Source organism: Microbacterium sp. MMO-10, assembly GCF_037148715.1.
Classification (GTDB): domain Bacteria; phylum Actinomycetota; class Actinomycetes; order Actinomycetales; family Microbacteriaceae; genus Microbacterium.
In genome coordinates this window covers 1-57031 of sequence record NZ_JBBCSV010000001.1, presented here as the reverse complement: position 1 = coordinate 57031, position 57031 = coordinate 1, and the positions used below count along the sequence as shown (strand labels likewise).

The following is a 57031-nucleotide window of genomic DNA, read 5'->3' as shown; positions in this document are numbered from 1 at the left end:
CGTCGATGGCCCGATCCAGGTCCGCGACGGTGCGGATGGGGGCCCGCCCGACCTCCGCGCGGGTGGCGGCGTCGAGGATCGGGCGGCCGTCGGGGTCGGAGACCGAGGTCAGCAGTGCGTTCATGGCAGCTCCCTTGCGTGCGGCGGGGTCGCGGCGATCGGAGGACGGCCGCAATAATCACTAATCAATATAGTCAATTGTCCGATCGCTGTCTGCGGATCAGCGCAGGCCGGCGAGCGTCGCGACGCGCAGGGCCGTGTGCAGCTCGCGGCGCACGCCGCCGTCGGCGAGGTCGACGTCGGCGATCGCGCGGATCCGGTCGAGCCGGTAGTAGAGCGTGCTCCGGTGCACGTGGAGCTCCTGCGCCGTGCGCTGCGCATCGCAGCCGCAGTCCAGATACGCCTCGAGCGTGTGCGCGAGGTCGGGGCCGGACTGCGCGTCGAGCAGGCGCTGCACGGCCTCCGGGAGATCGGTCAGCGCGAGCTCGGCGAGCGGCAGCTGCAGCAGCACCCGGTCCAGGCCCAGCTCGGCCCAGTGTGCGACGCTGCCGCGCTCGCCGTCGACCACCGCCGCGCGCTGCGCGATCCGCGCCTCCCGGAGGGAGCGGACGGCCGAGGCGAGCGGGGCGTGCGCGCCGCCGATCCCGGCGCGCAGCGCGGAGAACGCCGGCTGCGCGAGGAGGGCGGTGAGGCGGTCGGCGTCGATCTCGTAGGGGACGGCGATCACGGCCTCCCCGTCGATCACGGCGCCGACCGCCTTGAGCGTCGGGAACACCGGGATGCTCGCGACGGCCCTGTCGAGCAGGAGGCGCAGGGTCGCCGCGCTCGCCGCCGTGCCGGGGGCGACGGCGAGCGAGATCGCGGTGTAGTGCGGCGCGGGGGAGAGCAGGCCGCTCGTGAGCAGCTCGTCCGCGGCCCGCGCGCGCTGCTCCGCGCCGCCGCCGAACAGCGCGGAGAGCAGCCGCAGCGCCCGGTCCTCGTCCTGTCTGCTGCCGAGCGCCATCGCGGCGAGCACGACGCCGAGCTGCTCGCGCCCGGTGCGCAGCACGTCGTCGTCGGCCGCGGGCTCGTGCCCCTCCGGGATCGTCGACGAGACGTAGCCGACGAGGTGGCCGTCGTGCCGGAGGGGTGCGACGAGCCGCGTCTGTCCGCCCTCGATCGCCGGGATCAGCACCGGGCCGTCGGCCTGGCCGACGCGGAACTCCCTGATCGACTCCCGCGCGCGGGAGGATCCGCGGTGGGCGAGGATGATCGCCAGCCGTGCATGGTCGACGTCGCCGTCGTGCACGCTGAACGCGATGACCGTGAACTCGGCGTCGAACACGATGATGGGTCGTCCGAGCCGGTCCGCATAGGCCTGCACCTGCGCTTCGAGCGTCATCGCCCGCCTCCCTTCCTGCTGCTCCCCGGGGTCCGCCGGGAGCTGTCGCGAGCCTCTGCGGAGGCGGCTGACGGGCGGCCGCGTTGCAGAGATCCGGGAAATAGATCTATATTCATTATATTCATTTCTTGAGAGGCGATGCGATGGCAAAGATGACAGGCGGCGACGCGCTCACCCTGGCCCTGCTCAGCGAGGGCGTCGAGACGGTCTTCGGGATCCCCGGCGTGCAGCTGGACGGGCTCACCGACGGGATGTACCGCAAGCAGGACGAGATCGACCTGCTGGTCCCCCGGCACGAGCAGAGCACGACGTACATGGCGGACGGCTACCACCGGGCCTCCGGGAAGCCCGGGGTTGCGATGGTGGTTCCCGGCCCCGGCGTGCTCAACGCGGGAGCGGGCATGGCGACCGCCTACGCCTGCTCCTCGCAGGTGATGCTCCTGGCCGGCACGATCCCCTCGCGCCTCGTGGGCGGCGGCCTCGGCGCCCTGCACGAGATCCCGCGGCAGAGCGAGACCGTCCAGGGGCTGACGAAGTGGTCGGTGCGTCCCACCCGGGCGGAGGAGATCCCCGAATTGGTGCACGAGGGCTTCCGCCAGATGCGCACGGGCCGCCCGCGCCCCGTCGCGCTGGAGCTGGGGCCGGACCTGCTGCACGCCGAGATCGACGTCGAGGTCGGCGACCCGTTCGCGGTGCCGGCCCCGGTCGCGCCGGCCGAGGACGTGGCGGAGCTCCTGCGCCTGCTCGGGGAGAGCGAGCGTCCCGTCCTGCATGTCGGCGGCGGCGTGCGCGGGGAGCGCGCGTTCGCGCTCATCGCGGCCCTCGCCGAGAAGCTGGACGCCCCGGTCGTCATGAGCGAGAACGGCCGCGGGGCGATCGACGCGCGCGATCCGCATGCGCTCCCCGCGTTCGCCCTCTGGGAGCTGCGCGCGACCGCCGACCTCGTGATCTCGTTCGGCAGCCGCTTCCTCACCCCGTTCGGTCAGCAGCTGAACGTCGGCGACGCGAAGATCGCGCTCGTGAACGTCGAGGCCGCGGATCTCGGATCCCCGCGGCGGCCCGACCTCGCGATCCAGGCCGACGCGACCGCGGTGCTCGAGGCGCTCGTCGCCGAGGTCCCCGCGCGTGCGGGCTGGGGAGACGAGCTGCGCCGGCTCCGCGCCGAGTGCGAGGAGCGGATCCGCGAGCGCGTCGCGCCGCAGATGGCCTTCGTCGACGCGATCCGCGCCGCGCTGCCCGAGGACGGCGTCTACGTCAACGAGCTCACCCAGATCGGCTACGTCTCCACCTACGGCTTCCCCGTGCAGGCCCCGCACTCGTACGTGTGGCCCGGCTACCAGGGCACGCTCGGCTACGCGATGCCCACGGCCCTCGGCGCCGCGGTGGGCGCGGGCGGACGCCCCGTCGTCGCGGTCACCGGCGACGGCGGGATCGGCTGGTCGCTGCAGGAGTTCGCGACCGCCAAGCGCTACGGGATCCCGCTCGTCACCGTGCTGTTCGAGGACGGACGCTTCGGGAACGTCTGGCGCATCCAGCGCGACACCTACGGCGGACGCTTCATCGGCTCCGACCTGGTCAACCCCGACTTCGCGCTTCTCGCGCAGGCGTTCGGGATCGACTTCGTGGACGTCGAGGACGCCGATGGCGTGCGCACCGCGATCGAGGCCGCGATCGCGGCCCGGCGTCCGGCGATCGTCCGGGTGCGGGTGGACGTGTTCCCCTCGCCCTGGTCGCTCATCCACGAGAAGCACTGATCCGCGCGGGGGTCGTGGCGGCCGGCGGCGGAGGGATCCGGCCCGGGCGTCGCGGCCCCCGAACCCGTGTCCGGCAGGGCGCCGCGGCGATCCGGCGGGGCTCATCGGGGACCGACGTGCGCGAGGGCGAGTGCGGCGAGCGCCGCGGCCTGGTCTGCGAGGATCCCGTCGTCGAACACCGCGCGAGGGGAGTGGTTCATCTCCGCCTCGTCCGGGTCGACCCCCTCGGGCGTCGCGCCGAGGAAGAGGAACGCCCCCGGCACCTCGGCGAGTACGGCGGAGAAGTCCTCGGAGGCCATCGAGGGCTCGGCGGCGGTGATCGCACGATCTGCGCCGAGCAGCCCGCCGATCGTCGCGAGCGCCCGCTCGGCGCAGGTCTCGTCATTGACGGTGACCGGGTAGACGGTGCGGAACGAGACCTCGGCGCGGCAGCCGTGCGCGGCCGCGATCCCCTGCGCGAGAGCCGGGAGCTCCGCCTCCAGCACCCGCCGGCTGCGCTCGGAGAGGATGCGGATGGTGGCGCCGAGCGAAGCGGTGTCCGGGATCGCGTTGATGATCTCGCTCCCGGAGAGCTTGGTCACGGACAGGACGATCGGATCCGAGACGGGGAACCGCCGGGTCGCGAACGCGTGCAGGGCGAGGACGATCTGCGCGACCGCGGGCACCGGATCGACGGCCTGCTGCGGACGGGACCCGTGCCCGCCGCGGCCCTCGACGACGATCTCGAGCGCACAGGCGCCCGCCATGATCGTCCCGCCGCGGGTCGAGAACACTCCGGGTGCTCCCGGGAGCACGTGCACGCCGTAGGCGGCCTCGACGCGCGGACCCGCCGCATCCAGGACCCCCTCGCGGATCATCCGCAGGGCTCCGCCGCCGGCCTCCTCGCCCGGCTCGAACATGAGCACGACCGACCCCGCCAGCTGCTCCCGCCGCGCGGCCAGCAGCCGGGCGGCGCCGACGAGCCCCGCGGTGTGCAGGTCGTGGCCGCAGGCGTGCATGACCCCGTCGACCGTCGAGGCGTAGGGGAGCCCGGTGCGCTCCGCGACGCGGAGAGCGTCCATGTCGGCGCGCAGCAGCACGGCGGGGCCGGGGCGGGAGCCGCGCACCACGGCCGTGATCGAGGAGAAGTCCTCAGGGCCTGCGGTCACCTCCAGACCGATCCCGTCGAGGGCGTCGAGCACGGCGCGCTGCGTCCGGGGGAGGGCGAAACCCGCCTCGGGATGCGCGTGCAGCGTGCGACGCAGGGCGACGAGCTCGGGCAGGAGCGCACTCGCGTCCGTGCGGAGCGCGGCGGGGTCCGTCATGAGGGCTCCTTCGTCCCAGATCGACGATCCGTGGCCGCCGATGCCGATTGGATATGATGAATATATCCAATAGAGGGTGCACCGAGGCGGGTCACCTCATACTCTGTACTCACGCGTGGCCGGCTCGGGGTCACCGCAGGGACCACCGGGGGAAGTCATGACGCAGATCACCAACGCCGCCGTCGCCGTGCAGGTGGCGAAGTCGCTCGAGGACGAGATCGTCTCGGGCGGCTGGAAGGCGGGGCATTTCATCGGGAGGCGGCAGGAGCTCGCCACCCGGTTCGGGGTGGCGCCCGCGACCCTCGGCGAGGCGATCCAGCTGCTGCGCTCGCGCGGCGTCGTGGATGCGAAGCCCGGCCCCGGCGGCGGCATCTTCGTCGCCTCGCGTTCGCCGTTCATGCAGCTCAGCGACCAGCTGCTGCAGCTGCGGGAGGGCAAGGCGACCGCGAGCGACTGCCTCCGCGTGCTGGACGCGCTGGACGGACTCGTGCTGCACGACGCGATCGAGCACGCGAGCGACGACGACGTCGCCGAGATCGCGACGCTGGCCGAACGACTCGAGTCCGTGTGGGGCACCGAGGCGGGCCCGTCGGCGATCTGGGCGCTGCACGCGCGGATCGCCGAGATCACTCCGAACGAGCTGCTGCGCAGCCTCTACACGAATCTCGTCGACTACATCATCGCCGAGCAGCTCGAGGGGGCCACGGCGCCCAGCACGTCCGAGCGGCTGCGCACCCACCTGGACTTCGCGGAGGCCGTCGGCCGCCGCGACCACGCCCTGGCGCGCTCCGCGGCCGAGCGGCACCGCCATTCCTCGGTCGCGACCCTGCTCTCCTGAGGATCCGAGCACCCCGGCGGGTTGACAGGACGGCGCGTCTTCAATAATGTTCATATTCATTATTAAGAATTAGTTCCTGGCCCGAGGAGGACGCATGCCGCTCGAGTTCCGAGGCGTCGTCGACGAGATGCTGCAGACCCCGAACCGTCCCGCCGGGGCGACCCCGCCGCCGATCCGGCTCTCCCAGAACGAGATGCCCTGGACGCCGTCGGCCCCGATCGTGGCGGCCATGTCCGCGGCGGTCGAGACGTCGCACCGCTACCCCGACTACCACCGCGCCGCCGCGCGTGCCGCGATCGCCGGGGCGCTCGGCGTCGACGCCGCCCGGGTGGCCGTGGACAACGGCTCCGGGTCGCTCCTGCACGGTCTCGCCCGGCTCGTCTGCGAGCCGGGGGTGCACGGCGTCTATCCCGCCCCGTCGTTCGAGGCGTACAAGGCGGCCCTCTCGCTCGCCGGAGCAGACGCCTCCGCGGTGGGCCTGGCCGCCGACGGGGCGATGGACCTCGCGGCGATGGCCGCCGCGATCCATCCCGAGACCCGCATCGTCTATCTCTGCAACCCGAACAACCCCACCGGCGGGCTCATCCCCATCGACGGCCTGCGGGCGTTCCTGCGGGAGGTTCCGGAGAACGTGATCGTCGTGCTCGACGAGGCGTACCGGGAGTTCGTCACCGACGAGCCCGTCGAGGCGACCCTGCCGCTGCTGGACGAGTTCGAGAACCTCGTGATCCTGCGCACGCTCTCGAAGTCGCACGGTCTCGCGGGCATCAGGGCCGGGTACGCGGCGGCCTCCGAGCGGATCGCGGAGGCGCTGCGGCGCACCTCGGTCGGCTTCGCGCTGAACGGGATCGCCGAGGCCGCGCTCATCGCCGCCTTCAGCCCGGAGGGCGTCGAGATCGCCGCGGAGCGGGTTGCCACGATCGTCGCGGAGCGCGCGCGCATCGTGCGGGCGCTGGACGAGGCCGGCGTGGAGGTCCTCCCGAGCCAGTCCAACTTCCTCTTCCTCCCCGGCGACGCGGGCGACCTCATGGCCCGGTTCGCCGCACAGGGCGTGCTCGCCCGGCCGTTCCCGAACGCGGGCGGCGCCCGCGTCACGGTGGGCCTGCCCGCCGAGAACGACGCCGTCCTGGCCGCCCTGCTCTGAGTCTCAGAACGATCCCCGGCGCGTCGCGATCGCGCGCCGGGGATCGCCGACCGACACGATCGCACCCCCGGCGGACCGGGTTCCGACACCGTGTCGGATCGCCCGGGAAGGACTTCGGAGCCGGGCCCGATGAGGCTCGCGCAGCGGCTTCCTACGCTGACAACACGACAGACGGAGCGGTCTGGACCCGGGTGACCGGAGGTCTCGGATCCGCTCTCGCGAACGGAAGAAGAGGGCAGTGACGGCAAGCGACTTCGAACGCGACCGGCGAGCATCGATCCGGCGCTCGCTGACCGGCGGGTTCGGCTGGACCGTGTTCCTCGCCGCCCTGACGCTCGTGTTCGTCTACCCGGTCTCGATGATCGCGATCGGCGCCTTCCGCGACGGCCTCCCGTCGGACGACCTGCCCTTCACGATCGACGGGCTCGTCGCCGCGTTCCAGGATCCCGAGACCTGGAAGACGATGGGCAACTCGCTGCTGCTCGTGGTCGTGTGCGGCACGATCTCGGTCGCCGGCGGCGGCCTGTTCGCCTGGATCGCGGCGAACACCAACGTCCCGGGCCGCCGCCTGCTCACCCCGCTCATGGCGGTGAACCTGTTCGTGCCGCCGCTGTTCCACACCCTCGGCTGGATCATGCTCGGCAACCCGCAGAACGGGCTGCTGAACCAGTTCGGGCGCATGCTCGGCATGCACGGGCCGATCATGAACATCCAGAGCTGGGGCGGCCTGTTCCTGCTCATGTCGCTGGGCTACATGCCGTTCGCCTACCTGCTCATGCTCGGCGCGTTCAAGAACCGGGACCAGTCGCTCGACGAGGCCGCCGCGATCAGCGGAGCCGGTGCGGTGCGCACCTTCTTCACGATCACGATCCCCTCCGTCGGGCCCGCGATCACCGGTGCCGCGATCCTCATCGCCGTCCTCGTGTTCCAGTCCTTCGACAGCCCGCAGCTCATCGGGCGCCAGGCGAACATCTTCGTGTTCTCGACGCAGATCTTCCACTACGTGCGCGATCAGGCGCCCGCGGAGTACACGAAGGCCTTCGCGCTCTCGCTCGTGCTCATCGTGCTCGTCCTGCTGCTGTTCCTCGCCCAGCGCTGGATCCTGCGGGGGCGCAGCTTCACGACCCTCACCGGCAAGACCTCGCGGCGCGAGCCGCAGGAGCTCGGCCCGGTGCGCTGGGTGCTCTCCGCCCTCATCGTCGTCTTCCTGCTGCTGAACCTGATCCTGCCGCTGTTCGCGATGATCCTGGGCAGCCTGCAGCCGATCTTCGGTGTCATGAGCACCGGGCTCACCTTCGACAACTACGTGCAGATGCTGACGGATCCCGAGTTCAGCTCGAGCCTGGGCCTCACCGCCTGGCTCGCCGTGATCGGCGGCTTCGGCTCGATCGCGGTCGCGCTGCTCACCACGTACGTCACGGCGCGCCGGACCGGCTTCATCCGCTCCTACACCTCGTTCTCGGTGTGGATCCCCTGGGCGCTGCCGGGCATCGTCCTGGCGCTGGCCTACATGTTCGCGGTGCTCTACGTGCCGGCGTTCCGGGGCCTCTACGGCACGGCGTTCCTCATGACGCTCGTGCTCATCGTCGCCACGATCCCGGTCTCCAGCCGGATCGCGGAGGGCGCGCTCGCCCAGCTCTCGCCCGAGCTGGAGGAGGCCGGACGCACCTCCGGGGCCGGATCCTGGCGGGTGCTGCTCACGATCGTGCTCCGGCTCGTCGTGCCCAGCTTCCTGTCGGGCTGGTTCCTGTCCGCGCTCTTCATCGCCGGCAACCTGTCGGTGCCGATGCTGCTCGCCCCTCCCGGCCTGCAGCCGGTCTCGCTGACCGCGTTCCAGCAGTTCCTCCAGGGGAACATGTCGCAGGGCGCCGCCCTGTTCATGATCATCCTCGTCGCGGCCATGGCCGTGCTCGCGCTCGCCGCGCTCTCCCTGAAGCTGGCCGCCTTGTTGCGCGCCCGCGCGGGGCGCGCCGGCCGGGCCCCCTCAGTCCCCCTCACCCGGATCACCCCCTGACACACCCGAGAGGAAGAATGATGACGTTCTCCCGCACTACCCTTCGCCTCACGACGGCGGCCCTGGCCGTCGGCGCGCTGGCCGCCCTGACCGCCTGCTCCTCCGGCGGCGCCGCCGCCGACCCGGGCAAGACGATCGAGGTCCCCGGCGCGAGCGCGGCGGGCAACAGCCACATGAACGACCTGTACAGCAAGGCCGTCAAGGCGGGAAAGACCGACCTCGTCCTGTACGGCCCCAGCGTCTCGTCGCAGAAGGCGCTGTTCAAGGTCTTCACCGACCGATTCCCCGGGATCAAGATCGTGCAGCAGGATCAGCCCGATGCGCAGAGCATCACGAAGATCGAGACCGAGGCGCAGAGCGGCAACCGCATCGCCGACATCTACGACGGCGGCGAGTCGCCCCAGGTGGCGGCCAAGCCCGACCTCTGCACCACGGCCGACGTGAAGACGGCGCCCGACGGCTTCGAGATCCCGTCGAACTACGACGGACGCCTCACCTACTACGCGATGCGCTACTTCGTCTTCGTCTACAACACCGACATGGTGAAGAAGGACGAGGCCCCGCAGAACTGGAAGGACCTGCTCGACCCGAAGTGGAAGGGCAAGATCACGGTCGGCGACCCGACGGTGCCGGGCGGCATCCGCTACATCCTCACGTCGCTCATGGTGCCCGAGAGCGCCGACAAGTGGGGCAAGTCCTACGTCGAGGCGCTCGCGAAGCAGGACGTGCAGTTCGCCCAGTCCGAGCCGAACGTCCCCGCCGACGTCGCCAGCGGCCGGTTCCCGGTCGGGATCGCCGTCTACCAGGGCTTCTACGAGGACGTGAAGGCGAAGGGCGGCCCCATCGCCGCGGTCTTCCCGCTCGACGACGGCGGCAACTTCATGTCCCGCACCGGCATGTGCATCGTGAACAAGGCCCCGCACGCGGACGCCGCGCAGCTCTACATCAACTGGCTGTACTCGCCCGAGGGGCAGAAGGCGCTCGCCGAGAAGAACAACTCGTACGGCTGGACGCCGGACGCACCCGGACCGCAGGGCGCACCGGCGCTCGGCAAGCTCGGACGCCTGCCGTTCTCCAACCCCGACCCGGACTTCAACCAGCCCTACTTCGACTTCATCAACACGCAGTTCAAGAAGTAGCGCTCGGCCCCGACCCCCACACGAGAGAGCACTGATCGGCATGACTGAGGTCCAGGTATCCGGACTGACCAAGCGCTACGGCGGCAAGACCGCTCTGCACGGATTGGATCTGACGATCGGATCCGGCGAGTTCGTCACCCTGCTCGGCCCGTCGGGCTGCGGCAAGACGACGACGCTGCGGTGCCTGGCCGGTCTCGAGCGCCCGACCGGCGGACGCATCAGCATGGGCGATCGCATCGTCGTAGACACGGACCGGCGCACCTTCGTGCCGGCCGACAAGCGGCAGGTGGGCATGGTGTTCCAGAGCTACGCGCTCTGGCCGCACATGAGCGTGGCGGAGAACGTCGCGTACCCGCTCAAGGTCGCGCGGGTGGGGGCGGCGGAGCGCCGCGCCCGCGTCGCCGACATGCTCTCCGCGGTGGGGCTCGCGGACTTCGAGAAGCGTCCGGTCACCGCCCTGTCGGGCGGTCAGCAGCAGCGGGTGGCTCTCGCCCGCGCTCTGGCCGCCCGGCCGGGCATCATCTTCTACGACGAGCCGCTCTCCAACCTCGACTCCAAGCTGCGCTACCAGATGGGCCAGCAGGTGCGCGCGCTGCACAACCAGTTCGAGACGACCTCGGTCTACGTCACGCACGACCAGGAGGAGGCGATCACGCTCTCCGACCGGATCATCGTGATGAGCGAGGGCGCCATCGTGCAGGACGGCACGCCGAGCGAGCTCTACGACCGGCCCAACTCGGCGTACGTCGCCGACTTCATGGGCTTCCAGAACATCCTGCCCGGCACGATCCGCGCGGTGCGCGACGGGATCGCCGACGTCGAGGTCGACGGGACGTCGCTCGTCATCGCCGGGGTCGTGACCGGCGAGGCTGCGGCGGGGGAGAGGGCCGACGTCGCCTTCCGGGCCGCGCACGCCCGGCTCATGCCCGCCGCCGACCTCGCGCCCGGCGCTGGGCGGTTCGCCGCCGCCGTCGAGCGCACCACCTATCTCGGCAGCGCCGTCAACCTCCTCGTGCGCGCCGACGGACTGCCCCTGCGCGTGCGCGTCGAGACGGGCGAGATGGCCGCCGACGCGGTGCCGCGCCCGGGCGACGGGTACGGCTTCGCCGTCAACCCCGCCCGCGCCGTCGTCATCCCGCACCGGGTCGCCGCGGCGCCCGCGGACGACGACTACCTGACCACCATGACCGATGCGATCGTCGCCGCCCACTGAGCGGACGAAGCCCGAGAGGAATGCCCATGAGTGACCTGCCCACCCCCCGCTCCGACGCGCCGCGGATCCGCGAGCTCGCCGAGATCGGCGGCCGCTCGGACACGAGAGACGTGCTCTCCCACGCGACCAAGCAGGCGCGGGACGACTACGACGACTACTTCATCGTCGACATCGACGCCCACGTCTCGGAGGACCACTTCTGGGGAGAGGTGCTCGACCTCATCGACAACGACGTGTGGCGGGATCTGGGCATGAGCCAGTACGCCGGCTTCGCGGGCAACAACGCGCTCCTGAACATCCAGCCCGGCATGTCGCACCAGAGCGTCGGCGGCCGCATCGGGCACCAGGGCCGCAAGGAGCCGGTCGAGGGCACGGAGGGGCACCCCTTCGTCACCGCCGCCCGGCGCGGCATGGACGCGATGGGCCTCGATTACCAGGTCGTGTTCCCCAGCGCGATGCTGCTGCTCGGCATGCACCCGCAGGACGAGGTCGAGGTCGTCCTCGGCCGGGCGTTCAACCGCTGGCTCACCGAGGTGATCCTGCCGCCGAACCCGCGCCTGAAGGGCATGCTCTACCTGCCCTACAACACCCCGGAGGTGTGCGAGGAGCTGGTCGAGAAGTACGCCGACAACGAGGGCATCATCGGCTACACGGTGTGCTCGACGCGCAACAACCCCGTGCACTCGGACGTCTACACGCGCCTGTACAAGCTCATCGAGGACAGCGGCAAGCCGCTCGCCTTCCACTCCGGCTACCACTGGGGGGATCCGTCGTTCGCGCAGCTGAACCGGTTCCTCTCGATGCACGCGCTCTCGTTCACGCACTACAACCAGATCCACGTCACGAACTGGATCATCAACGCCATGCCGGAGCGCTTCCCGAAGCTCAAGATGGTGTGGGTCGAGAGCGGCCTGGCCTGGATCCCCTTCCTCATGCAGCGCCTCGACCACGAGGTCCTCATGCGGCCGAGCGAGGCCCCCGGGCTCAAGCGCCTGCCGAGCGAGTACATGAAGGAGATGTGGTACACCACGCAGCCCATGGAGCGCACGAACATGGAGCTCCTCGAGGCGACCATGAAGTCGTTCAACGCCGAGACCCAGCTGCTCTACTCGTCCGACTGGCCGCACTGGGACTGGGACGCGCCGTCCACCATCACGCGTCTGCCCTTCCTCTCCGAGCAGGCCAAGCGCAACATCCTCGGGCTGAACGCCGCGCGCGTGTTCAACCTCCCCACCGACCGCAAGAAGCCCTCCGCGGAGCACGTGCTCCAGGAACGACCCGGGATCTCCTGACATGACCGAGAACACCATCACCACCGCCCCCGAGATCGCCGAGCTCTCGGCCGTCGTCACCCGCCTCGGCGAGCTCGTGCAGCACGTCGGCGAGGCGGAGCTGGGCGCCGAGGTCTCCGACGAGCAGATCGCCGACGTGCTCTACGCGGCCGCGCGGCTGTTCTCGGCCAAGACCGACCGCGTCGGCAAGATCGCGTGGCCGATCCGCGAGGACGCGCTCAACGCGACCGAGACCGTCGTGCTCGTCACGGCGCTCCTGGACGCCGCCGACGTGAACCTCTTCGACATGGCGATCTGGTACCGGAGGGCCGAATGAGCGCGCAGGTCGTCCGCCGCGACGTCGTGGTCGCCAGCCTCGCCGACCTGCAGGAGCGGGAGCGGATCGTCGTCGACGTCGAGGGCACCGAGCTGGGCCTCTACTTCTACGCCGGCGAGGTGCGGGCCTGGTACAACGTCTGCCCCCACCAGGGCGGCCCGGTCTGCCAGGGCAAGACCATGCCGCGCACCGTGCAGCTCGTCCGGGGCGAGGACGGCCTCAAGAGCGGGGGACCGGGGTTCCACCCCACCGACCGCAACATCGTGTGCCCGTGGCACGGGTTCGAGTTCGACATCCTCACCGGCAAGCACCCCGCGGATCACCGCGTCGGGCTGCGTCCGATCCCGGTCCGCGTCGACGCCGACGATGTGATCGTCACGGTCTGACGCGACCCGCGGACTCCTCCGGCCCCGCCGCCCCGCTCCCGAGAGCAGGGCGGCGGGGCCGCGTCGTCCGCGGCCGCACGAGGCTGCGGTCGTAGGCTGGAGGGATGAGCGACTATCTCGTCCGGCCCGCGCGGGCCGGTGACGTCCAGGGCATCTACGCGCTGCTGGAGCCGCTCGTGGAGCGACGGATCCTGCTCGGCAAGGACATCGCGGTGCTCTACGGCGCCGTGCAGGAGTTCGTGGTCGCGGAGGCCGACGGCGTGCTCATCGGCTGCGGCGCCCTGCACGTCATGTGGGAGGACCTCGGCGAGGTGCGCACCCTGCTCGTGCAGGAGGAGTGGAAGCACCACGGCGTCGGCCGGGCCATCGTCGACCAGCTCGAGGCGCACGCGAAGGTCCTCGGCCTCAGCCGCCTGTTCTGCCTGACCTTCGAGGTGCCCTTCTTCGAGCGCCGGGGCTTCTCGCCCATCGGGGAGCAGGTCGTGGATCCCGACGTCTACACCCAGCTCCTGCGCAGCGGCGACGAGGGCGTGGCCGAGTTCCTCGACCTCGCGCACGTGAAGCCGAACACGCTCGGCAACACCCGGATGCTCAAGCAGCTGTGACCCTGCCGTCGATCCGGGGCGGCGTCCAGGGTCCCGCAGGGCGCGCCGCATAACCTGGAGGCATGACCCCTCGCCAGTCCGCCGCCGTCTATCGCCGCCGTCGGATCGTCGTGCTCGGGGTCGTCATCGTCGTGCTCGCCCTGCTCATCGCGCTCGTCTGGGCGCTCGTGGCGCGGGCCGGATCCGGTCCGACCCCCGGCCCGACTCCGAGTGCGTCGACCTCGGCCTCCCGGACCGCCTCTCCGTCGGCCGCGCCGGATCCCACCGCCGATCCGAGTCCGGCCGCCGATGCGACGCCGGCGCCCACCAGCACCGCCGATGCCGGTCCGGTGCCGTGCACCGCGTCCGAGGTGAAGGTGACGGCGGTGACCGACCACGACAGCTACGCGGCCGACCAGAACCCGCAGCTGTCGATCTCACTGACGAACAGCAGCGCCAAGGACTGCACGATGAACGTCGGCACGACGACCCAGGTGTTCACGATCACGAGCGGCAACGACACCTGGTGGCGCTCCACCGACTGCCAGCAGACCCCGAGCGATGCGATCCAGACCATCAAGGCCGGCGCGACGATCACGAGCTCGACGCCCGTCGTGTGGGACCGGACGCGCTCGAGCGTCGACACCTGCGAGGCGACGGACCGCCAGCGCGCGCCGGGGGGCGGCGCCTCCTACCGCCTCACCGTGGCGATCGGCGGATTCCAGAGCGCCGGCCCCGTGCAGTTCCTCCTCAACTGACGCCGTCGCACCCGCGACGCGCGCGGGCGTGCCCGAATCTGCGCATCTGGTGGAAAACGGTCGCCCCCGCGCTTCCTTTGGGATACCATAGAGGAAGTCTTCGAGATCTTGACGGGTTCGCCATCCCCAGTGGCTTCGACAACTCAGCGTCCCCAGCGCATCGTCGTCCGTCTTCGAAGGCACGAGGGCCTCTCCGTCATCTGTCCCCAAGCGATTGACGAAGGGGCCCTCCTCTCTTCTCCCTCCGCGGGACTCGTCGTCCTCTCGTAAGGTGGAACGATGGCCGCGAAGAAGTCGAAGAAGAAGCCCGCCGCCTCGGACTTCCGTTCCGAGGCCCTCGCCCAGGCGCTCGAGAAGCAGGACATGGCGGCGGTCGCCCTCGCCCTGCGCAACGGCAACACCGTCGTGCCGCTCATCCGGCCCGGCGCCAGGGACAACCCGCTCGACGGCGGGGAGGTGTGGACCTACCGGGATCCGTCCACGGGCGACGTCGCGCTGCTGCTGTTCAGCGACGCGACCCACAAGCCGGCCAATCTCCCGCCCGGCGTGGGCATCTACTCCCCGGCATGGCTGCGGTCGTTCCTCGCCGCGCATCGCGACGTGATCACCACCGTGTTCCTCGACATCGCCGGCCCGCATCCGATGCAGGCCCCGCCCGCAGAGCTGCTGCGCGCGCTGGAGGCCTGAACCCGGATCCGGACGCGGTGCGTCAGAACGCGGGCACCTCGTCGTCCAGGCGGCGCGGGGCGCGGTGCGCCCTGACGTCGCCGAGCGCGCCGCGCAGGGTCGCCGAGCGGTCGTCGACGACCTGCGCATAGCCGAGCCGGGCGGCCTCGGAGCGGCGCTGCGAGGCCTGGGTGACCGCGCGGACCTCGCCGGCCAGGCTCAGCTCGCCCACGGCCGCGACCGTGTGCGGTACCGCGTCGTTCGTGAGGGATCCGGCCACCGCGATCGCGATCGCGAGGTCGGCGGCCGGCTCGGTGAACCGCACGCCGCCGACGGTCGACACGTAGACGTCCTTGTCGCTCGTCTTGATGCCCGCCCGCCGCTCGAGCACGGCGAGCACCATCGCGACGCGCGACGAGTCCAGCCCGTTCACCACGCGGCGGGGATTGGGGGCCTGCGTGGGGATGGTCAGCGCCTGCACCTCGACCGGCATCGCGCGCCGCCCCTCCAGGGCGATCGCGACGCAGGTGCCCGGTTCGGGGCGTCCGCGGGAGAGGAACAGGCTCGACGGATCCGGCACCTCGGCGATCCCGGATCCGGTCATCTCGAAGCAGCCGACCTCGTCGGTCGGCCCGAAGCGGTTCTTGAGCGCCCGGATGAAGCGCAGCGACGTCTGCCGGTCGCCCTCGAAGTGGCAGACGACGTCGACGAGGTGCTCCAGGATCCGGGGCCCGGCGACCTGGCCGTCCTTGGTGACGTGGCCGACGATGACGATGGGCAGATCCCGCTCCTTCGCCACCCGGATGAGCGCCGCGGCCACCTCCCGCACCTGCGCGGGCTGCCCGGCGGCGCCGTCGGACAGCGCCGACGCGACCGTCTGCACGGAGTCGACGATCACGAGTTCCGGGGAGACCTCGTCGATGTGCCCGAGGATCGTGCCGAGATCGGTCTCGGCGGCCAGGTAGAGCTCGTCGTGCAGCGCTCCGGTGCGCTCGGCGCGCAGCCGCACCTGCGCGGTCGACTCCTCGCCGCTCGCGTACAGCACGCGCCGGCCGGCACGCGCGCCCGCGGCCGCGACCTCGAGCAGCAGCGTCGACTTGCCGACGCCCGGCTCCCCGCTCAGCAGGATCGCCGCGCCCGGGACGATGCCGCCGCCCAGCACCCGGTCGAACTCGGCGACCCCGCTCGAACGCCGCGGCGACTCCTGCGAGGTGAGCGACGTGATCGGGCGCGCCTGCCGTCCGGCCGCGGGCGCCGTCGCCTCGACGCGGCGCACGATCCCGGCCTGCGCCGCCTGCTCGGCGACCGTGCCCCACTGCTGGCATTCGCCGCACCGGCCCACCCACTTGGCGGTCGTCCACCCGCACTCGGTGCAGACGTACGCGGGGGCGGAGGGTTTCCGGGATGCCATGGATTCAGGCTAGCCGGGGGCGCCGACGTGCGAGCGCGGTGGGCCGGTGCACGGGTGCGCGGTGGGCCGGCGCCCGGGGCCGGCCCACCGCGCGGGACGGTGTCCGGGGCCCGCGGCTGCGGCACGCCCGGCGGACCGCCCGGTAGCCTCGAACCACACGACGGACTCGGTCACGACGAGGAGCGCGCATGAGCGACGGCACCACCTTCCGCACGGTCGAGGAGCAGCAGGAGCGGGTGCTCGCGGCGGTGCGCCCCCGCCCGGCGGAGACGCTGCCGCTGGATCGGGCCGGCGGGCGCACGCTCGCGGTCGACGCGATCGCCGGGAACCCCGTGCCGGCGTTCGACAACTCCGCGATGGACGGCTTCGCGGTGCGCTTCGCCGACGTCGCGGGCGCCGCGGAGGACGCCCCCGTGACCCTGCGGGTGACCGCGGATCTGCCGGCGGGGAGCCCCGAGGACCCGCCTCTCGCGCCGGGCTGCGCCGTGCGGATCATGACGGGGTCCGCGCTGCCCACCGAGGCCGACACGATCGTGCCCTTCGAGGACACGGAGGGCGGGCTCGCCGATTCTCTGAACACGGCCGTGGTGCTTCGGGCGCCGGCCGCGGCCGGAGCCCACGTGCGCCGGGCCGGGAGCGACGCGGCGGCCGGGGCGGTCGTGCTGCCCGCCGGCACGCTGCTCGGCCCGCGGCAGCTGTCCGCACTCGCGTCGGTCGGGATCGCCGAGGTCCCGGTCGCGCCCCGGCCGCGGGTCGCCGTCGTGTCGACCGGATCCGAGCTGGTCGCACCGGGGTCGCCGCTGCGGCGCGGGCAGATCCCCGAGTCCAACGGACTCCTGCTCGCCGGGCTCGCGGCGGAGACCGGAGCCGAGGTCGTGCTGCGCGAGGTCGTCGGCGACGACGGGGACGGGCCCGCGGAGGCCGCGGCCCGTGCCGCGACGCTCGGGGCCGACGTGGTGATCTTCTCCGGCGGGGTGAGCGCCGGGGCGTACGAGGCCGTGCGGCTGAGCATGGGCGAGGCGATGGAGTTCGTCGCCGTCGCCATGCAGCCCGGCAAGCCGCAGGCGTTCGGAGTCATCGCCGAGGGCATGCTGCTGTTCGGGCTGCCGGGGAACCCGGTCAGCGCCGCGGTGTCGTTCGAGACTTTCGTGCGCCCGGCGCTGCTGCGGATGCAGGGGCGAGCGGAGATCCTCCGCCCCGTGCGGCGCATCCCCGCGGGCGCCGCCTGGCGCGCGCCGCGCGGCCGCCGTCAGTACCTGCCCGCAGTGATCGTGGACGACACGGTCGTTCCCGCGACGCGGGGCGGATCCGGCTCGCATCTCACGGTCGGCCTCGCCGGTGCGCGGGCCTACGCCGTGGTGCCCGCCGAGGTGGCGGAGGTTCAGGTCGGCGACCTCGTCGACGTGATGGAGCTGGACTGACCGCCATGGCGGCCGCGGACTCCCCGACGGCCCCGATGCCGGTCGGCGCCGTCGTGCTCGTCGGCGGCCGCGCCCGGCGGATGGGCGGCGCGGCCAAGCATCTGCTCGCGGTCGGCGGCACGACGCCGTGGGACCGGACGCTCGGCGCGCTCGCGGCGAACGGGATCTCCCCGGTCGTCGCGGTCGGTCCGGCTCCGGCCGACGGAGGCGGGCCCGCTCCCGCCGCCGTGACCTGGGTGCGCGAGGATCCGCCGTTCGGCGGCCCGGTCGCCGCGCTCGCGGCGGCGCTGTCGGATCCTGTGCTCGACGACACGGGGGAGTTCCTGCTCCTGGCCGGAGACCTCGCGCACCCCGAGGCGGTCATCGCCCGGCTGCGGGAGGCGGATCCCGCCGCAGCCCGGACCGCCCCGGGTGGCGATGCCGAGGCCCTCGTCTTCGACGCAGCGGGGCGGCCGCAGTGGCTCGCCGGCCGGTACCGCACGGCGGCCGTGCGCGCCGCCCTCGCCGCGCTCGGCGAGACGGACGGAGCCTCCTGCCGCGCTCTCCTGGGCGGTCTTCCGATCCGGTGGATCCCGGACGAGGATGGGATCACTGCCGACATCGACACCCCGGACGACCTCGAGCGCGCTCGCGCCGAAGCCGCCGGGGCCGAACGACCAGAGGAGTCCCGATGACCGCGAACGATCGCACGCTGCCCCCGGAGGCCCTCGACGCCTGGGCGGCGGAACTGCGCGAGCGGTTCAACCTCGCCGAGGAGGACCTGCCGATCGCGCTGATCCTCGACCTCGCCCGCGACGTCGCGAACGGCGTCGCCCGGCCCGCGGCCCCGTTCAGCGCCTTCGTGGCCGGCCTCGTCGCGGGGCGCGCCGGCGGGAGCCCCGGCGACGTGCGCGCCGTGGTCGCCGCGATCTCCGCGCTCGCACTCGACCATCGGTCCTGACCCGGGGTGGCCTAGAGCGCGACCGGAGGGATCCGCGATCCGCATGGTCGTGATCCGAACCTCCTATCGCATCGGGCATTATTCACGGCCCGGGTCGCGGTCTGCGTGGGCGCGCGGTGCGAGTATGGAGCCATGGCCAGCGCCGGGCCCGTCTGCGGGCCGATCTCCAGCTATTCGCGCGTGCGGATCCTGCATCTCGTGCAGGCTCGTCCGCACCGCACGATCGGCGAGCTGTGCGAGGCCACCGCGCTGCACCCGAACACCGTGCGCGAGCACCTGCAGCGGCTGATCGAGGGCGGCTACGTCGTGCCGGCGACGGAGCACCGCACGACCCGAGGGCGTCCGCGCGTGCTCTACAGCGCCGCGACGGGGGCGCCCGAGGCGTCGAGTCCGGTCGCCAAGCAGAAGGCCGACGACGCCGCCCGACGGGGAGACCTGCTGCGCCGGGTGCTGCAGACCGATCCCTCCGGATTGGGCCGGCGCGCGACCTACCAGCTCGACGCGCTCGTCGAGCACCTCGAGGAGAGCGGCTTCGAGCCCGTCGTCGACGAGGACCGGCTCACCGTCGAGCTCACCCCCTGTCCGCACGCCGCCGCCCGGCCCGAGCACCGCCCGGTGCTCTGCCAGGTGCACCTCGGTCTCATGCAGGGGGTGCTGGCCCAGGCCGGCGGCCCGCTCGTCGCCCGCTGCGTGCGCTCGGCCGCCCGGCCGGAGGAGTGCACGGTCGAGCTCGGCCACGGGGATCGTCCCTTCGCCGACGAGAGCATCGGATCCCCGGTCGGATCGGGATCCGCGCAGGAAAGAGGATCCGTCCCCGGATCCGTGAACGCAGGAGGCGTCGCGCATGGATTGGCTTGATCCGCTCGTCCTGTCCCGATGGCAGTTCGGGCTGACGACCGTCTACCACTACCTGTTCGTGCCGCTCACGATCGGCATGGCCACGGTCACCGCGATCTTCCAGACGGTGTGGGTGCGCACCGGCAAGATCGAGTACCTGCACCTGACGCGGTTCTTCTCGAAGATCTTCCTCATCAACTTCGCCATGGGCGTCGTGACCGGCATCGTGCAGGAGTTCCAGTTCGGCATGAACTGGTCGGACTACTCGCGCTTCGTCGGCGACGTGTTCGGCGCGCCGCTCGCGTTCGAGGGACTGCTCGCGTTCTTCCTCGAGGCGACGTTCATCGGACTGTGGATCTTCGGCTGGGACAAGCTGCCGAAGAAGGTGCACCTCGCCACCATCTGGGGCGTCGCCATCGGCACGATCCTGTCGGCGTACTTCATCATCGCCGCGAACGCGTTCATGCAGAACCCGGTCGGCTACACGTACAACGCGGCGACGAACCGTGCCGAGCTCACCGACTTCTGGGCACTGCTGACGAACAAGGTCGCGCTGGCCGCGTTCCCGCACACGATCTTCGGCGCGTTCATGCTCGCGACCGGCGTCGTGATCTCGGTCTCGGCCTGGCATCTGTCCCGCGGCCAGCATGTGGCGACCATGCGGAAGTCCCTGAAGTTCGGCCTGTGGGGGATCCTCGTCGCGACGGCCGGCGTGGTGCTCACGGGCGATCAGCTGGGCCTCGCGATGGTGAGCACCCAGCCGATGAAGATGGCCGCCGCCGAGGCGATGTTCAACTCGAGCTGCGGCGCGGACGCCTCGTTCTCGCTGTTCTCGATCGGGACGCCCGACGGCACCGGGGAGATCTGGTCGCTGCGGGTGCCGTACCTCCTCGCCTTCCTGTCGACGCACGATCTGAACGGCTGCGTGGAGGGCATCAACGACCTCAACGCGCAGTACGCGCACCAGTTCGCCTCGACCGGTCTCACCGACTTCACCCCGGTGCTGTGGATCACCTACTGGGCGTTCCGCTGGATGATCGGCCTCGGCATGCTGCACGCCTTCATCGCCCTGGTCGGGCTGTGGATCACGCGCAAGAACGCCAAGCGCCAGCCCGCGCCGTGGATGTGGAAGATCGCGATCTGGTCGTTCCCGCTCTCCCTGGGCGCCAACATCGTCGGCTGGGTCTTCACGGAGATGGGGCGGCAGCCCTGGATCGTGTTCAGCCTGATGACGACCCAGAACGGCGTTTCGCCGGGAGTGAGCGGCGTCGAGGTGCTCATCTCGCTCATCTCCTTCACCGCGATCTACGCCGCACTCGCCGTCGTCGAGATCGGGCTCATCGTCCGCGCCGCGAAGAAGGGGCCCGACATCACCGAGAAGCACGACGAGGACGCCCCTGTCCCGTCGGTCGTGTACTGAGGAAGGAGGCGGACATGGATCTCGCAACGCTCTGGTTCTGGATCGTCGCCCTGTTCTTCGTGGGCTACTTCGTGCTCGACGGCTTCGACTTCGGGGTGGGCATGTCGCTGCCCTTCCTCGGCAAGGACGACGTCTCGCGCCGCCAGGTGATCAACACCATCGGCCCGGTGTGGGACCTCAACGAGACCTGGGTGATCGTCGCGGGAGCCTGCCTGTTCGCGTCGTTCCCGGAGTGGTACGCCTCGCTGTTCAGCGGCTTCTACCTGCCGCTGCTGCTGATCCTGCTCGCGCTCATCCTGCGCGGGGTGTCGTTCGAGTACCGGCACCAGCGCGAGGATCCGCGCTGGAAGCGCCGCTTCGACACCATGATCGTGATCGGATCCGCCGTGCCCGCACTGCTCTGGGGCGTCGCGTTCGGCAACATCGTGCAGGGCGTCGCGCTGGATGAGCGGCACGTCTTCCGCGGATCCGTGTTCGATCTGCTGAACCCGTACGGTCTGCTCGTCGGGGTCACCACGCTGCTGCTGTTCTTCCTGCACGGGCTGTACTTCGTCGCGCTGAAGACCGACGGCGCGGTGCACGAGCGCGCCCGCCGGGTGGCGCGTCGTGCTGCGCTGCCGACGATCCTCGTCGCGGCCGCGACGGTGGTGTGGACGATCGTGATCGCCGCCGGCCGGCCGTCGCTGCTCTGGGCCGTGATCGCGCTCGGCGCCGTGGCCGCGGTGTTCCTCATCGTGTCGGTGGTGTTCTCGCTGCGCGGGCGCGACGGCTGGGCGTTCGCCGCCGGGGTCGTCACGATCCTCGCGGCCGTGCTCATGCTGTTCTCGGCGCTGTTCCCGAACGTGCTGCCCTCCACGATCGATCCCGCGAACTCGCTCACGATCCAGAACGCGTCGAGCACGCCATACACCCTGCAGATCATGAGCTGGACGGCGCTGGTGGCGATGCCGCTCGTGCTGGCGTACCAGGCGTGGACGTACTGGGTGTTCCGCAAGCGCGTGCGCCGCTCGACGATCGAGGCCGCCCCCGCGCACGCATGATGGGGACGGTTCGCTCCGAGGTCGGTCGACCAGGCGCGTCGCGCGGCCTCCCTTCCGGGGTCGTCGAGCGAGGACGCGCGCAGGGCGGCTCTCTTGCCGGGGGCGTCGGGCGAGGACGCGCGCAGCGCGACCCTCTTGCCGGGGTCGTTGAGCGAGGACGCGCGCAGCGCGACCGTCTTTCCGGGGTCGTTGAGCGAGGACGCGCGCAGCGCGACCCTCTTGCCGGGGTCGTTGAGCGAGGACGCGCGCAGCGCGACCGAGACGAAACGCGGCGATCCGCGAGGAACCGGGTCTCGTCTCGCTCCTCGCTGCGCTCGGCGCTCGCTCGACGACCCCGAGGCGCCCGATGAAGCCGATCGATCCGCGGCTGCTGCGGTGGGCGCCCGCCGCAAGGACCTACCTCGTGGTGTCGGCGGTGATCGCGATCGTGCAGACCGCGGTCACGATCGCGTTCGCCGGGCTGCTCGCCGCGGGGATCGCCGCCGTCGCCGCCGGGCGCTCCCCGCTCGCCGTGGTGCCCTGGCTCGCCCTCGTGGTGGCCGTGCGCGCGGCGCTGCTGTGGACCTCGGAGGCGTGGGGGGCGAAGGCCGCGGCGCAGACCGGTCGCGAGCTGCGGGCGGCCCTGCTCGACGCGATCGCGCGACGCGGACCGGCGTGGCTGAGCGCCCGCAACACGTCCGCACTCGCGGTCACCGCGGGGCACGGCCTCGACGCCCTGGATCCGTACTTCTCCCGGTACGTCCCGCAGCTCGTGCTCACCGCGATCGCGACCCCGGTGATCGTCATCGTGATGTGGATGCAGGACTGGCCGAGCGGCGTCGCGGCCCTCGTGACGCTGCCGCTGATCCCGCTGTTCCTCATCCTCATCGGCATCGCGACCCGCGGCGTGCAGCGCAGGCAGCTGCAGGTGCTGCAGACGCTCGCGGCGCGCTTCGCCGACACGGTGCAGGGCCTCGCGACGCTGCGCCTCTTCGGCCGGGAGCGCCGCGCCGCCGCCCGGATGCGCGAGACCGCCGACCAGTACCGCCGGGAGACCATGCGGGTGCTGCGGTACTCGTTCCTCTCCGGCTTCGCGCTCGAGCTGCTGTCGTCGCTCGCCGTCGCGATCATCGCGGTCTCGGTGGGGCTGCGCCTGCTGGGCGGGGAGCTGAGTCTCGGCGTCGGGCTGTTCGTGCTGCTGCTGGCGCCTGAGGCGTTCCTGCCGCTGCGCCAGGTGGGCGTGCAGTTCCACGCCGCTGCCGAGGGCGTGGCCGCCACCGAGGACGTCTTCGAGATCCTGGAGGACGCCCCGCCCGGCACCGCCGCCGAGCGAGGCGCCGTGCCAGGCGCGACGCCCCCGGCATCGCCTTCGGAGGATGCGGCATCGCCTCGCGGAACCCGCGTCGTCTTCCGCGACGTCGGCGTGCGGTACGGCGAGCGGGTGCTCCCGCCGGTGACGTTCACGGCCGCGGCCGGCACGGTCACGCTGCTCCAAGGGCGCAGCGGATCCGGGAAGTCCAGCCTGTTCGCCGCGCTCCGGGGGGCGGCGCCGTACGACGGGGTCATCCGCGTCGAGGGTGCGCCGGATCCGGATCCGGCGACCTGGCTCGCCTGGGCCGGCCAGCGCCCGGGCCTGATCCGCGGCACGATCGCCGCGAACGTCGCCCTCGGCGACCCCGCTCCGGACGCGGATCGGGTGCGTGCGGCCCTGGCGGATGCCGCGGCCGCCGACCTGGATCCGGCGCAGCAGCTCGGCGTTCAGGGCGCGGGCCTGTCCGGAGGGCAGGCGCAGCGCGTCGCCGTGGCGCGCGCGTTCTACCGCCTCGGATCCGGTGCGCGCGTGCTCGCCCTGGACGAGCCGTCCAGCGCGCTGGACGCGACGACCGAGGCGCGGCTCTGGCGGGCGGTGCGGCGCGCGGCCGATGCCGGCGCGACGGTGCTGCTGGTGTCGCACCGGCCGTCGGCCCGCGCGATCGCCGACCAGGTGGTGCGGATCGGCGATGCGGACCCGCTGTCGGGGTCGTTGAGCGAGGAAGCCCGCGCCGGGGGTGCGCTGTCGGGGTCGTTGAGCGAGGAAGCCCGCGCCGGGGGTGCGCTGTCGGGGTCGTTGAGCGAGGACGGCCGCGCAGCGGACGACCGAGACGAAACGCCGCGCCCGGTCGAGGGCGCCGAATCCTCCGCGTCCCCCGGGTCCGCCGGGTCCCCCGCACTCGACGGGCCCGGGGAGCCGGTCCCCGACCTCCCGGCCTCCGTCGGCGGGATCCTCCGCCTCGCGATGCCCCGGATGCGACGGTTCCTGCCCGCGATCCTCGCCGGGATCGTCTCGGCCGCGGCCGCCGTCGGCCTGCTGCTCGTGAGCGGCTGGCTCGTCGTGAGCGCCTCGATCGTCGACAACCTCGTGCCGCTGTCGCTCGCGATCGTCGGAGTGCGCTTCTTCGCCGTGACGCGCGCGGTGACCCGGTATCTGGAGCGCCTCGCCGGTCACGACGCCGCCCTGGGCCGCCTCGCCGACCTGCGCGCCGCGGTGGTGCGCCGCCTCACGCCGCTGGCGCCGGCGGGCCTCGGATCCACCGATCGCGGTTCGGTGCTCGCCGCCCTCGTCGACGACGTGGAGAACCTGCAGAACCTGCCCCTGCGCGTCGTGCAGCCCCTGCTCACCGGCGGCGTCGTGGCGGTGCTGTCGATCGGCGTGCTGGCACTGATCGCGCCGGCGGCCGCGCTCGCGCTCGCCGTCTGCCTCCTCGTCGCCATCGCGGGCGCGATCCTGCTCGGCGGCATCGCCGGAGCGCGCGCCGAGCGCGCGCTCAGCCGCGACCGCGCCGAGCTGGCCGGCGCCCTCGTCGACGAGTTCACCGCGTTCGACGTGCTGCGGGCCTACGGTGCGGAGCCGGTCGCGCGCGAGCGGATCCGCGGCGCCGACGACGCGCTCCGGCGCACGACGACCCGTGTCGCGGTCGCGCAGGCGCTCTCCTCGGCGGTGGTGTCGCTCGCGGCGGGGGCGGCGTCCCTCTGGGCGCTCGCCGTGGCAGCCCCGGGGCAGGGGGGCGGCGCGGCCGATGCGCCCTGGTTCGCGGTGGCCGTGCTGCTGCCGATGGCCGTGTTCGACGTGTTCTCCGCGGTGCCGCAGGCGGCCTCGGCCTGGCGCGGGGTGCGGGCCGGTGCGGAGCGGATCCATTCCGTCCTGCCCACCGTCGTGCCGGCCGAGGTGCGCGGCGACGAGGGCGAGGGAAGCATCGGCGACGGGGCGCTGCGCCTTCGCGGGGTGACCGCGAGGTGGCCCGGTGCGGCGGGTCCCGCGCTGGGCGGGATCGATCTGGATGCGGCGCCGGGCGAGCGGATCCTCGTCACGGGGTCCAGCGGGGCGGGGAAGTCCACGCTCGCCGCGGTGCTCGTCGGCTTCCTGCGCTTCGACGGGTCGTACCGCATCGGCGAGGGCGACGCGGCCGCGGTGCCGGGGCCGGAGCTGCGCCGCCGCATCGGGCTGTGCGAGCAGGATCCGATGCTCTTCGACGAGGACATCCGGCAGAACCTCCTGTTCGCGAAGGAGACGGCCTCAGACGAGGAACTGTGCGCCGTGCTCGATCGGGTCGGGCTGGGTGCCTGGGTCGAGGAGCGCGGCGGTCTCGGGGCGCGGGTGGGGGAGCGGGGCGCCCTGGTGTCGGGAGGTCAGGCGCAGCGCATCGCGCTCGCCCGGGTGCTCCTGCGCGGCTTCGGCGTGCTCGTACTGGACGAGCCGACCGCGGGGGTGGATCCGGATGCCTCGGATGCGCTGCTCCGCGATCTGCTCGAGGCGGCCGACGGGCGCACCGTCATCCTGGTGTCGCACGTGGCGCCGCCCGCCGGCGCGATCGACCGGACCCTCCGGCTCGACGCCGGGCGGATCCAGGCCGTCGAGGCCTGAGCGGGCGGCGCCCCGAGACGTCAGGCCGCGACGCCCGGCACCTCGTCGAGGCGGCGGTACACCGGGATCCCGCGCCGCTCGGCGATCGCGACGTCCTGATCCGCCCCGCGGGATTCGCCGGGCAGGCGCAGCACTCCATCGCAGTGCTGGAGGAGACGCTCGGCGGTCGGGTACATCACCTCGGCGGCGAGCGGGTCGCCGGGCCCGGCCGCGCCGGCGCTGGAGAGCACGGGCAGCGCGACCCATTCGCCGATCATCGGGATGTGGCCGGCCTGGAAGATCGGCCAGGCGGCCTCCTCGAGCCGGGTCAGGTTCTGCGCCATCAGCGCGGGGTCGCCGTCGGTGCCCGAGGCGTAGGGGCCGGCGATGAGGATCATGAGCGGTTTCGTCATGTCGGGTACAATACAGCAGAAACGTGCACAAACATGAAGGAGTCGGAATGCTGGCTGCGGCACGCAAGGAGCTTCTGCTGGATCGGCTGCACCGGGACGGCCGTCTCGTCGCGAAGGACATCGCCGCCGAACTGGGGCTGTCGGAGGACAGCATCCGCCGCGACCTGCGCGAGCTCGATGCAGCGGGTCTCGCGGTGCGCGTGTACGGCGGGGCGCTCCCCGCGTCGCCCGCCGTCGTCGACTACGGCCGCCGCGCGGCGGTGGCGCCGGACAGCAAGGCACGCGTGGCGGCCGCGGCGGCGGCCCTCATCGAGCCGGGGGCGACGGTGATCCTCGACGGCGGCACGACGACCCTCGCGATGGTCGCCGCGATCCCGACCGCGCTGCCGTGCACGATCATCACGCACAGCCCCACGATCGCCGCCGCGCTGCTGGGTCACGCCGCCGACGTGTTCCTCATCGGCGGCCGGCTGTTCAAGCACTCCGCCGTCGCTTCTGGAGCGGCCGCCGTCGAGGCCGCGCAGCGGATCAGCGCCGACCTCTTCTTCCTCGGGGTCACCGGCGTGCACCCGACCGCGGGGCTGACCACCGGCGACCCCGAGGAAGCGGCGATGAAGCGCACTCTGGCGTCCCGGGCGGCGGAGACCTACGTGCTCGCGAGCGAGGAGAAGGTCGGCGCGGCGTCGCGCTACGCGGTGCTCGGGCTCGACGAGGTGACCGCGATCGTCACCGACGCGGATCCCGCGGATCCGACCCTCCAGGAGCTCGAGGAGGCGGGGATCCGGCTGATCGCCGCGGGCTGACGCCCGCGGCGCCGCCGCCGATGCGGCTCCGCGGGCGCCGTCCTGCGGGTGCCGTCTCGCGTGCGCCGTCTCGCGTGCGCCGTCCCGCCCGCGGGTGCGGTTCCGCGGGTGCCATTCCGCCCCCGTGGCCGTCGAAGGCGTGCAGCCCCCGGGCACAACTCAGGCTGGATCCTCTGCCCCGATGGGAACATCGGCGGGAACACGGCACGGTGGTCGCCGCGCCAGCGGTTCGAGCCTGAATTGTGCGCGCCGGCCATCGCCGACCGGCGTCAGGGCCAGAGCGGCTCGGTGGGCTCCAGCACCTCGCCGAGCGCCTCGAAGGCGCGGCGGCGCTCCTCGATGCGGCGATGCAGCTCCTGCTGGGCGTCGGCGATGAGCGCAGGATCCAGCGGCACGGACTCGACGTCCGTGTGCGCGTGCTCCGCGGCGAGGTGCGCGTCGAGCTCGGGACCCGAGGTCCACGAGGTGATGAGCGCGTAGCGCGGGGTCGCGCCGCGATGCCAGACGGCATGCCAGAAGCGCTGGGTGTCGACGACCACCCTCGATCCCGCCGGCAGCGGCAGGCGCACCTCGGTCGCCGGATCGAACCGGTCCTCGCGCAGGATCAGCAGCGAGTCGGGGTCGTCGGTGAGGTTGTAGAAGCCGCGCACGACCCAGCCGGTGCCGTCGGGGTTGAGGCGGTTGTTGTCGTCCTGGTGCAGGTTGTAGATCGCGTCGGCGTAGGTGTTCGGCTGCAGCTCGACCACCCGGCAGCGGCCGACGTTCGCTCCGGCTTCGCGGGCGCGGCGCACCAGCGTCGGGGCGAGCGCCGTCTGGGATTCGACCCAGACGCCGTCCTTGTCGGTGCGGGGCGGGGTGTGGTTCCAGAACCCGTTGCAGTCGGGCTCGCCGGAGTAGCTGGTGAGCGGGGCGAACCGGGTGACGCCGGAGGAGCGCCAGGGCACGTAGGCGAGGTCGAGCCATTCCTCGGGATCCGAGGCCTGGTCGTGCCGGTCGAGGACGACGAAGCCCGTCTTCGCGAGCGCGGGCGAGTGGATGTGCGACATGGCGGCGTCCTCCGATCCGGATCCCGAGGTCTTCTTAGGGCATCCTAACTCTCCGGTGCCGCCGCTGCGCGGAGCGAAACCGTGCAAAACCCGATGCCCGGACGCGCCTACGCTTTCAGGCATGACCACCCCTCGAGAAGCGCTGCTGGTCGGCAGCGTGAACTACGACGACGCCGAGACCACGATGCGCACCGCCGCCGGACTGCTCGGCCCGCGACTGCGACGGATCCCCGACGGCGAGGTCGGGATCCGGTTCCACTGGATCATGTTCCAGCCGGACGTGCTCGGCGGGGCCGAGGGGATCGAACGCGTCGGCGCGGAGCGGATCCCGTTCGGTGCGGGCCTCGACGCCCGCCCGCTACGGATCGGCGAGGGCGTGGACGCCTCCTCGATCGTGCTTCCGCCGCTGGGGTATGCGAGCGCGGCGATCGAGTCCTACGCCACGTTCCGGCGGCTGCGCTCCGAGGGGGCGATCGCCGAGGGCGTGCGCTTCCAGGTGTCGCTGCCCACGCCGCTCGCGGTGATCTCGTCGTTCTTCTCCGGCGATGACCGTGCCGCGATCGAGCCGGTCTACACCGCGGCGATCCGGCGCGAACTCGACGGGATCCTCACCGCGATCCCGCAGGACGACCTGGCGATCCAGTGGGACGTCGCCAGCGAGATGGGCATCATCGAGCGCGCCGCCGGCTATGGCAGGGTCATGGAGGCGTGGTGGCCGGGCGATCCGTTCGACGGTCTCGTCGAGCGCCTGGCCGAGCTCATCGACGCGGTGCCCGCAGGCGTCGAGGTCGGCGTGCACCTCTGCTACGGCGACGCCGCGGAGAAGCACTTCGCCGAGCCCGCGGATGCGGCGAACCTCGTCCGTTTCGCGAACGCCGTCATCACGGCCGCGCATCGTCCGCTCACCTGGCTGCACCTCCCGGTGCCGATCGAGCGCGACGACGACGCGTACTTCGCGCCGCTGGACGCACTCGCGCTGGGCGAGGGCACGGAGCTCTACCTGGGCCTCGTGCACCGGGAGGACGGCGCGGAAGGCGCCCGTCGCCGCATCGACGCCGCCGCCCCGCACGCCGCGGAGTTCGGCGTCGCGACCGAGTGCGGCATCGGACGCGCCCCCGCCGGATCCACGGAGGGAATCCTCAACACCCACGCCGAGGTCGCCGAAGCCTGGTGACCCTCGGCCGGGGTCAGCGGGTCAGGATCCGCTGCAGCTCGTCGCGCAGCGACGTCGCGCGCTCGGGGACGCGGGGGAGCGCCTGCGTCGCCAGCGCCTCCGCGAGCGCGGAGTCCTCGAGCAGCAGCGCGACCCGGGCCCAGGTCAGCAGGTGCGCCGGATGCAGGTCCTTCTCCAGCGCGCCGCGGGCGGTCGCGTGGAAGCCGTCGGGATACGCGGTGAGCGGGCCGAAGAACCGCTCCGACTGGCGCTGCCACTCGGAGGCCAGGAACGCGACCGACTCCGCCGCCTCCTCCGCGGTGCCCCCGTAGGCGAACTCGGCGTCGGAGGCGTTGCGGAAGCCGGAGACGACGGATCCGCGCCAGGCGCACTCGTACTCGCGCAGGGCGTCGTCGGCGGGGGACTCGCCGCCCGCCACGTCGCCGAGGGCGGGCAGGTGCGCGCCCAGGTTCACCTGGAACACCGCGGCACGGGGGCGGTGCTGCACCTCCACGACATGGATGACCGGACCGGCGAGAATCCGCCGCCCGACATCGCTCTTCCAGAGGAAGCCGGCCCCGGTGAGCAGGGGGACGAACTGCCTGCGCAGCTCGGCGTTGACGGTCTTGCGGTCCATGCGGATCCCTTCGGCGGACGGTCCCGTTCACTCTAGAAGCGCGGGACGCTGGCCCGGAACCTCGACGCGGCGGACGGCCGCCCACCGGCCCGGAGCGGGGGCGCCGGAGTGTCGGGCGCCGCTCGATTCGCGCTGGATCCCGCCGTCGCGTAAGCTTGTCCGCGGTGACGTGTCCGAGCGGCCGAAGGTGCAACTCTCGAAAAGTTGTGTAGGGTAACCCCCTACCGTGGGTTCAAATCCCACCGTCACCGCCACCACGAAGGCCCCGACTTCCACGGAAGTCGGGGCCTTCGTCATGTCCATGGTCAACCCGCCGCGGTGTCCGGAATCCGGCGCACATGTCGAGATGTTCGACGCTGACCGGCGTGATATCTGACCGTCAGCGGCCCGGGAAGCAGGAGTCCCGGTGAGGAGGCGTCTCAGCGACGTCGCCTGAGGCGCAGGCGACCGTCAGGGCGCTCCGGCGTCCGGAGGACGGATGCCGAACCGGTGAACGGGCCGTGGCCGTGACATCTCAGTGGCATCACGATCCCGCCGGATCCGGCGCAACCGTCCGAACCTATGCATCTGCTCGGAATAGGGTAGGAGGCAATCATGGCTGTCGCACCCTCTCGGATCGGCAGCCACCGCTATGCAGAGACCGGAGAGCTCACATGAACAAGGCAACCCTGACCCGGATCGGCGGCGTCGCCGCTGCCATCGCCCTCGCCGCCACGATGACCGCCTGCTCGGGCGGGCAGAGCGTCGCCGACGCGTGCAAGATCGCGAACACGGAGATGACCAAGGCCACCTCGAGCATCTCGAGCGACCTCAACGGCGCCATGCAGAAGGCCACCACGGGTGAGAAGGTCGACTTCGCGGGCATCTTCGCCCCCGTCGAGAAGGGTCTCGACGAGGCCGGCAAGAAGATCACCAACGAGACCGTGAAGAAGCCGCTCGACGCCTTCACCGCCGAGTTCAAGGGCTTCGTCAAGGTCTTCGACGGCTTCGAGATCCCCGACATGAAGAACATCGACGCGACCGACCCGGCCGCCATGGACAAGATCACCGAGGCGCAGACCAAGCTCCAGGAGATGTCGACCAAGGCTCAGGACGCCAGCGCCAAGCTCTCCGAGCAGGGCAAGAAGCTGCAGGACGTCTGCAACAAGGGCTGATCGCCGCCGCTGAGCGGTCATTCGACCGCAGTGAGAAGCGCCACCAGGATCCGTTCCTGGTGGCGCTTCTTCGTGTCTCGGCGCGTCGCTCCCCGGGGAGGAACTTTTTCACTTCTTCAGGCGATTCTGTTCCCTTGCATAGGACTTTCACGGTAAGCCTGATTCTTGTGCGCCTGATCGGTGCATGACATCCGCGCCGTCGCGGGAACCTCCGCGGCGACGCCTGGAGGGAGAAGCAATGTCAGAGAAGAGCGTCCGCGCACGACGACGTGTCGCGGCGACGACATCGGCGTTCGTGCTCGCCGCAGCCGGGGTGGCGACCTTCGGCGCCGTGCCCGCGACCGCCGCGGCGCCGAGCGTCTCGGCGCCCGACGTCCAGCCGACCGCCGCGGCGACCACGGGAGTCGCCAGCGATCACTACATCAACTACGTGGCGCCGCGTGCAGACGCGATCCTCGACGGGGCGGACGACCAGCCGGTCGCCGACCTGAACGGCAACGCCAGTGCGCGCAAGGGCGTCAGCGACGCCGCCTTCGAACGGGCGAAGGAGAACGACGAGAAGCACGCCCAGGGCAACCCCGTGGCGGCCGAGCAGCTGGCCAAGACCGAGGCGGAGGCGGTGCAGAGCGGCGAGAGCCCCAAGAACCTCAAGCACGCCGATAGCACGCAGCAGGCGAAGCTGCTCACGATCCTCGTCGAGTTCGACGGCACCGAGGACTTCTCCGACCTGCAGGTTCCGACCGCGTTCGGCGAGACGACGTGCCAGCCCGGTGACGTGCAGGGTCCGACGCTGCACAACAACATCGCGAACCCGGCCGACGCCGCCCACAAGGACAACAACAGCATGTGGGTGCCCGACTTCTCCAGCGACTTCTACAACAAGATGCTGTTCTCCGACGAGGGCATCACGGAGCGCGTCCGCACCGACCTGACCGGCCTGGACGGCAAGCCCGGCTTCGACATCTCGGGCCACACGATGAAGAAGATGTACGAGGAGATGTCCCGCGGTGCGTACTCGCTCACCGGCGAGGCGACCGCGTGGGTGAAGGTGCCGCACTCCGAGGCGTACTACGGCGCCACGGTCTGCCACAAGGATCCCGACACGGGAGAGTACGTCGCGGGCCCGATGCAGGACATGCAGGGTCACCCGGACAACCCCCTCGGCCCCGGCCAGCTCCCCATCGACGCGGTGGCGGCGCTCGCGCAGTCCGACCCCTCGTTCCCGTGGGCGGACTACGACATCGAGGACCAGGGCGACCGCGACGGCGACGGCAACGTGCACGAGCCGGACGGCATCATCGACCACGTCGTGCTCGTGCACGCCGGTGAGGACAAGTCGGGCGGCGGCGGCAAGGAGGGCACCTACGCGATCTGGGCGCACTCGTCCGACGTCGCGGGCGGCGCCACGATCCCGGGCACCGACTTCAAGATCCAGAACTACATCGTGCAGCCGGAGAACTCCGGCGTCGGCGTGTTCGCCCACGAGTACGGTCACGACCTCGGCCTGCCCGACCTGTACGACACCTCCAACGCGGGGGACTCCGACGTCGACTTCTGGGATCTGATGAGCTCCGGATCGCACTCCGGACCGATCTTCCAGTCGATGCCGACGCACATGGGCATCTGGGACAAGTGGGTGCTCGGCTGGGTGGACCCGCTCGAGATCAACCCCGGTGACGGCACGAAGACGGTCAAGGTGGGACAGGCGTCCCGGCCTGCGAACGGCACCGAGGACGGCATCAAGATCAACCTGCCGGACAAGGTGAAGACGCTCGCCACGCCGCACAGCGGCGCCGAGATGTGGTACTCGAACGCCGACCAGGACTGGGCCGACGCGACCCTGAGCCGCACGATCGACAACGTGCCGGCCGGTGCGACCTTCTCGATGTGGAACAACTACGTGATCGAGGAGGACTGGGACTTCGGCTTCGTCGAGGTCTCGACCGATGGCGGCACCACGTGGACCGAGCAGAAGGTCTACGACGACAGCGACAAGCTCGTGTCGACCGACGACGGCTACAGTGACCCGAACGGCCGGATGAAGGACTTCGGCAACAAGAAGTACGGTCTGACCGGATCCTCGGGCGGCTGGCGCCACGACCACATCGATCTGTCCTCGTACGCGGGCCAGAACATCCAGGTGCGTCTGCGCCAGGCCACCGACGCGGCCTTCGAGGAGCGCGGCTGGTTCTCCGACGACTTCGCCCTCAGTGCGGGCGGATCCGACGTGTGGACCGACGACGTGGAGTCGGGCGACAACGGCTGGACGGCGACTGCCGGCACCTTCACGGACACCACCGGGGCCGGCTGGACCCGCGACACCGGCATTCAGACCAAGAAGCAGTTCTACATGGTCGAGTGGCGCAACTTCGACGGCTTCGACGAGGGCCTGAAGTACGGCTACACCACGGTCTACAGCGACGAGGGCTGGAAGGTCGAGAAGGTTCCGTACAACGCGCCGGGTGCGCTGGTCTGGTACCGCGACGCGGCCTACGGCTCGTCGAACCAGATCACGTCGTATCTGACCAACCTGCCCAGCTACGGGGCCAAGGGCGGGCTCCTGCTCGTCGACAGCCACTTCGACCCGCTGCGTCGCACCGGGGCGGAAGCCGCGCTGGATCCGTCGCTGATGAAGAACATCTCCAGCCGTGCGCAGTCATCGAATGCCGCCTTCGGTCTCACGCCGACCCTGCCGTTCAAGGACTGCATGGTGGACAAGGACTTCACCGAGGCATGCACCGACATCGCCGCCCAGCCGCCGGTGAGCAGCTTCACCGACGACCAGGGCTGGGTCGCCGGCCTGGAATACCGTGACGGCCAGCTGTACAACCGTCTGCGCGACGCGTCGGTCGTCGTGCCCTCGGTCGACGACGCGGCGTACACCACGCGCGTGGTCAACGCCGACGGCACTCCGGCGACGGATCTGTACGGCACCGACCTGGAGTTCACCACCCTCGGCACCGGCAACCCCGCCGACTCCGGCGTCGGCTACGGCACCGTGGTCACCGTGAAGAAGGCGCTGCAGAAGAACACGGCGGCTCTGCTCACGGTGCGCGCGCCGCTCTCCGACGCCCCGTCGAAGCCGGCCGCTCCGGCAATCACCTCGCCCGCGGACGGCGCGAAGCTCGACACGGCGCCGACCGCGGTCAGCGGCACGGGTGTGCCGGGAGCCGTCGTCGAGGTGACGGTCGACGGCGCAGCCGCCGCCGAGGCCAAGGCCGCGGCTCCCGCCGCGGCGAAGGACAAGGCGGCGGATGCCGCGGTCACGGCTGAGGAGCCGGTGATCGTGGGCGACGACGGCACGTGGACGGTGCCGCTCGCCGGCAGCTTCGCGCTCGGATCGCACACGATCTCCGCGGCGCAGAGCGTGGGCGACCTTTCCAGCGACCCGGCGACGAGCACCTTCGTCATCGCCGAGGTCACGACGCCGGGCACTCCGACTCCGACGCCGACTCCGCCGGTCACCGGAGGCGACGGCGGCGGCAAGGGGCACGGGTCCGGCGCGCTCGCGACGACCGGTCTGAACGGCGACGCGCTGCTGACGACGGGTATCGTCGGCGGTCTGCTCGTGCTGCTCGCCGGTGCGCTGATGGTCATGGCGCGCCGTCGCCGTCGTCTCGACGGAGGCAGCGCGGCCGAGTCGCAGAACTAGTCGAACCCGCGACGCCACCCGGAGCGCCGGTCCTCGTCCTCGAGGGCCGGCGCTTCGTCGTCGCCGGATGCCGCACGCCCGTGAGGATCCCGTGAGGAGACGCCCGCGACACCGCGTGAGGATTCCGTGAGGAGCACCCGAACGCGGCGCGCGCGGGCTCTAGGCTTCGTCTGTGAACAACGGCGCATCCCTGTCGAAGAGTCCCACGGCCGCCGCGGGCCACACGCTCCGGCTCGCGCTCATCGTCGGGGCGCTCGGGGTCGTGTTCGGCGACATCGGCACCAGCCCGATCTATGCGCTGCAGACCGTGTTCAACCCCGAGGATCCGCATCCGATCCCCCTCACGACGGAGAACCTGTACGGGGTCGTCTCGCTCATCGTCTGGTCGGTCATCCTGATCGTCACGATCACCTACGTCCTGCTCGCGATGCGCATGGACAACGACGGCGAGGGCGGCATCATGGCGCTGCTCACGCTGCTGCGCCGCTGGGCGCCGAAGGGCCGCACGCGCACGGTGGCGATCCTGTCCGGTCTCGCCGTGCTGGGTGCGGCGCTGTTCCTCGGCGACAGCATGATCACCCCGGCGATCTCGGTGCTCTCCGCGGTCGAGGGCCTCAAGACCATCAATCCGGGCCTCGAGGAGTGGGTGGTGCCTATCACGGCCACCATCCTGCTGATCCTCTTCCTCATCCAGAAGCTCGGCAGCTCGGTGGTCGGGCGGCTCTTCGGGCCGATCATGGTGGTCTGGTTCGTCGTCGTGGGCGTGCTCGGCCTCGGCGGGATCCTGCACGATCCGCAGATCCTCCTCGCCCTGCTGCCCACCTATGCGATCGGCTTCATGGTCAGCCACTTCCACATCGCGTTCTTCGCGCTCGCCGCGGTCGTGCTCTCCGTCACCGGCGCCGAGGCTCTCTACGCCGACATGGGCCACTTCGGCCGCAAGCCGATCTCGATCGCCTGGCTGTTCCTGGTGTTCCCCGCGCTCGCCCTCACCTACCTCGGCCAGGGGGCGCTGCTGCTCGAGGACAAGGCGAACATGTCGGCGCCGTTCTTCCTGCTCGCGCCGGAGTGGGGCCGTATCGCCCTCGTGATCCTGGCCACGGCGGCGACGGTGATCGCCTCGCAGTCGGTGATCTCCGGTGCCTTCTCCGTAGCCGCCCAGGCCTCGGGGCTGGGCTACCTGCCGCGGCTGCGCGTGACGCACACCTCGTCCGAGACGCAGGGGCAGGTCTACGTGCCGTGGATCAACTGGCTGCTCATGGTCTCGGTGATCACCCTGGTGTTCGTGTTCCGCAGCTCCGCCTCGCTCGCGTTCGCCTACGGCATGGCGGTGATCGGCACCATCACCATCACCACGCTGCTGTTCTTCTATCTGGCCCGACGCCGGTGGAAGACGCCGGCCTGGATCCTCGCGATCGGCGCGGTGCTGCTGCTCTCCGTCGACCTGCTGTTCCTCGCCGCCAACGCCACCAAGTTCGTGCACGGCGCCTGGCTCCCGCTCGCGATCGGCCTGGCAGCGTTCATCGTCATGACGACCTGGCAGCGCGGGCGGGCGCTCATCACCGCGCGCCGCACCGAGGCGGAGGGCTCGCTGGCCGACTTCGTGCGCAACCTCCGCACCCACCCGAAGCTCATCGACCGGGTTCCCGGCACCGCGATCTTCCTCAACCCGGGCGGAACGACCACCCCTCTCGCGCTGCGGGCCAACGTCGAGCACAATCATGTGCGGCACGCGCGCGTGATCATCCTCTCCGTCGACATCCAGAACGTCCCGCGGGTCCCGCAGTCCCAGCGCTGCACGGTCGACGACCTCGGGGATCCGACCGACGGGATCCTCTACATCTCCGCGCGGTTCGGCTACGCGGAGAACCCGGACATCCCCCGGGCGCTGCGGTCGATCCCGCCGCACAAGACCCAGGGGTGGCTCGATCTCGACAACGCCACGTACTTCCTCTCGAAGATCGAGCTGCGCGAAGGACGGCGCGGCGGCATGGCGCTGTGGCGCAAGAGGCTCTTCCTCGCGGCGTCGCACATCACCACCGACGCGAGCGACCACTTCGGGCTGCCGCGCGATCGCGTGATCGTGATGGGATCGCAGATCGAGCTGTAGCCGGTCCGGCGGGTCAGACCACCGCGAGAGCGTCGATCTCGACGAGCATCTCCTCGCGGGGCAGGCCCGTGAACACCGTGGTGCGCGACGGCAGCACACCGCTCGGGGTGTGCTTCGTGACGAACGCGCCGTAGGCCTCGTTCATGATCGCGAAGTCCTCCCGCTTCGTGAGATAGACGCGCAGCATGATCACGTCGTCGAAGGTCGCACCCGACGCCTCGACGATCGCGCGCACGTTCTCGAGCGTGCGGAGGGTCTGGCTCGCGACGTCGCCCGGGAAGAGGTACTCGCCCGTGGCCGGATCCACCGGGCCCTGCCCGGACACCTGCACGATCGGGCCCTTGCGCACTCCCTGTGAGAACACGTGCGCCGGCGCGGGGGCGTCGGCGGTCAGGATGCGGGTCTTCTCGGTCACAGTCGTTCCTCTCGGTCGTTGACGGAGCGCGGAGCCCAGCCCAGGTCTGCGGATGCGCCGCGGGTCGCCGTCATCAGCTGCGGCAGGAGCGCCAGCACCTCGTGCGCAGGCAGCGACAGGGTCGGCACGGAGACCGATGCCGCCGCGACGACCGCCCCGCTGCCGTCGCGGATGGGCGCGGCGATGCAGTTGATGAACGTCTCGTGCTCGGCGCTGTCACGGGCGAAGCCGTCGGCACGCACCCGCTCCAGCTCGGCGAGGAAGTCGGTCGCGTTGCGGATCGTGCGGTCGGTGAACGGCACGTAGTCGATCCCCTCCGCGATCTCCCGGCGGGCGGCGGCGGGAAGATCCGCCAGCAGCACCTTCGCGACCGCGGTGCTGTGCAGGGGGGCGCGCAGGCCGACCCGCGAGTACATGCGGATGCCGGTGCGCGCCTCGAGCTTGTCGATGTAGACGACGTCGCCCGACTCGTAGGCCGCCAGATGCACGGTCTGTCCGGTGTCCTCGTTCAGCCTCTCCAGGTGCGGACGAGCCACGTCGCGGACGTCCCGCTGGGCGAGGGCGGCGCCGGCCAGCTCGAAGAGACGGGATCCGAGCCGGTAGCGGTGCTGCGCATCGTGGGTCACGAAGCGCTGCGCCTCCAGCGTCTGCAGGAGACGCAGGATCGTGGACTTGTGCACGCCGAGGCGCTCGGCGCATTCGTCCAGGGTCTGCGCTCCGTCCTGGAGGGCGGAGAGCAGGTCGAGGGCGCGGGTGACGGTCTGGTTCATCGGCGGGATCCAGGGGCGATGTGGTCGGTGATCGAGGACAGCGCACGGGCGGCCGTGCGATGGCCCTGCTCGACGGAGGCGAAGAGCGGGAGCTGTTGCAGGATACCGGCGAGCAGGCCCGCGGCGAAGGCGTCGCCGGCGCCGATCGCCTCGATCACGGGCACGCGCTCGGGAACCGGGACCTCGACGCGTTCGGCGCCGTCGAACGCGATCACGGCTCCGCCGTCGTTCTTGACGACGAGGCGGCGGGGTTCGGGGAACATCGCCCGCAGTTCCTCGGCCGTGGAGACGCCGAAGACCTCGGTCGCCTCGTCGAGGCCGGCCAGGGCGATGTCGCAGGTGCGCATGAGCTCGGCGAGCTGCAGACGACCAGCCGCCTCGCGCCCGTGCCAGAGCCGGTGGCGCCAGTTCAGATCGAAGGAGACCAGGCCCCGCGGGCGCACCCGGGCGACGAGCGCGTGCTGCGCCGCCGAGGCGGAGTCCGACAAAGCCGGGGTGATGCCGGTGGTGTGCACGATCGCGGCCTGGTCGAGCACTCGGGCCACGGCGGGGGTGTCGAGCAGAGCGGGCGTGAGATGGGCGCCGGCGGAGCCGCTGCGGAAGTAGTGCATCCGGCTGCGGGCGGGGCCGAGGTCGGTGGGCCGGCCGGTGCCGCCGCCGACCTCCTTGAAGTACAGGCCCGTGGCGCGCGCCGGGTCGACGGCGCAGGCCGAGGTGTCGACGCCCAGCAGTCGCAGCTCGTCGACGATGTAGCGGCCGAAGCCGTCGTCGCCGACCTGGCTGATCACCGAGGTCGGCACGCCGAGGGCGGCGAGGGCGATCGCGACGTTCGCCTCCGCGCCGCCGAGCGAGCGGCGGAAGACCGGGGAGGCCTCCAGCGGACCCGGGACGTCCTGCACGAGCACGACCAGGGCTTCGCCGAATGCGGCGGCGCGCAGCGTGGAGGAGGGGGACGGCGCGGACATGCTCTCGACCCTAGTGGAGGGGAGCGAAAGTGTGCAATGGATATTGCGCATGACGCAACAACCGGGCATCATGATCGTGTGGATGACTCCGATCGCACCGCTTCGCCCTCCTCCGTCTCCGCTCCGACCGTCTCCGCCGCGGCCGGACGCCGGGTGTCCGCGCAGGACAAGTCCTTCCCGCCTTCCGCGCAGGGTCACCTGCTCGGGGAGCTCCTGGCCGGCGCCCCGCGACTCTCCGACTTCCCCACGCCGCTGCTCACGCTCGACCGGGTAGCCCTCGCGCACAACGTCGGCCTCATGGCCGGATGGGCCGACGAGGCGGGGGTGCTGCTCGCGCCGCACGGCAAGACCACGATGGCCCCGGTGCTGTGGCGGCAGCTGCTCGACGCCGGCGCGTGGGCGCTGACCTTCGCGACGGCCTGGCAGGCCCAGGTCGCACTCGCGAACGGCGTGCCCAGGATCCTCGTCGCCAACGAGGTCGTGGATCCGGTCGCCCTGCGCGGCCTCGCCGACGCGCTCGCGGCGGATCCCGGGCTCGAGGTGCTCTGCTGGGCCGATGGCGTGGCGGCGGTCGAGGTGATGACCGCCGCGCTGGGAGCCCCCGCGCGCCCGCTGCGGGTGCTGGTGGAGCTCGGCGGCGCCGGCGGGCGCACGGGCGCCAGGGACCGCGCCACGGCACGCGCGGTCGCCGCCGCGATCGCCGCCTCGCCCGCCCTCGAGCTCGCGGGCGTCGGCGGTTACGAGGGCGCGCTCGCCCACGACCGCACCGCGGCGTCACTCGCCGCGGTCGACGCGTATCTGCACGATCTCGCCGGCCTCCATCGCGAGCTCGCCGAGGCGGGGCTCTATCCGGAGGGCACGCGCCCGGTGGTCACCGCCGGCGGAAGCGCCTACTTCGACCGGGTCGGAGCCGTGCTGCCGGTGCTCTGCCCCGACGCCGACGTAGTGGTGCGATCCGGGGCGTTCCAGGTGCACGACGACGGCTTCTACGCAGGTATCACCCCGATGGGACGCGAGATCGGCACGACCCCGTTCCGCTCCGCGATGCACCTGTGGGCGCGGGTGCTGTCGCGCCCGGAGCCCGGACTCGCCCTGCTCGACGCGGGCCGGCGCGACGCGTCGTTCGACGAAGGGCTGCCCGTCGCGCAGCACGTCTCGGGCCGCCCGGAGGACGACGGAGTGCTCGACGGCTCGCAGGTCACGGCGCTGAACGACCAGCACCTTTTCCTGCGGCTCGCCGAGGCCGCGGTCTCCGACGGCCGTGCGGATCAGCTGCGCGTCGGCGACGTCGTGCGACTCGGGCTCTCGCACCCGTGCACCGCGCTCGACAAGTGGCGACTGATCCCGGTGGTGGCCGACGCCGACGCGGCGGATCCGCTCGTCGTCGACGCCGTGGAGACCTGGTTCTGAGCGTGCCGGGCACCCTGCTCCGGCGCGCCACCGTCATCGACGGAACCGGCGCGCCCCGCCGCACGGCGGACGTGCTGCTGCGCGGCGGGCGGATCGCGCAGATCGCACCCCCCGGATCCCTGACCGCCGTCGAGGGGGCGGGCGTCGAGGAGGCAGCGGGCCTGGTCCTCGCCCCCGGGTTCATCGACATGCACGCGCACTCGGATCTGGCGGTGCTCGCCGACCCTGAGCACATCGCGAAGATCGGGCAGGGAGTGACCTGCGAGGTCATCGGGCAGGACGGCATCGGCTACGCCCCGGTCGACGAGCGGATCGCCGGCGCCGTCCGCCGGCAGATCGCGGGCTGGAACGGCCAGCCCGGGCTCGAGCTCGACTGGCGGGACATGGCCGGGTTCCTGGACCGGCTCTCCTACGGCACGGCGACCAACACGGCGGTGCTGGTGCCGCAGGGCAACCTGCGGCTGCTGACGGTCGGAGCCGCCGACCGCCCCGCCGGCGCCGCGGAGCTGGCCGACATGCGGCGGATCCTCGACGAGTCCCTCGCCGCCGGCGCCGTCGGCATGTCGAGCGGTCTCACCTACGCCCCGGGCATGTACGCCGACACGGCAGAGCTCACGGCGCTCTGCGAGATCGTCGCGGCGCACGGCGGCTTCTTCGCCCCGCACACCCGCTCCTACGGCGCCGGTGCGCTGGAGGCCTATGCCGAGGTCATCGGGATCGCCCGGGAGACCGGCTGCGCCCTGCACCTGGCGCACGCGACCCTCAACTTCCCGTCCAACGCGGGGGCCGCGCCCCGCTTCCTGGAGATGGTCGATCAGGCCCTCGCGGACGGCGTGGACATCACGATGGACAGCTACCCGTACCTGCCCGGGGCCACCACGCTCGTGGCCCTGCTGCCCAGCTGGATCGCGGCCGGCGGGGTCGACGCGCTCCGGGACCGCCTCGCGGCCGGACGGGACAGGGACGCGCTCGTGCGCGCGCTCGACGTCGACGGGTGCGACGGCTTCCACGGCGAGCGGGCCGACTGGTCGCGCATCCAGATCTCCGGGGTGGGTGATCCGGCCCTCCGCGCGCTGGTGGGCCGCACGATCGCCGACATCGCCCAGGAGACGGGCGAGGCGCCCGTCGACGCGGTGATCCGGATCCTGCTCGCCGACGACCTCGCCACAGGCGTGCTCATGCACATCGGCCATGAGGAGAACGTGCAGGCGATCATGCGCCACCCGATGCACACCGGCGGCAGCGACGGGATCCTCGTCGGCGACCGACCGCACCCGCGCTCGTGGGGCGCCTTCCCGCGCTATCTCGCGCGCTACGTCCGCGACCTGGGCGTGCTGAGCCTCGAAGAGGCGATCCGGCATCTCAGCGGCACCCCGGCCCGCCGGCTGCGCCTGCACGAACGGGGCCTGGTGCGCGAGGGGTGGATCGCCGACCTCGTGCTCTTCGACCCCGAACGGATCCAGGACCGTGCCACGTTCGAGCACCCGCGCCGGATCGCCGACGGCATCCGCGCCGTGTGGGTGGGCGGCGAGCTCGCCGTCGAGGAGGGCCGGCGCACCGGAAGCCTGTCCGGCAAGAGCCTGCGGGCGACCGACGAGGGGACGAGATGACCGACACCGCGATGGAGCTGCTGAGCCGGGACGCCGTGCTCGCCCTGCCGAGGATCTCCCGGATCCCGGATCCGATCCCGCTGCTCGCGGCGCTCGCCGCAGGCGGGATCCATGTCGTCGAGTTCGCGTTCACGACGCCGGGGGTCACCGACCTCATCGCCCGGGGCGCGGAGGCGCCCGACGTGCGGGTCGGCGCGGGAACCGTCACCACGGCGGCGCAGGCCACGGCGGCGATCTCGGCGGGCGCGTCGTTCCTGGTCACCCCTGGCGTCGTGGAGGAGGTCGCGATGATCGCGGGCGCCGCGGCGGTGCCGGTGATCATGGGGGCGCTCACGCCGACCGAGGCGCTGACCGCGGTGCGGCTGGGGGCGGCCGCGGTGAAGATCTTCCCGGCCGGCGCCGTGGGCCCCGGCTACTTCCGGCATCTGGCGGGGCCGTTCCCCGACATGCCGCTGGTCGCCTCCGGCGGGCTGGACGAGACCAACGCCGCGGACTACCTGCGCGCCGGCGCGCTCGCGGTCACGGCGGGGTCCAGCGTCGTGGCGGCCGACGACGTCGCGCACGGGCGCTGGGACCGGATCGCCGCGCGCGCCCGCGCCTTCGTGGCGGCCGCGCGCGGCTGACGATCGCGGGACTACGCGAGGTTGGACGTCAGGCGGGCGATCTCGGCGGCGCGCTCCGCGCGGTCGTAGGGCTGCCCCGGAACGCCCGGCCGCTGCTGCCAGGGGTGCGGGCCGCTCGCGGGACGGTACTCCACGCCCGCGGCGTCGAGGCGGGCGAGGTGCCCGTCGAGGCGGTCCGCGAAGGACGCGACGGCGGAGGGATCCTGTCCGCTCCACAGCGCCTCCGCGAGCGCGCACAGCCGGGGGAAGAGCTGGTAGTCCAGGCGCCGCGCCGAGTCGACGTGCTCGGTCCACAGGTTGCCCTGGCCGCCGACGATGCGTCCGTGGTGCTCGGGTTCGAGGCCGGCCGGGATCGGGTCGAAGGCGCGCACCTGCGCGATCGTGGTGACCACGCCGACGGGGATCGGCTCCTCGGGGAGGGCGGACTGCCGGTAGTCGAGATAGACCGTGTCCTCCGGGCACATCACCACGTCCGCACCGCGGCGCGCGGCGATGACCGCGCCGGCGGTGCCGCGCCACGAGGCGACGGTCGCCTCGGAGACCAGGCCGCCCTCGAGGATCTCGTCGAAGCCGTACACCCGCCGCCCGCGCGAGCGCAGGTGCGCGTCGATCCGGGAGACGAACCAGGCCTGCAGCTGCTCCTCGGTGTCCAGACCCAGCTCGGCCTTGCGCCGCTGGGTGGCGGGGTCGGCGCGCCATTCGTCCTTGCGGCACTCGTCGCCGCCGATGCCGATCACCGGTGAGGGGAAGATGTCGATGATCTCGTCGAGCACGGTGCAGAAGAACGCGATGGTGGGCTCATCGAGCCGCAGCGCGTGCGGATTGACGCCCCATCGGGTCCAGGGGTGCTCCTCCGCGACGAAGCCGAGCTCGGGGTAGGCGGCGATCGCGGCCTGCACGTGGCCCGGCATCTCGATCTCCGGCACGACGGCGATCCCGTGCGCCGCCGCGTACGCGACGATCTCGCGGAGATCCTCCTGCGTGTAGAAGCCGCCATGGGGGCGCCCGTCCTGGGTCGCGCCCGGGCCGGAGCCGATCTGCGAGGAGGGCCGCCAGCCGCCCACCGAGGTGAGCCGCGGATAGGCGCGGATCTCGGCGCGCCAGCCCTGATCGTCGGTGAGGTGCAGATGGAGCACGTTCAACCGGTGCATCGCGAGCAGGTCGATGAGGCGCAGCACCTCGTGGACGGGGAAGAAGTGCCGTGCGGTGTCGAGCATGAGCCCGCGCCAGGCGAAACGCGGTGCGTCCTCGATGCGCACCGGGGGCACGCGCCAGTCGGGCGAGGCGGAGTCCGTGCGGATCCCGGCCCGGCGGTGCACCTGCGCAGGGAGCAGCTGCAGCAGCGTCTGCGCCGCCCAGTGCGCTCCGCGCTCGCCGCCCGCGTCGATCCGGATCCGCTCCGGGGTCACCTCGAGCACGTAGGCCTCGTCCTCGAGGCGGGGGTCCTGCTGCAGCAGGATCCCGGCGTCCTCGGCGGACGCCGCCGTGCCGAGAGGGATCCCGGTCGCGGTGCGCAGCGCGGTCTGCAGGACGCGCGCGGCATCGGCGAGGGCGCCGTCGGCATGGATCCGCAGGCCGGCGGTGAGCGCGAATCCTCCGGGCGTCGTCGTGACACGGGCGGGGAGCGGGACGAGGTCCATCGAGGCAACTCCTTTATTGTTGCGTATACTGCAACGCTATTGCATCCTGCGAAACAAGCCTATATGGTCGGTCCCGTCGGCGTCGACGGACTCGAAGACGACGCGGACGCACCGACTTCGTCCTGTGAGGAGAGCAATGATGCGCAGCACACGATTCGCAGTCCTGGGGGTCACCGGCGTCGCCGCCGCGCTGGTCCTGGCCGGCTGCTCGGGCGGTTCGGGAGGCTCCGGATCCGCGGGCGGCGGCTCCGGAGCCGTCGACCTGAGCAAGGTCGACGGCAAGGGAAAGACCCTCGCCGTCTGGGTCATGAACGGCGACCTCAGCGACGAGACGATCAAGGCCGTCAACGACGAGTTCGAGAAGGCGACCGGCGCGAAGGTCGACGTGCAGATGCAGCAGTGGGACGGGATCACCACCAAGCTGACCACGGCGCTGGCCGGCAACAGCGCCCCCGACGTCATCGACGTGGGCAACACCCAGGTCGCCTCCTACGCGGCCACCGGAGGTCTCGCCGACCTCACCGCCTACCGCACGCAGCTCGAGCAGGGGCAGAAGTGGCTCGGCGGCCTGGTCGATCCGGCGACGGTGGACGGCAAGCTCTACGCGGTGCCCTCGTTCGCCGGAGACCGCGCCGTCGTCTACAACAAGAAGGTCTGGGCCGATGCGGGCGTCACGGAGGTGCCGAAGACGTACGAGGAGCTGACCGCGGCGCTGGACAAGATCAAGGCGAAGAACACCGCCAGCGACTTCTCCGCCTTCTACCTGCCGGGCCAGTTCTGGTACGCGGGCATGCAGTTCGTCTGGGATGCGGGCGGCGAGATCGCCACCGCGAAGGGCGGCACCTGGTCGGGCGGGCTCTCCGGCGGCGATGCCCAGAAGGGCCTGAAGGCGTTCACGACGTTCCAGAACGCCTACTCGACCCCGGCGTCGATCACGGTGAACACGAACGCGCCGGATCAGGACGCGATCTTCGCCAACGGCCAGACCAGCGCCGTGCTCGCCACCGCCGCGCACGTGAAGAAGATCCAGCAGGCCAACCCCGCGCTCACGGACGACGTGATCGGCACCTTCCCGTTCCCCGGAGTCTCGGGCAAGAACCAGCCCGTGATGCTCGGCGGCAGCGACTGGGGTGTGGCGCAGAAGAGCAAGAACCAGCAGCTCGCGCTCGCCTGGATCAAGATCGCCGCGAGCCCGTCGATCCAGCACGACTACGTCTTCGGCAAGGACAACTGGATCCCGAACAGCGAGGACGGCATCAAGAAGGCGCAGGACGCGGGTCTCACGCCGAAGCAGGAGGGCTTCTTCACCGCGGCGCTCATCTCGAAGGCGACGCCGGCGGCCGCCGACTGGACAACGATCGAGGGCGACAAGACGATGGAGGAGTTCTTCCAGTCGATCGCCAAGGGCGAGGACCCCGCCTCCGCCGCGAAGACCGTGGACGCGCACATCGCGTCCACGCTGAACGGGAAGTGACGCGCCGCACCGCGCGAGCCGATCATGACCGTCACTCAGACTGAGGCCCTGACGACCGGGCGCAAGCCCGCCCGGTCGCCGGGGCCCCGGCGCCCCAGGCCGGCGACCTTCGCGCTGCCGGTCGGAATGCGCTCCCGGTCCGCGCCGTGGATCCTGCTCTCGCCGGCGGGAGTCGTCTGCGTCGCGCTGATCGTGGTCCCGATCGTGTTCCTGGTGTTCACCTCGTTCACGGACTACGACCAGAAGACCCTCTTCACCGGGGCGTTCTCCCTGGTGGGTCTCGAGCAGTACGCGACCGTGCTGACGGATGTGGAGTTCTGGTGGGCGCTGCTGCGCACGCTCTGGTTCACCGTGGCCATGGTGGCGGGCACGGTCGTCATCGGCATGGCGGTCGCGCAGCTGATGACGCGGATCGGGTCGGTGATGCGCTATCTCGTCACGATCGCCCTCGTCGTCGCCTGGGCGATGCCGAACGTGGCCTCCTCGCAGGTGTGGGTGTGGCTCTTCCAGCCGGGTTACGGCGTGATCAACTGGCTGCTGACCCAGCTGCGCGTCTTCGGTGATCTGACGAATCTCAACTGGGCGCAGGATCCGGTGTTCGCGTTCGCGAGCATCTGGATGCTGGTGGTGTGGCAGGCCGTGCCGTTCATCGCCCTCACCCTGTATGCGGCGCAGAACCAGGTCTCGGGCGAGTACCTGGAGGCCGCCCGCCTGGACGGCGCCGGCGAATGGACCATCTACTGGCGCGTGCTGCTGCCTGCGCTGCGGCCGACCCTGCTGCTGCTCATCGTGCTGTCGATCATCTGGGACTTCAACGTGTTCAACCAGATCTGGCTCGTCTCCGGGGGAGGCCCCGGCTCGGCGACGACGACGCTCGGGATCTACTCCTACAAGACGGCGTTCGTCGGGTTCCAGATCGGCCAGGGCGCCGCGATCGCGTTGATCACGACCGTCCTGCTGCTCATCCTGAGCAGCATCTACGTGCGCAACCTCATCCGAGCGGGGGAAGACCTGTGAGCGCGACTGCCGTACCGCGGCGGCGGGTCCGCCGCCCCTGGCTCGCCACCACACTCGCGGCGCTGTTCGTGGTGGTGTGGCTGTTCCCCCTGTACTGGATGCTGAACACCGCGTTCAAGCCACGGGACGAGGTGCTCACCCCGGTGCCGAGGTTCCTCCCGAGCCGGTTGAACGTCGACAACTTCGTGATCGCGCTCACCCAGACCGATTTCCTCGTGAATCTCCGCAACAGCGTGATCGTGGTCTTCTCGGCCGTGATCTTCGCGATCGTCATCGGCTTCCTGGCCTCGGCGGCGCTCACGAGGTTCCGCTTCCGCGGGCGCCGGTCGATCATGATCTCGCTGCTGGCCGCGCAGATGCTGCCCGGTGCCGCGCTCCTGATCCCGCTGTTCCTGATCTTCAACGAAGCGGGACTCACCGGGACCTACGCGGGCCTGATCCTCGTGTACATCGGGCACGTCCTGCCCTTCGCGATCTGGACCATGCGCGGGTTCTTCCTCGCCATCCCGGTCGAGATCGAGGAGGCGGCGCAGATCGACGGCGCTTCGACCTGGCGGATCCTGCGATCGGTGCTGCTGCCGCTCGTGCTGCCAGGGGTGATCTCGACGAGCGTGTTCGCCTTCATCACGGCGTGGAACGACTACATCCTCGCGTACACGTTCATGAAGGACTCCTCGATGTACACACTGACGATCTGGCTCGCGTCCTTCAGCACGGTCACCAAGGGCACCGACTTCGGAGCGCAGATGGCCGCATCCGTGCTGTTCTCGCTGCCGGTCGTGGTCTTCTTCCTGTTGGTGCAGCGCCGTCTCGTGTCCGGGATGGCCGCCGGCGCCGTCAAGGGGTGAGGGAGGTGTGGGGCCCGGTTCGGGTGCCGGGCCCCACCGGCGATGCGGGTTGCCTTCGGTGTCGTCCGGACCTTCGCATCTCGAATCGAATCCGTCGAATGGGCAACGGATCCCTATGTGTTTGCCGAAAGAATCCACGGGAATCCGCGGGATTCCGCGCTTCGCGACCCCGCTTCGGAATCCGCGCCGGAATTGATCGGATCCCGCTCTAGGCGCGGGGGGATCCGCGGTGCTAGCGTCCCTCTGTCATCCCCCACACCCGACGATGAGACAGGGGAATCAGAGTGACCCGGAATCCACTCGAGACGGACACGTCCCTGCAGCGTGCGATCGACTACGAACAGCACGCACTGCAGGCCGGCGGCGTCTCCAAGGCGGGCTCGACGCTCATGGCCGTCGCCGGCAGCGCCCCCGCATACTCCATCGCGGCCAGCACCGCGCTGCTCATCGGCGCCGCCGGTGTCGGAGCCCCCGCCGCCCTGCTCTGGTGCGGCATCCCGATGCTCGGCATCGCGTTCGCGTTCAGCCATCTCGCGCGGGTCGACAGCCACGCCGGGGCCTCGTTCTCCTGGGTCGCGCGCGGACTGCACCCCCTGCTCGGCTTCTTCGCCGGGTGGGCGCTCGTGATCTCGGCGACCGTGTTCATGGTGGCGGGCGCCCTGCCCGCCGGCCAGATGACGGTCGCGCTGTTCGCCGGCGACAAGGTCGCCAACGGGAACACGCTGCTCGTGACGTGCGTCGGAGCCCTCTGGTTCCTGGTCATGGCGGCCGCGGTGATCTTCGGCGTGCACACCACCGAGCGCGCCCAGTGGATCATGTCGGTCGTCGAGGTCGGGATCCTGGTGGTGTTCGCCGCGATCGCGATCCCGCGCGCGATCACCACCTACCACCACGGTGCGACGTTCTCGTGGGACTGGTTCGGCTTCGGGCACCTCACCGGAGCCGGGGTCTTCGTCTCGGCGGCCCTCATCGCGGCCTTCTACTACTGGGGCTGGGACGTGACGGCCAACCTCGGCGAGGAGACGAAGAACGCGCACAAGACCACGGGTATGGCCGGCATCCTCGGCATCGTCATCGTGTTCATCCTCTTCGAGATCTACACGACGACGACCCTGGTGATGCTGCCGGGCAAGACCATCGAGGAGAACAGCGGCAACGTGCTCAGCGTGCTCGGCGACGCGATCATGCCGGGCATCGGCGGCAAGATCCTCATCATCGCCGTCGCGCTCTCCACGATCGCGACGCTGGAGACCACGCTCGTGCAGGTGAGCCGCACGCTGTTCGCGATGGGGCGCGACCGCACCATCCCGTTCGCGTTCGGCCGGATCAACCGCAAGTGGAAGACGCCCGTGTTCGCGACGCTCGTCGTCGTCGTGGTCTCCCTGCTGCTGTTCGTGCTCGCCAACCTCTTCGGCGGCAGTGTCGCCGAGATCCTCGGCTGGGCCGTGTCGTCGATCGGGATCCAGATCGCGTTCTACTACTCGCTCGCCGGGCTCGCCGTGGTGATCGGGTTCCGCAGGGTGATCTTCCGATCCGTGAAGAACATCATCCTGATCGGGATCTGGCCACTCCTCGGGGCCCTGTTCATGATGTACATCTTCGTCGCCTCGATCGTCAGCCCCGACACCGAGTGGCAGGTCAAGGTGCTGGGTCTCGGCCTGCTGGTCCTCGGGATCATCCCGCTCGCGCTGTTCTACCGCAGGGCGCGGGCCGCCTACTTCTCCCGGCGTCCGCTCGAGGTCCCGGAGGACTTCTCGGCATAGTCCGATCCGCCGAGGGTTCGGGGCGGGGCGTTCACAGACGCCCCGCCCCGCACCCGTCTGCGCGGGTTTCCCGACGGGACGGCATCAGCGCCGGGACTGCGCCCGCAGGTACTCCCGGAGGCCCGGGATCGCGAACGCGACGCGGCCGTAGCCGGCGGACTCGACGAGACCGGCGTCGATGAGGCGCGCGCGGTACTTGCCGACCAGGCTCGGGGTGGCCGCCATGCGCCGCCCGATGTCGCCGACGTCGGTGATGTCCTCGTCGACGGTCATCGCGAGGAGGAAGTCCATGTCCCGTGCGGAGACGACCGCGAGCGCGGCGCCGATGACCGTCTGCTCATTGCGACGGCGCGCCGCGGCGACGGCCTCCGTCACGGCGCTCTCGTCGATCGGCTCCTCCCTCGACTCCGCCTCCCGCCAGAGGCTGTAGCCCACGAGCTGGATGAGGAAGGGGTAGCCGCCGGTGCCCTCGGCGGCGAGTCGCGCCAGCTCGGACGAGATCGGGTGACCGCCCTGGGCGAAGAGCTCGGAATAGGACTGCGCGGTCTCCTCGATCGACGCGGAGTGCAGGTCGATCCGGTCCGCTCGGCGCAGGAACGTGGCGACGCCCTCGTTGAGGAGGTCGGAGACGGCGGCCGGGAGGCCGGCGACGATCAGGGCGATCGGGAGACCCTCGCGGATGAAGTGCTGGATGTTCGCGGCGAGGGCCGCGAGCTCGGTGCGCTCCGCGGCGTGGATCTCGTCGACGGTGATGAGCAGGCCCGTGCGCTGCTGCGCGAGCAGAGTCAGCAGCCGCTGCCCGAGCTCCCGCCAGCCGATCTGCTGCTGCGGGGTCAGCTGGGTGGTCACTCCGAAGCCGGCGGCGGTGATGCCCACGATCCGCCGGCTGACCGGTCCGTCGCCGAGCTCGGTCTCGGCGGTGCGCATCGCTTCGCCGATGCGCGCCGTGAAGCCGGGCGTCGCCGTCTCCGAGAGCACCACCCACCCCTGGGAGCGCGCGAGATCCTCCGCGGCGCCGAGCATGACGGTCTTGCCGACGCCCCGGGCCCCCGTGAAGATGGTGAGCAGACCCGGCGCGCCGGATCCGATGCGCAACCCGTACTCGAACTCCTGGAGGAGTCCTTCGCGGCTGACGACGATCGGCGGGGTGGCCCCCGCGGTCGGGCGGAAGGGGTTCTGCATCGCGGCACCTCGGTAGATCTCGGGTAATCCGGTTAATTTGGTTAATCTTCCCCCGCGCCCCTGCGATCCGCAAGCCATCGACGGTTGCCGTGCAGGCCCGGCGCGGGGATCCTTGTCCTGAGGAGGGGCATGCGGATCCCTCCTCCACCGCATCGTCGCCCGCACAGGAGGATCCATGTCCGAAGACTCACGGTTCTCGCTGAACAGCACCCTGGGGGAGGTCCTCGACGATCCCCGGGCGCGTGCTCTGCTGGACGAGATCGTTCCCGGCGTCTCGACGCACTCGCTGGTGTTCCTCGCCCGCGGGATCACCCTGTCCGACGGCGCGGCGCGACTCGGCTCGATCGAGCCCGAGCGCCTCGCCGAGCTCGACGCGCGGCTGCGCGAGCTGGGCTGAGCCGTCCCCTCCGCCGGGGATCCGACGCGCTCTCCCTAGACTGACGGGGATGATCCGCCCGCACGTCTCGCGATCCACGCACCACACGGTGCACTCCGTGGCGTCGGTCGAGCCGGAGCCGGAGCCGCGTGAGCCGGTCTCCTTCTGGCAACGGATCCTGCGGATGCCGTTGTTCTGGGCGCTGATCTGCGGCGCCCTCGCGGTGCCGTGGTACCTCGCGGGCGATCTGGAGTTCATCCCGTTCCTGCTCACGCTCGTCGGCGGCTGGCTCTGCGGCTTCTCCTTCGTGAACGCGACGCTGCGGATGCCCGCCCGGCGCGGGCTCGTCGTGAGCATCGCGGGCGCCCTGGCCGCGGCGCTGCTGCTGTGGCTGCTCATCCAGGCCGTGCCCGCGATGCTGGCGCCCAAGCCCAATCCTGCAAGGGCCCTCCTCGCCGTGCTGCAGATGGCGGCGGTGCCGGCCGCGGGCTGGGTGTGGTTGGGGCTGATCGGCCGGATCACGGCGTCGATCGGCGCCAGGGACGCCGCCAAGGCGCCCCCCGCGCCGCAGTGGGAGGCCGCTGCGCGCGGCTCGATCACGCGCTTCCGCGCGGTGCCCCTGTCCCGGCGGGAGATCGTGCTCTGGTGGGTGCTCACCGTGATGGTCGCGCTGGCCCTCGTCGCGCTGGTGCTGGTCGTGACCGGTGGCAGGATCCTGGAGGTCGGACCCAAGACGTTCCTGATGCTGTACGTCCTGCTCCCCGGGCTGCCCGCCTATCTGCTCATCTCGTGGCTCCTGCGCCGCCGTGCGGTGGGCTGCGCCGTGGGCTTCGACGCGGAACTGCTGCAGATCGAGGTCGACGGCGTGGTCGAGCGGATCCGCTATCGCGAGCTCGACCGGCTCGTCTGGTGCGCCGAGGGCGACCTCGCCCGGATCGAGGCGAGGGGATCCGGCGTCGATCGCACGCTCGTCGCGGGCATCGCCCGCCGGCCCGGCGGGAACGCCGCGCTCCCGGTGCTGTCGCGCCGGGCTCTGCGCCTGCTCGAGGAGGCGGGTCTCGCCGCGCAGACGCGTCGTGGGAGCCGGGCGCTGACCTTCGTGCGTCCGGCGGGAGACCCGGTTTCCGCGCCCGGCCGCTGAGCGAGCCCGCAGGCCGGCAACCCGGGGTCGTTGAGCGAGCACGCCCGCAGGTCGGCACCCCGGGGTCGTTGAGTGAGCCCGCAGGTCGGTGCCCCGGGGTGGTTGAGCGAGCCTGCAGGTCGGCACCCCGGGGTCGTTGAGCGCGTAGGCCCGAAGGCCGGCGCCCCGGGGTCGTTGAGCGAGCACGGCCGAAGGCCGAGCGAGACGAAACGCGGTGCCCTCTCGGTGCACCGCGCCTCGCCCCGCTCGTCGATCGGACGGCGTCCGCCTCCGGCTAGCTCCGGCGGCCCCGGGCGAGCGCCCAGGCGCCCACCCCGACCCCGATGAGCACGACCGCGCCGATGCCCAGCCCGATCCACAGTCCGGCGTCGGCGGAGGCCTCCGCGGCGGGGGACTCGGAGGGCTCGGACGCGGCGGGGCCGCAGACCGGCTTCGCCGACCCCGCCGCAGCCGGAGTGGCCGAGCCGCCGGGGGCGTAGTCGAAGGTGTAGCTGCCCGAGATCGGATGCCCGTCCGACGACACCACGCGCCACAGCACCTCGTAGGTGCCGGCGGCGCCCAGGGCCACCGGCGAGGACACCACGGGCCCGTTCAGGTCCGGGCACGCGGTCTCGTAGTACTTCTTGTCCGGGCCGATCAGCTGGATCACCGTCGCGCCGTCGGTGCCGAGCGGGTCGGCGCTGAACGTGAGCGACACCGCCGACAGGCTGGTCACGGTCGATCCCTGCGCGGGGTCGGTGCCGTCGAGCGTGTCGTGCGCGCTCGCCGCGGTGGCGGTCCCGGTGGCCAGGACCGCCCCGATCCCGATGGCGGCCGCGAGGGCCGCGAGCCGGTGCCGGGTGCTCACGCGTCCGCCTTCTTCCGGCGGCCGAGGGCGAAGCCGCCGAGCAGCACGCCGCCCGCGGCGACGACGAGCGCGCCGATGCTGAGTCCGAGCGCGAGCCCGTTCTGGCCGTTACCGGGCGCGGGCGCGTCCGCCGCGGGCGCCGCCGTGGCGGTGGTGCCGCCGTGGTGGTCGGCCGGAGGGGCGTCGTTCACCCAGAGCACCGGAGCCGGCTCGAGCGTGTCGTCCTTCTTGACCTGCTCGGGCGTCGCGGACCACTCCACGACGGTGCCGTCGGAGTAGGTCTGCGTCGCCGGGATCACGATGTGCCCGGTGTCGGGCACCGGGCCGAGCGACAGGGTGAAGGTCTGGAACTGTCCGGGCGCGACACCGCCGGCGTCGGCCGTGAACGTGACCTCGGTCGTGGCCTCGCTGATGGTGTTGCCCTCGACCTTCACCGGCTTCGGCAGGGAGGTCTTCGTGGCGGCCCCGGTCCAGCCGGCGGTCGGCTGGTAGCTCACGCTCGTGAACGGGGTGTCGGCGGGCAGATGGATGTCGAGCTTGACCGTGCTGGCCGTGCTCGACTCGTTCGGCACCCGGAACGTGACGTAGGTCCAGGATCCGGCTTCGGCCTGGTTCGGCGTCGCACTCACGTGCGCCGAGGCGGCGAGAGGGGCGACGAGGGCGAGGACCGCTCCGGCCGCGAGGCCGGCGAGCACGCGGGAGACAGGGATGGTGCGCATGGATGGGTTCTTTCTGAGGTCGTGAGGATGCACCGGGGCGCGCTCGGAACGGGCGCCCGTCGAGACGGTGCGAAGGAGAGGGGGAGTCACGCGGTGCGTGGCGGGCCCCTCCAGGACACGGCGGTCAGAGAGAAGAGGGAGCGCAGCACCGGAACCGCCGCGCGCGGTGCGGACGGGACCTGGTGCACCGGCGCCGGCAGGGCGGTGAGCAGGCGGGCGACGAAGGACCAGCCGGACAGGGCGAGCAGCGCGCGCAGCGCCTGCTCGCCGCGGCCCAGCGCCAGGACGGTCAGGATCGCCGCGATCGCGTGCGCGATCCACATCGCGGGCTGCAGGTGCAGGGCGTGCCCGGCGTCGACCGTGGTCGTGCCGAGCGCCCCCGCGAGTTCCGTCCCGTGCAGGTGCCCCGCGAGGGCGGGGGTGCCGGTTCCGGATCCGACCCCGATCAGCAGCAGCCCGTGGAAGGCGAACTGGCTCAGCCCGACCGCGAGCGAGAGCCGGATCCAGCTCAGCCGGCGGCCGGCGAGGGCGATGCACACGGGGGCGGCGAACAGCAGCGCGAGCACGATCCCGATCAGTGGTGCGGGCGAGCCGTCGGCCGTGGAGTGCGAGACGGAGGCCACGAACGTCGCGACCAGGGCGGCGATGAGGCCCCGGACCGTGCGACCTGCGCGCGTTCCCCACACCCTTCCACCCTAGCGGGACGCTCTCGCGCCCCGAACAGTACCGAGAGGAGCGCTGGTAGCCTGATCCGGTGTCGAATGAATCCCTGACGACCGCGGCACCGGCCATCGATCCCACGTTCGAGAACGTGTGGGATGAGCTGGTCTGGCGCGGCCTCGTCCACGTGTCCACGGATCCCGAGGCGCTGCGCGCCCTTCTCGCCGGGCCCGCGATCACGTATTACTGCGGCTTCGACCCGACGGCGCCGAGCCTGCACCTCGGCAACCTCGTGCAGCTGCTCACCATGCGCCGCCTGCAGCTGGCCGGCCACAAGCCCCTCGGGCTCGTCGGCGGATCCACCGGGCTCGTCGGCGATCCGCGTCCGACGGCGGAGCGCACGCTCAACACCCGCGAGACCGTCGAGGAGTGGGTCGGCCGCCTGCGCGCGCAGGTCGAGCGCTTCCTCAGCTTCGAGGGGGACAGTGCCGCGCGCATCGTCAACAACCTGGACTGGACCGCGCCGCTGAGCGCGATCGACTTCCTGCGCGAGATCGGCAAGCACTTCCGCGTCGGCACGATGCTGAAGAAGGACGCGGTCAGCGCCCGGCTGAACTCCGACGCCGGCATCAGCTACACCGAGTTCAGCTACCAGATCCTGCAGGCGCTCGACTACCTCGAGCTACACCGTCAGTACGAGTGCGTGCTGCAGACCGGCGGCAGCGACCAGTGGGGCAACCTGACGAGCGGAACGGATCTGATCCACCGCGTCGAGGGCGTCTCGGTCCACGCGATCGGCACGCCGCTGATCACCAACAGCGACGGCACCAAGTTCGGCAAGAGCGAGGGCAACGCGATCTGGCTCGACGCCGAGATGTGCAGCCCGTACCGGATGTACCAGTTCTGGCTCTCGACGGCCGACGCCGACGTGGTCGACCGGCTGAAGGTCTTCACCTTCCTCTCCCGTGCGGAGATCGGGAAGTACGCGGCGCTCGTCGAGGCGGAACCGTTCCGCCGTGCGGCGCAGAAGCGTCTCGCCCTCGAGGTCGTCGCCACGGTGCACGGAGTCGAGGCGGCCGCCGCCGTGATCGCCGCGTCCGAGGCGCTGTTCGGTCAGGGCGACCTGGCCGCGCTCGACGCGTCGACGCTGCGCTCGGCTCTGGAGGAGCTGCCGAACGCCGCCGTCCCCGCCGGCACCACGGTCGTGGACGCACTGGTCTCGACCGGGCTCGTCTCGAGCGCGTCCGAGGCGCGCCGGGCCATCGCCCAGGGCGGCGTCTCGGTCGACGGCGAGCGGGTGGAGTCCGATGACGTCACCGTGCCGTTCGGCCTCCCGGGCGGCGTCTCGGTGCTGCGCCGCGGCAAGAAGACCCTGGCGGGCCTGCTCCCCGCCTGATCCCGCCGTCGAGGCACGCGGATCCGATCCGCCGACGCCCCCTCTGACGATCCGCGCCCCCTCGGGGGTGCGCACGTCGGAGGGGGCGTCGATCTTTCGGAGGGGCGTCGACGCGGACACGGACCGGTGCGTCTCCCTGCCCGGCGCCTTGTGAGGTGGCCCGGGTAGCGTCGGGGCATGCCGTTCACTCCGAGTCATGCGATCGTGGCGCTGCCGTTCGTCCGCACCCCGCTCGTGCCGGCGGCCGTCGCCATCGGCGCGATGGCCCCCGATCTGCCGCTGTTCACCCGCGGACTGATCGTCGACTACTCGGTGACGCATGATCTGCGCTGGCTGCCGGTGACCGTGATCCTGGCGCTCGTGCTGCTGCTCGTCTGGCGGGTGGTGCTCCGGCCGGCCTGCCGGCTGCTCGCACCGCGCGTCATCGGATCCCGCCTCCCCCCGGAGTGGGACCGAGGGCCGGGAGCGGTAGCGGCGGAGACCTTCGGCTCGGCGTCCCGCGTGGTGCTGCTCCTGGTCGCGCTGGCGATCGGCGTGGTGACGCACATCCTCTGGGATGCGTTCACGCACGAGGGCCGGGGCGGCGTCGCGCTGATCCCCGCGCTCGACGAGCAGTGGGGGCCGCTCCTCGGCTACAAGTGGCTGCAGTACGGCTCGGGGATCGGGGGCGTGCTCGTGCTGGCGATCGCCGGTGCGCTCTGGCTGCGCGGCCGGCCGCGGGGGACGGTGCGCCCGGCACCGCTCGCCATCCGGATGAGCTGGTGGCTCTCACTACCGGTGATGCTGATCGCGGCGGTGCTCCTCGGCTTCGCCGTCTACGGTCCGCTCACCGAGGAGTTCACCGTGCAGCACCTCGCGTACCGCACGCTTCCCCTGGCCTGCGGGGTGTGGGGAGTCCTGACCCTTGTGCTGATCCTGGTGATCCGGAGCGTGCCGGCCAGAGGGGCGAGCGGGGACGAACAAGGGGACGGGCGGTGAACGGATGCGGAACGGCGCGCGACACGCCCGAGAAGCAGCCCCGATTTGCCGGACCCCCGGGATCCACGTAAGTTATTACCTGTTCGCCCCAAGCGGTAGAGCGAAGGGCCGGAAGGCCTGACTCCCCAAGCGGCGAACATCACCCACCTTCTTCTTCGGAAGTCGGTTCCTCTTCGCAGGTTCTCCCTGAGACGAGGTCAAGCGCGTGCGCTTGAGAGGGTGACCGTCCGCCAGGATCGTCGATTTGACAAGCTGGCCGGGAGGGCTAAGCTAGAGAAGTTGCCTCGGAAACGAGGAAACGGATCCGGTTCCAAACCTCACGGCGTGTCGATTTGACAGCCGGAGCGAGACGGATAAGATAGAGAAGTTGCCCTGAAGGGAAGGCCGAGAGGCCGGAACGCAGGAGCATCCGATCCTTGAGAACTCAACAGCGTGCACTTGTCAAATGCCAATTTATTCCTCGTCCAGTCTTCGGGCTGGTTGAGAAATTCCTTTGGATCAAAGACCAACTC

General features: G+C 71.4%; 51 protein-coding genes, 1 tRNA gene and 1 pseudogene (1 of these 53 cut by a window edge). 37 read left to right on the top strand and 16 right to left on the bottom strand.

Features of this window, described 5'->3' with window-relative positions; genetic code table 11:
- On the bottom strand, positions 1–124 hold the 5' portion of the coding sequence (locus WFJ17_RS00260) for an aldehyde dehydrogenase family protein (RefSeq protein WP_292887447.1). Its footprint begins 1259 nt before the window's first position; 124 of the gene's 1383 nt are visible here — the first part of the coding sequence; its start codon is at positions 122–124; its stop codon lies beyond the left edge, outside the window.
- Positions 125–220: 96 nt separating this feature from the next.
- Positions 221–1381 carry a PucR family transcriptional regulator gene (locus WFJ17_RS00255; RefSeq protein ID WP_336647343.1) on the bottom strand — a complete coding sequence of 387 codons (1161 nt, stop codon included), beginning with the start codon at positions 1379–1381 and terminating at the stop codon, positions 221–223.
- Between the two features lie 143 nt (positions 1382–1524).
- On the opposite strand from WFJ17_RS00255, the gene WFJ17_RS00250 reads away from it, so the two are divergent.
- Complete coding sequence (locus WFJ17_RS00250; RefSeq protein WP_251447894.1) at positions 1525–3135, top strand: thiamine pyrophosphate-binding protein; 1611 nt, start codon at positions 1525–1527, stop codon at positions 3133–3135.
- A 101-nt stretch (positions 3136–3236) separates the two neighbouring features.
- On the opposite strand, the gene WFJ17_RS00245 is transcribed toward WFJ17_RS00250, so the two are convergent.
- The gene (locus WFJ17_RS00245; protein ID WP_336647342.1) at positions 3237–4439 is read right to left on the bottom strand and encodes a M20 metallopeptidase family protein; all 1203 of its coding nucleotides are present in this window, start codon (positions 4437–4439) and stop codon (positions 3237–3239) included.
- A gap of 157 nt (positions 4440–4596) precedes the next feature.
- Between WFJ17_RS00245 and WFJ17_RS00240 the strand changes: the two genes are divergently transcribed.
- The 11 genes from WFJ17_RS00240 (at position 4597) to WFJ17_RS00190 (ending at position 14810) form a co-directional block, all read left to right on the top strand.
- Positions 4597–5277 (top strand): FadR/GntR family transcriptional regulator, encoded by a 681-nt coding sequence (locus tag WFJ17_RS00240; protein ID WP_251447888.1) that lies wholly within the window; start codon positions 4597–4599, stop codon positions 5275–5277.
- 94 nt (positions 5278–5371) lie between these two features.
- Positions 5372–6421 carry a pyridoxal phosphate-dependent aminotransferase gene (locus WFJ17_RS00235; RefSeq protein WP_336647341.1) on the top strand — a complete coding sequence of 350 codons (1050 nt, stop codon included), beginning with the start codon at positions 5372–5374 and terminating at the stop codon, positions 6419–6421.
- Between the two features lie 238 nt (positions 6422–6659).
- Positions 6660–8435 carry an ABC transporter permease gene (locus WFJ17_RS00230; RefSeq protein WP_292887432.1) on the top strand — a complete coding sequence of 592 codons (1776 nt, stop codon included), beginning with the start codon at positions 6660–6662 and terminating at the stop codon, positions 8433–8435.
- Between the two features lie 20 nt (positions 8436–8455).
- A complete protein-coding gene (locus tag WFJ17_RS00225) occupies positions 8456–9574 on the top strand; it encodes an ABC transporter substrate-binding protein (RefSeq protein WP_336627843.1) in 1119 nt (372 codons plus the stop codon).
- Positions 9575–9614: 40 nt separating this feature from the next.
- Positions 9615–10787, top strand: coding sequence for an ABC transporter ATP-binding protein (locus tag WFJ17_RS00220; protein WP_251447876.1), 1173 nt, complete (start codon positions 9615–9617; stop codon positions 10785–10787).
- 26 nt (positions 10788–10813) lie between these two features.
- Complete coding sequence (locus tag WFJ17_RS00215) at positions 10814–12079, top strand: amidohydrolase family protein (RefSeq protein WP_251447872.1); 1266 nt, start codon at positions 10814–10816, stop codon at positions 12077–12079.
- Between the two features lies 1 nt (position 12080).
- Complete coding sequence (locus WFJ17_RS00210; protein ID WP_251447869.1) at positions 12081–12395, top strand: hypothetical protein; 315 nt, start codon at positions 12081–12083, stop codon at positions 12393–12395.
- Entirely contained in the window at positions 12392–12781 is a 390-nt protein-coding gene (locus WFJ17_RS00205; RefSeq protein ID WP_251447866.1) for a Rieske (2Fe-2S) protein, read from the top strand. Before WFJ17_RS00210 ends, WFJ17_RS00205 begins: the two co-directional genes overlap by 4 nt.
- A 104-nt stretch (positions 12782–12885) precedes the next feature.
- Positions 12886–13386 carry an amino-acid N-acetyltransferase gene (locus tag WFJ17_RS00200; protein ID WP_251447863.1) on the top strand — a complete coding sequence of 167 codons (501 nt, stop codon included), beginning with the start codon at positions 12886–12888 and terminating at the stop codon, positions 13384–13386.
- Between the two features lie 62 nt (positions 13387–13448).
- On the top strand, positions 13449–14123 hold the full coding sequence (locus WFJ17_RS00195; RefSeq protein ID WP_336647340.1) for a hypothetical protein: 675 nt from the start codon (positions 13449–13451) through the stop codon (positions 14121–14123).
- A 279-nt stretch (positions 14124–14402) separates the two neighbouring features.
- Positions 14403–14810: a dehydrogenase gene (locus WFJ17_RS00190; RefSeq protein WP_251447857.1), complete on the top strand. Its 408-nt coding sequence runs from the start codon at positions 14403–14405 to the stop codon at positions 14808–14810.
- 22 nt (positions 14811–14832) lie between these two features.
- Here WFJ17_RS00190 and radA read toward each other — a convergent pair whose 3' ends face one another.
- A complete protein-coding gene (gene radA / locus WFJ17_RS00185) occupies positions 14833–16200 on the bottom strand; it encodes a DNA repair protein RadA (protein ID WP_336647339.1) in 1368 nt (455 codons plus the stop codon).
- A 188-nt stretch (positions 16201–16388) separates the two neighbouring features.
- Between radA and WFJ17_RS00180 the strand changes: the two genes are divergently transcribed.
- The 8 genes and pseudogenes from WFJ17_RS00180 (at position 16389) to cydC (ending at position 25738) form a co-directional block, all read left to right on the top strand.
- The gene (locus tag WFJ17_RS00180; RefSeq protein ID WP_251447851.1) at positions 16389–17621 is read left to right on the top strand and encodes a molybdopterin molybdotransferase MoeA; all 1233 of its coding nucleotides are present in this window, start codon (positions 16389–16391) and stop codon (positions 17619–17621) included.
- A 5-nt stretch (positions 17622–17626) separates the two neighbouring features.
- Positions 17627–18295: a molybdenum cofactor guanylyltransferase gene (gene mobA, locus WFJ17_RS00175; RefSeq protein WP_336647338.1), complete on the top strand. Its 669-nt coding sequence runs from the start codon at positions 17627–17629 to the stop codon at positions 18293–18295.
- On the top strand, positions 18292–18561 hold the full coding sequence (locus tag WFJ17_RS00170) for a DUF6457 domain-containing protein (protein ID WP_251447844.1): 270 nt from the start codon (positions 18292–18294) through the stop codon (positions 18559–18561). The genes mobA and WFJ17_RS00170 overlap by 4 nt, the downstream gene beginning before the upstream one ends.
- Positions 18562–18693: 132 nt before the next feature.
- Entirely contained in the window at positions 18694–19419 is a 726-nt protein-coding gene (locus WFJ17_RS00165; RefSeq protein WP_251447840.1) for a helix-turn-helix transcriptional regulator, read from the top strand.
- Complete coding sequence (locus WFJ17_RS00160; RefSeq protein WP_292887407.1) at positions 19406–20818, top strand: cytochrome ubiquinol oxidase subunit I; 1413 nt, start codon at positions 19406–19408, stop codon at positions 20816–20818. The genes WFJ17_RS00165 and WFJ17_RS00160 overlap by 14 nt, the downstream gene beginning before the upstream one ends.
- Before the next feature lie 14 nt (positions 20819–20832).
- Positions 20833–21858, top strand: a complete 1026-nt coding sequence (gene cydB / locus WFJ17_RS00155) for a cytochrome d ubiquinol oxidase subunit II (protein WP_295033811.1) — start codon at positions 20833–20835, stop codon at positions 21856–21858.
- Positions 21859–22204: 346 nt separating this feature from the next.
- Positions 22205–23818, top strand: a pseudogene (gene cydD, locus WFJ17_RS18665) (thiol reductant ABC exporter subunit CydD); the annotation flags it as partial.
- A gap of 279 nt (positions 23819–24097) precedes the next feature.
- On the top strand, positions 24098–25738 hold the full coding sequence (gene cydC, locus WFJ17_RS18660; protein ID WP_442927959.1) for a thiol reductant ABC exporter subunit CydC: 1641 nt from the start codon (positions 24098–24100) through the stop codon (positions 25736–25738).
- A gap of 20 nt (positions 25739–25758) precedes the next feature.
- Here cydC and WFJ17_RS00145 read toward each other — a convergent pair whose 3' ends face one another.
- Positions 25759–26130 (bottom strand): DUF4406 domain-containing protein, encoded by a 372-nt coding sequence (locus WFJ17_RS00145; RefSeq protein WP_251447827.1) that lies wholly within the window; start codon positions 26128–26130, stop codon positions 25759–25761.
- Between the two features lie 47 nt (positions 26131–26177).
- Between WFJ17_RS00145 and WFJ17_RS00140 the strand changes: the two genes are divergently transcribed.
- A complete protein-coding gene (locus tag WFJ17_RS00140; RefSeq protein ID WP_336647336.1) occupies positions 26178–26933 on the top strand; it encodes a DeoR/GlpR family DNA-binding transcription regulator in 756 nt (251 codons plus the stop codon).
- A gap of 269 nt (positions 26934–27202) precedes the next feature.
- Here WFJ17_RS00140 and WFJ17_RS00135 read toward each other — a convergent pair whose 3' ends face one another.
- Positions 27203–27979: a hypothetical protein gene (locus WFJ17_RS00135; protein WP_336647335.1), complete on the bottom strand. Its 777-nt coding sequence runs from the start codon at positions 27977–27979 to the stop codon at positions 27203–27205.
- A 121-nt stretch (positions 27980–28100) separates the two neighbouring features.
- Here WFJ17_RS00135 and WFJ17_RS00130 point away from each other — a divergent pair, with 121 nt between their 5' ends.
- Positions 28101–29153 carry a hypothetical protein gene (locus WFJ17_RS00130; RefSeq protein ID WP_336647334.1) on the top strand — a complete coding sequence of 351 codons (1053 nt, stop codon included), beginning with the start codon at positions 28101–28103 and terminating at the stop codon, positions 29151–29153.
- Positions 29154–29166: 13 nt separating this feature from the next.
- On the opposite strand, the gene WFJ17_RS00125 is transcribed toward WFJ17_RS00130, so the two are convergent.
- Entirely contained in the window at positions 29167–29769 is a 603-nt protein-coding gene (locus WFJ17_RS00125; RefSeq protein ID WP_251447814.1) for a hypothetical protein, read from the bottom strand.
- A 163-nt stretch (positions 29770–29932) separates the two neighbouring features.
- Between WFJ17_RS00125 and WFJ17_RS00120 the strand changes: the two genes are divergently transcribed.
- The 4 genes from WFJ17_RS00120 to WFJ17_RS00105 all read left to right on the top strand — a co-directional run bounded on the left by WFJ17_RS00120 (position 29933) and on the right by WFJ17_RS00105 (position 36685).
- Positions 29933–30023 (top strand) — tRNA-Ser (locus WFJ17_RS00120).
- A gap of 399 nt (positions 30024–30422) precedes the next feature.
- A complete protein-coding gene (locus WFJ17_RS00115; RefSeq protein ID WP_336647333.1) occupies positions 30423–30923 on the top strand; it encodes a hypothetical protein in 501 nt (166 codons plus the stop codon).
- Positions 30924–31161: 238 nt separating this feature from the next.
- Positions 31162–34575, top strand: a complete 3414-nt coding sequence (locus WFJ17_RS00110) for an immune inhibitor A domain-containing protein (RefSeq protein ID WP_336647332.1) — start codon at positions 31162–31164, stop codon at positions 34573–34575.
- A 172-nt stretch (positions 34576–34747) separates the two neighbouring features.
- Positions 34748–36685, top strand: coding sequence for a potassium transporter Kup (locus tag WFJ17_RS00105; RefSeq protein ID WP_336647331.1), 1938 nt, complete (start codon positions 34748–34750; stop codon positions 36683–36685).
- A 13-nt stretch (positions 36686–36698) separates the two neighbouring features.
- Here the strand turns inward: WFJ17_RS00105 and WFJ17_RS00100 are convergent, their stop codons facing one another.
- Genes WFJ17_RS00100 through WFJ17_RS00090 form a run of 3 tightly spaced genes read right to left on the bottom strand, consistent with a single transcriptional unit; the run spans position 36699 to position 38835 of the window.
- Complete coding sequence (locus WFJ17_RS00100; protein ID WP_251447798.1) at positions 36699–37100, bottom strand: RidA family protein; 402 nt, start codon at positions 37098–37100, stop codon at positions 36699–36701.
- A complete protein-coding gene (locus WFJ17_RS00095) occupies positions 37097–37870 on the bottom strand; it encodes an IclR family transcriptional regulator (protein ID WP_336647330.1) in 774 nt (257 codons plus the stop codon). Before WFJ17_RS00095 ends, WFJ17_RS00100 begins: the two co-directional genes overlap by 4 nt.
- Complete coding sequence (locus WFJ17_RS00090; RefSeq protein WP_336647329.1) at positions 37867–38835, bottom strand: sugar kinase; 969 nt, start codon at positions 38833–38835, stop codon at positions 37867–37869. Before WFJ17_RS00090 ends, WFJ17_RS00095 begins: the two co-directional genes overlap by 4 nt.
- Positions 38836–38913: 78 nt before the next feature.
- Here WFJ17_RS00090 and WFJ17_RS00085 point away from each other — a divergent pair, with 78 nt between their 5' ends.
- From WFJ17_RS00085 to WFJ17_RS00075, 3 genes are read left to right on the top strand one after another with little or no spacing between them, the layout of a single operon-like run.
- Positions 38914–40245, top strand: coding sequence for an amino acid deaminase (locus WFJ17_RS00085; RefSeq protein WP_336647328.1), 1332 nt, complete (start codon positions 38914–38916; stop codon positions 40243–40245).
- Between the two features lie 2 nt (positions 40246–40247).
- Complete coding sequence (locus WFJ17_RS00080; RefSeq protein ID WP_336647327.1) at positions 40248–41855, top strand: N-acyl-D-amino-acid deacylase family protein; 1608 nt, start codon at positions 40248–40250, stop codon at positions 41853–41855.
- Positions 41852–42478, top strand: coding sequence for a bifunctional 4-hydroxy-2-oxoglutarate aldolase/2-dehydro-3-deoxy-phosphogluconate aldolase (locus WFJ17_RS00075; RefSeq protein ID WP_336647326.1), 627 nt, complete (start codon positions 41852–41854; stop codon positions 42476–42478). The genes WFJ17_RS00080 and WFJ17_RS00075 overlap by 4 nt, the downstream gene beginning before the upstream one ends.
- Positions 42479–42489: 11 nt before the next feature.
- On the opposite strand, the gene WFJ17_RS00070 is transcribed toward WFJ17_RS00075, so the two are convergent.
- Positions 42490–44118 (bottom strand): beta-N-acetylhexosaminidase, encoded by a 1629-nt coding sequence (locus WFJ17_RS00070; protein ID WP_336647325.1) that lies wholly within the window; start codon positions 44116–44118, stop codon positions 42490–42492.
- A gap of 139 nt (positions 44119–44257) precedes the next feature.
- Here WFJ17_RS00070 and WFJ17_RS00065 point away from each other — a divergent pair, with 139 nt between their 5' ends.
- The 4 genes from WFJ17_RS00065 to WFJ17_RS00050 all read left to right on the top strand — a co-directional run bounded on the left by WFJ17_RS00065 (position 44258) and on the right by WFJ17_RS00050 (position 49220).
- On the top strand, positions 44258–45592 hold the full coding sequence (locus tag WFJ17_RS00065) for an extracellular solute-binding protein (RefSeq protein WP_251447781.1): 1335 nt from the start codon (positions 44258–44260) through the stop codon (positions 45590–45592).
- Between the two features lie 24 nt (positions 45593–45616).
- Positions 45617–46609 carry a carbohydrate ABC transporter permease gene (locus tag WFJ17_RS00060; RefSeq protein ID WP_336647324.1) on the top strand — a complete coding sequence of 331 codons (993 nt, stop codon included), beginning with the start codon at positions 45617–45619 and terminating at the stop codon, positions 46607–46609.
- The gene (locus WFJ17_RS00055) at positions 46606–47457 is read left to right on the top strand and encodes a carbohydrate ABC transporter permease (RefSeq protein ID WP_336647323.1); all 852 of its coding nucleotides are present in this window, start codon (positions 46606–46608) and stop codon (positions 47455–47457) included. Before WFJ17_RS00060 ends, WFJ17_RS00055 begins: the two co-directional genes overlap by 4 nt.
- Before the next feature lie 284 nt (positions 47458–47741).
- Positions 47742–49220, top strand: coding sequence for an APC family permease (locus WFJ17_RS00050; RefSeq protein WP_292887340.1), 1479 nt, complete (start codon positions 47742–47744; stop codon positions 49218–49220).
- Between the two features lie 84 nt (positions 49221–49304).
- Here the strand turns inward: WFJ17_RS00050 and WFJ17_RS00045 are convergent, their stop codons facing one another.
- Positions 49305–50402 (bottom strand): ATP-binding protein, encoded by a 1098-nt coding sequence (locus tag WFJ17_RS00045; protein WP_251447768.1) that lies wholly within the window; start codon positions 50400–50402, stop codon positions 49305–49307.
- 175 nt (positions 50403–50577) lie between these two features.
- On the opposite strand from WFJ17_RS00045, the gene WFJ17_RS00040 reads away from it, so the two are divergent.
- Together WFJ17_RS00040 and WFJ17_RS00035 are read left to right on the top strand one after the other, a co-directional pair.
- Entirely contained in the window at positions 50578–50799 is a 222-nt protein-coding gene (locus tag WFJ17_RS00040; RefSeq protein ID WP_251447765.1) for a hypothetical protein, read from the top strand.
- A 49-nt stretch (positions 50800–50848) separates the two neighbouring features.
- Positions 50849–51919 (top strand): hypothetical protein, encoded by a 1071-nt coding sequence (locus tag WFJ17_RS00035; protein ID WP_336647322.1) that lies wholly within the window; start codon positions 50849–50851, stop codon positions 51917–51919.
- 274 nt (positions 51920–52193) lie between these two features.
- Here the strand turns inward: WFJ17_RS00035 and WFJ17_RS00030 are convergent, their stop codons facing one another.
- The 3 genes from WFJ17_RS00030 to WFJ17_RS00020 form a co-directional block, all read right to left on the bottom strand.
- On the bottom strand, positions 52194–52766 hold the full coding sequence (locus WFJ17_RS00030) for a copper resistance protein CopC (RefSeq protein WP_295033304.1): 573 nt from the start codon (positions 52764–52766) through the stop codon (positions 52194–52196).
- Entirely contained in the window at positions 52763–53485 is a 723-nt protein-coding gene (locus tag WFJ17_RS00025) for a YcnI family copper-binding membrane protein (protein ID WP_251447758.1), read from the bottom strand. Before WFJ17_RS00025 ends, WFJ17_RS00030 begins: the two co-directional genes overlap by 4 nt.
- An 86-nt stretch (positions 53486–53571) precedes the next feature.
- A complete protein-coding gene (locus tag WFJ17_RS00020; RefSeq protein WP_336647321.1) occupies positions 53572–54171 on the bottom strand; it encodes a hypothetical protein in 600 nt (199 codons plus the stop codon).
- 68 nt (positions 54172–54239) lie between these two features.
- On the opposite strand from WFJ17_RS00020, the gene tyrS reads away from it, so the two are divergent.
- Both tyrS and WFJ17_RS00010 read left to right on the top strand, forming a co-directional pair.
- Complete coding sequence (gene tyrS / locus WFJ17_RS00015; RefSeq protein WP_251447753.1) at positions 54240–55541, top strand: tyrosine--tRNA ligase; 1302 nt, start codon at positions 54240–54242, stop codon at positions 55539–55541.
- A 177-nt stretch (positions 55542–55718) separates the two neighbouring features.
- Positions 55719–56519: a DUF4184 family protein gene (locus tag WFJ17_RS00010; protein ID WP_336647320.1), complete on the top strand. Its 801-nt coding sequence runs from the start codon at positions 55719–55721 to the stop codon at positions 56517–56519.
- Positions 56520–56836: 317 nt separating this feature from the next.
- Here the strand turns inward: WFJ17_RS00010 and WFJ17_RS00005 are convergent.
- Positions 56837–57031, bottom strand: a 195-nt coding sequence (locus WFJ17_RS00005; protein WP_251447747.1) for a hypothetical protein, incomplete at its 5' end; no start/stop codon positions are given.

Coding starts and splice junctions, on each gene's coding strand:
- WFJ17_RS00255 (WP_336647343.1), bottom strand. CDS start 1,381: ATGACGCTCGAAGCGCAGGTGCAGGCCTATGCGGACCGGCTCGGACGA.
- mobA (WP_336647338.1), top strand. CDS start 17,627: ATGGCGGCCGCGGACTCCCCGACGGCCCCGATGCCGGTCGGCGCCGTC.
- WFJ17_RS00065 (WP_251447781.1), top strand. CDS start 44,258: ATGCGCAGCACACGATTCGCAGTCCTGGGGGTCACCGGCGTCGCCGCC.
- WFJ17_RS00215 (WP_251447872.1), top strand. CDS start 10,814: ATGAGTGACCTGCCCACCCCCCGCTCCGACGCGCCGCGGATCCGCGAG.
- WFJ17_RS00235 (WP_336647341.1), top strand. CDS start 5,372: ATGCCGCTCGAGTTCCGAGGCGTCGTCGACGAGATGCTGCAGACCCCG.
- WFJ17_RS00170 (WP_251447844.1), top strand. CDS start 18,292: ATGACCGCGAACGATCGCACGCTGCCCCCGGAGGCCCTCGACGCCTGG.
- WFJ17_RS00200 (WP_251447863.1), top strand. CDS start 12,886: ATGAGCGACTATCTCGTCCGGCCCGCGCGGGCCGGTGACGTCCAGGGC.
- WFJ17_RS00010 (WP_336647320.1), top strand. CDS start 55,719: ATGCCGTTCACTCCGAGTCATGCGATCGTGGCGCTGCCGTTCGTCCGC.
- WFJ17_RS00110 (WP_336647332.1), top strand. CDS start 31,162: ATGTCAGAGAAGAGCGTCCGCGCACGACGACGTGTCGCGGCGACGACA.
- WFJ17_RS00070 (WP_336647325.1), bottom strand. CDS start 44,118: ATGGACCTCGTCCCGCTCCCCGCCCGTGTCACGACGACGCCCGGAGGA.
- WFJ17_RS00190 (WP_251447857.1), top strand. CDS start 14,403: ATGGCCGCGAAGAAGTCGAAGAAGAAGCCCGCCGCCTCGGACTTCCGT.
- WFJ17_RS00135 (WP_336647335.1), bottom strand. CDS start 27,979: ATGTCGCACATCCACTCGCCCGCGCTCGCGAAGACGGGCTTCGTCGTC.
- WFJ17_RS00245 (WP_336647342.1), bottom strand. CDS start 4,439: ATGACGGACCCCGCCGCGCTCCGCACGGACGCGAGTGCGCTCCTGCCC.
- WFJ17_RS00165 (WP_251447840.1), top strand. CDS start 18,694: ATGGCCAGCGCCGGGCCCGTCTGCGGGCCGATCTCCAGCTATTCGCGC.
- WFJ17_RS00115 (WP_336647333.1), top strand. CDS start 30,423: ATGAACAAGGCAACCCTGACCCGGATCGGCGGCGTCGCCGCTGCCATC.
- WFJ17_RS00145 (WP_251447827.1), bottom strand. CDS start 26,130: ATGACGAAACCGCTCATGATCCTCATCGCCGGCCCCTACGCCTCGGGC.
- WFJ17_RS00095 (WP_336647330.1), bottom strand. CDS start 37,870: ATGAACCAGACCGTCACCCGCGCCCTCGACCTGCTCTCCGCCCTCCAG.
- WFJ17_RS00140 (WP_336647336.1), top strand. CDS start 26,178: ATGCTGGCTGCGGCACGCAAGGAGCTTCTGCTGGATCGGCTGCACCGG.
- WFJ17_RS00035 (WP_336647322.1), top strand. CDS start 50,849: ATGATCCGCCCGCACGTCTCGCGATCCACGCACCACACGGTGCACTCC.
- WFJ17_RS00210 (WP_251447869.1), top strand. CDS start 12,081: ATGACCGAGAACACCATCACCACCGCCCCCGAGATCGCCGAGCTCTCG.
- WFJ17_RS00240 (WP_251447888.1), top strand. CDS start 4,597: ATGACGCAGATCACCAACGCCGCCGTCGCCGTGCAGGTGGCGAAGTCG.
- radA (WP_336647339.1), bottom strand. CDS start 16,200: ATGGCATCCCGGAAACCCTCCGCCCCCGCGTACGTCTGCACCGAGTGC.
- WFJ17_RS00160 (WP_292887407.1), top strand. CDS start 19,406: ATGGATTGGCTTGATCCGCTCGTCCTGTCCCGATGGCAGTTCGGGCTG.
- WFJ17_RS00090 (WP_336647329.1), bottom strand. CDS start 38,835: ATGTCCGCGCCGTCCCCCTCCTCCACGCTGCGCGCCGCCGCATTCGGC.
- WFJ17_RS00040 (WP_251447765.1), top strand. CDS start 50,578: ATGTCCGAAGACTCACGGTTCTCGCTGAACAGCACCCTGGGGGAGGTC.
- WFJ17_RS00250 (WP_251447894.1), top strand. CDS start 1,525: ATGGCAAAGATGACAGGCGGCGACGCGCTCACCCTGGCCCTGCTCAGC.
- cydB (WP_295033811.1), top strand. CDS start 20,833: ATGGATCTCGCAACGCTCTGGTTCTGGATCGTCGCCCTGTTCTTCGTG.
- WFJ17_RS00130 (WP_336647334.1), top strand. CDS start 28,101: ATGACCACCCCTCGAGAAGCGCTGCTGGTCGGCAGCGTGAACTACGAC.
- WFJ17_RS00075 (WP_336647326.1), top strand. CDS start 41,852: ATGACCGACACCGCGATGGAGCTGCTGAGCCGGGACGCCGTGCTCGCC.
- WFJ17_RS00225 (WP_336627843.1), top strand. CDS start 8,456: ATGACGTTCTCCCGCACTACCCTTCGCCTCACGACGGCGGCCCTGGCC.
- WFJ17_RS00025 (WP_251447758.1), bottom strand. CDS start 53,485: ATGCGCACCATCCCTGTCTCCCGCGTGCTCGCCGGCCTCGCGGCCGGA.
- WFJ17_RS00195 (WP_336647340.1), top strand. CDS start 13,449: ATGACCCCTCGCCAGTCCGCCGCCGTCTATCGCCGCCGTCGGATCGTC.
- WFJ17_RS00125 (WP_251447814.1), bottom strand. CDS start 29,769: ATGGACCGCAAGACCGTCAACGCCGAGCTGCGCAGGCAGTTCGTCCCC.
- WFJ17_RS00060 (WP_336647324.1), top strand. CDS start 45,617: ATGACCGTCACTCAGACTGAGGCCCTGACGACCGGGCGCAAGCCCGCC.
- WFJ17_RS00220 (WP_251447876.1), top strand. CDS start 9,615: ATGACTGAGGTCCAGGTATCCGGACTGACCAAGCGCTACGGCGGCAAG.
- WFJ17_RS00180 (WP_251447851.1), top strand. CDS start 16,389: ATGAGCGACGGCACCACCTTCCGCACGGTCGAGGAGCAGCAGGAGCGG.
- WFJ17_RS00205 (WP_251447866.1), top strand. CDS start 12,392: ATGAGCGCGCAGGTCGTCCGCCGCGACGTCGTGGTCGCCAGCCTCGCC.
- WFJ17_RS00045 (WP_251447768.1), bottom strand. CDS start 50,402: ATGCAGAACCCCTTCCGCCCGACCGCGGGGGCCACCCCGCCGATCGTC.